Source organism: Erwinia sp. AC075 (assembly GCF_979253995.1).
Map to the genome: position 1 here is coordinate 337,318 of NZ_CEEDEU010000001.1, position 57,671 is coordinate 394,988.

Consider the following 57,671-nt stretch of genomic DNA (forward strand, 5'->3'; position numbering starts at 1 on the left):
ACTACTTCCTCTGTGACCGTGGCCGCTTTGGTTATGGCTATGTGAACCTGAAAGATCGTCCACGCCATCCTATGCAGCGCCGTGGCAATGACTGGATCGCGCTGAACGCCGATCAGGCCATGCAGGGTGCCGCAGACGTGTTGCGTCAGGCGAAGAAAGTGATCGGTATCGGTTCACCGCGTGCCAGCGTAGAGAGCAACTTTGCGCTGCGTGAGCTGGTCGGTGCCGCAAACTTTTCCACCGGTATTCCGGCAGCCGAGCAGGCGCGTCTGGAGCTGATGCTGAACGTACTGCGCGACAGTGGTGTCCACACCCCGGCGCTGCGTGAAATTGAAAGCTACGATGCGGTGCTGGTGCTGGGCGAAGATCTGACTCAGGTCGGTGCGCGCGTTGCGCTCTCGGTGCGTCAGGCGGTGAAAGGGAAATCGCGTGAGATGGCAGCGGCCCAGAAAGTGGCAGACTGGCAGATCGCGGCGATCCTCAACATCGGTCAGAACGCCAAGCATCCGCTGTTCGTCACTAACGTCGATAAAACCCGTCTGGATGACATCGCCGCGTGGACCTACTGCGCGCCGGTCGAAGATCAGGCGCGTTTAGGTTTCGCGATCGCTAACGCGCTGGACGAAACGGCACCGGCGGTGAGCGGCATCGATCGTTCACTGGCAGGCAAAATTGATGTGATCGTTCAGGCGCTGGCCGGCGCAAGAAAGCCACTGATTATCTCTGGCGTTCATGCGGGCAGCGAAGCGATGATTCAGGCGGCGGCCAACGTGGCGAAAGCGCTGAAAGGACGCGGATCGGACGTGGGTATCACGCTGCTGGCCGGTGCGGCAAACAGCGTTGGCCTCGGCCTGATTGGCGGTAACCCGCTGGAAACGGCGCTGGACGAACTGGAAAGCGGCGCAGCCGATGCGGTTATCGTGCTGGAAAACGACCTTTATCGTCAGGCTCCGAAAGCAAAAGTCGATGCGGCGCTGAGCAACGTCTCCAACGTGATTGTCATCGATCACCAGCGGACAGCGACCACGGAAAAAGCCGGTTTGATCCTCTCAACGGCCAGCTTCGCGGAAAGCGATGGCACCGTGGTGAATCAGGAAGGCCGCGCACAGCGCTTCTTCCAGGTTTATGACCCGGCTTACTATGACACCACCGTTGAAATGCTGGAAAGCTGGCGCTGGCTGCACTCGCTGTCCAGCACAATCACCAGCCGTCAGCCGGACTGGACCCAACTGGATCACGTGATTGATGCCTGTATTGCAGCACTGCCGCAGCTGGCGGGGATCAAAGACGCGGCACCGGATGCCAGCTTCCGTATTCGTGGTCAGAAACTGGCCCGTTCCCCGGCGCGTTCAAGTGGTCGTACCGCGATGCGCGCCAATATCAGCGTGCACGAACCGCGTCAGCCGCAGGACAAAGACACCATGTTCGCCTTCTCCATGGAAGGGAACAACCAGCCGTCTGCCGCCCGTTCGCAGATCCCGTTTGCCTGGGCGCCAGGCTGGAACTCCCCACAGGCCTGGAACAAATTCCAGGACGAAGTGGGCGGAAAACTGCGTAACGGCGATCCGGGCGTGCGTCTGTTTGAAGCCGGCGATGCGCAGCTTGACTGGTTTGATGCGGTTCCCGAGGTGTTTGCCGGTCAGGCAAATAACTTCCGCGTCGCGCCTTACTTCCACCTGTTCGGCAGCGAAGAGATGACCCAGCGCTCCGGCGTGATCCAGCAGCGTATGCCTGAGGCGTATGTGATGGTGAACCCGGCGGATGCGGCAACGCTTGGCGTCAATGCCGGGACGGAAGTCGAGTTCAGCTGTGCCGGTGAAACCCTGCGTCTTCCCGTGCGTTTCTCTGAAACGTTGCAGGCAGGGCAGGTTGGTCTGCCATTAGGTCTGCCGGGTATCCCGCCATTCCTGTTGGGTGCCAACATTGACAATCTGCAGGAGGCGGCACAATGAGCTGGCTGACACCGGAAGTTATCGATGTTCTGATTGCCGTAGGTAAAGCGTTAGTGATCCTGTTTGTGGTCGTTGGCTGTGGCGCATTTATGAGCTTTGGCGAACGTCGTCTGCTTGGTCTGTTCCAGAACCGTTACGGACCAAACCGCGTTGGCTGGGGCGGCTCGCTTCAGCTGGTGGCGGACATGATCAAAATGTTCTTCAAAGAAGACTGGACGCCGCCGTTTACCGACCGGGTGATCTTTACCCTGGCGCCAATGATTGCCTTCACCTCTTTACTGCTGGCGATGGCTATCGTGCCGGTGACCTCCACCTGGATGGGCGCGGACCTGAATATCGGTCTGCTGTTCTTCCTGATGATGGCGGGTCTGGCGGTGTATGCGGTGCTGTTTGCTGGCTGGTCCAGTAACAACAAATACTCCCTGCTGGGCGCGATGCGTGCCTCGGCGCAGACCCTGAGCTACGAAGTGTTCCTCGGCCTGTCGCTGATGGGCGTTGTCGCACAGGCCGGTTCGTTCAATATGGTCGATATCGTCAACAGCCAGCAACATTTGTGGAATATCGTGCCACAGTTCCTTGGCTTCCTGACCTTCGCCATTGCCGGCGTTGCGGTATGTCACCGTCATCCATTTGACCAGCCGGAAGCCGAGCAGGAACTGGCCGACGGTTACCACATTGAATATGCCGGTATGAAGTTCGGCCTGTTCTTCGTTGGTGAGTATGTCGGTATCGTGACGGTTTCTTCGCTGATCGTAACGCTGTTCTTCGGCGGCTGGAACGGCCCATGGTTGCCACCGGTTATCTGGTTCGCCATCAAAACGGCGTTCTTCATGATGATGTTCATTCTGATCCGTGCTGCGTTACCGCGCCCACGCTATGACCAGGTGATGTCGTTCGGCTGGAAAGTTTGTTTGCCGTTGACGCTGTTGAACCTGCTGGCAACTGCCGCAGTGATTCTTTACAACGCGCAGTAAGGGGTAAAGATAATGACATTAAAAGACCTGGTGGTGGGATTCGGCACCACGGTTCGCAGTATCTTCCTGATTGGGATGAACGCGTTCGCCAAGCGTGAAACCATGATGTATCCGGAAGAGCCGGTTTACCTGCCGCCACGTTACCGTGGCCGTATCGTGTTAACCCGCGATCCGGACGGCCAGGAACGCTGCGTAGCCTGTAACCTGTGTGCGGTAGCCTGTCCGGTTGGCTGTATTTCGTTGCAGAAAGCAGAAACGCAGGATGGACGCTGGTATCCAGAATTTTTCCGTATCAACTTCTCGCGCTGCATCTTCTGTGGCCTGTGTGAAGAGGCTTGCCCGACCACTGCGATTCAGCTTACCCCAGACTTCGAACTGGGCGAGTTTAAGCGTCAGGATCTGGTGTATGAAAAAGAAAACCTGCTGATTTCCGGCCCGGGTAAATACCCGGAATATAACTTTTACCGGATGGCGGGTATGGCGATCGACGGGAAAGACAAGGGCGACGCTGAAAACGAAGCCAAACCTATCGACGTCAAGGGCTTGTTACCTTAAGGAGCCAGGCATGGAATTTGCTTTTTATCTTTGCGGACTGGTGGCGGTGCTGACAACGTTGCGTGTTATCACCCACACCAACCCGGTCCACGCACTGCTGTATCTGATCATCTCCCTGCTGGCCGTTGCCGGGGTGTTTTTCTCGCTCGGGGCTTACTTTGCCGGTGCGCTGGAAATCATCGTTTATGCCGGTGCGATCATGGTGCTGTTCGTCTTTGTGGTCATGATGCTGAACCTCGGTGAGAGCGTGCAAGCGCAGGAACGCGAGTGGCTGAAACCGACCGTGTGGATCGGACCCGGCGTCCTGTCGCTGGTGCTGCTGGGCGTGATGATTTACGCCATCCGCTCCGTTAACGACCAGGGCATTGATGGCACGATGATCGACGCGAAAGCGGTCGGCATCAGCCTGTTTGGTCCTTATGTTCTGGCGGTTGAACTGGCTTCCATGCTGCTGCTGGCGGGTCTGGTGGTGGCTTACCACATCGGACGCGAACAGCGTCAGGGCGAAGTCCTGAGCAACCGTCCGGGTGACGCACCGAAAAGCAACAAGGAGGAACGCGCATGATCCCTCTTCAACACGGCCTGATTCTGGCAGCCATCCTGTTTGTCCTTGGACTGACGGGCGTGGTAATCCGTCGTAACCTGCTGTTTATGTTGATTAGCCTTGAAATCATGATTAACGCCGCAGCACTGGCGTTCGTGGTCGCGGGCAGCTACTGGGGACAGGCAGACGGACAGGTGATGTATATCCTGGCGATCAGCCTTGCTGCTGCCGAGGCCAGTATTGGCCTGGCGCTGCTGCTTCAGCTCCATCGTCGCAGCCAGAACCTCAACATTGATAAAGTGAGCGAGATGCGCGGATGAATCTTCTCTATTTAACAGTACTTTTTCCGCTGATTGGCTTTCTGCTGCTGGCCTTTTCTCGCGGCCGCTGGTCAGAAAATCTTTCGGCCACTGTGGGTATGGGTTCCGTCGGTCTGGCGGCGCTGACCACGGTCTTCGTTGGCATGGACTTCTTCAGTCAGGGTCAGGCGCCTTACACGCAGGCGCTGTGGACCTGGATGCAGGTTGGCAACTTTAAGATCGACGTCAACTTCACGCTGGACGGCCTGTCGCTGACCATGTTGTCGGTGGTGACCGGTGTGGGCTTCTTTATCCACATGTTCGCCTCCTGGTATATGCGTGGAGAAGAGGGCTATTCCCGCTTCTTTGCCTATACCAACCTGTTTATCGCCAGCATGGTGGTTCTGGTGCTGGCCGATAACCTGATGCTGATGTATCTGGGTTGGGAAGGGGTGGGCCTCTGCTCTTACCTGCTGATTGGCTTCTATTACACCGACCCGAAAAACGGCGCGGCGGCGATGAAAGCTTTCATCATCACCCGTGTGGGTGACGTGTTCCTGGCCTTTGCGTTGTTCATTCTTTACAACGAGCTGGGTACGCTGAACTTCCGTGAAATGGTCGAGCTGGCGCCTGCGCACTTCGCTGCAGACAATCATATGTTGCAGTGGGCAACGTTGATGCTGCTGGGCGGTGCCGTCGGTAAATCAGCACAGCTGCCGTTGCAAACGTGGCTGGCGGATGCGATGGCCGGTCCAACACCGGTTTCGGCACTGATCCACGCGGCAACCATGGTGACCGCCGGTGTCTATCTGATTGCACGTAGCCACGGCCTGTTCCTGCTGACGCCTGAAGTGCTGCATTTAGTGGGCATTGTCGGCGCAATCACTCTGGTGCTGGCCGGTTTTGCTGCGCTGGTGCAGACCGATATCAAACGCGTTCTCGCTTACTCAACCATGAGTCAGATTGGGTACATGTTCCTCGCACTGGGCGTTCAGGCCTGGGATGCGGCGATCTTCCACCTGATGACCCATGCGTTCTTTAAAGCGCTGCTGTTCCTCTCTTCCGGTTCGGTGATCCTCGCCTGCCATCACGAGCAGAATATCTTCAAGATGGGTGGCCTGCGTAAAAGCATCCCGCTGGTCTACGTCTGCTTCCTGGTGGGTGGCGCGGCGCTGTCAGCTCTGCCTCTGATTACCGCTGGCTTCTTCAGTAAGGACGAAATCCTTGCTGGCGCGCTGGCGAACGGCCATCTGACGCTGATGGTGGCAGGTCTGGTGGGGGCATTTATGACCTCGCTGTATACCTTCCGAATGATCTTCATCACCTTCCATGGCGAAGAGAAAATTCATGCACATGCCGGCAAAGGGATCACCCATCACCTGCCGCTGATTGTGCTGCTTGTCCTCTCAACCTTTATTGGCGCAATGATCGTGCCGCCGCTGAAAGGCGTTCTGCCGGATACCACCGAACTGGCGCACGGCAGCGTGCTGGCGCTGGAAATCACCTCTGGCGTGGTGGCCATTGTCGGTATCCTGCTGGCGGCCGCCCTGTGGTTAGGCAAACGCACGCTGGTAACCAGCATCGCCAAAAGCGCGCCGGGTCGTTTCTTCTCGACCTGGTGGTTTGCGGCCTGGGGCTTCGACTGGCTGTACGACAAAGTGTTCGTTAAGCCTTATCTGTTCGTCGCCTGGGTGCTGAAACGCGATCCTCTCGATGGCCTGATGAGTCTGCCTGCTCTGTTCTCCCGTCTGGCGAACAAAGGGCTGGTGGTCAGCGAAAACGGCTATCTGCGCTGGTATGTCGCGTCAATGAGCGTGGGTGCCGTGGTGGTACTGGCGCTGCTGATGACGATCTAAAGGTTAGTGAGCGGGGTAAGGCGGTCTGCCTTACCCCATCAAAGAATTGTGAAAAAATTCCCCTGACCGGGGGACTAAAGAAGGGAAGAAAACCGCCATGTTATTACCCTGGCTTATATTAATCCCGTTCATCGGTGGCCTGCTTTGCTGGCAGCTTGAGCGCTTCGGCGCAAAAGTTCCGCGCTGGATAGCCCTGATCTCAATGGGATTGACGCTGGCGCTCTCATTGCAACTCTGGTTGCAGGGCGGCTACTCACTGACTCAGGCCGCCGGCATTCCGCAGTGGCAGTCTGAATTCTTCGTCTCGTGGATCCCACGTTTTGGTATTAACGTGCATCTGGCGCTGGATGGTCTCTCACTGCTGATGGTGGTGCTGACCGGCCTGCTGGGCGTGATGGCGATCCTTTGTTCGTGGAATGAAATTGAAAAATGGCAGGGCTTCTTCCACCTGAACCTGCTGTGGATCCTCGGCGGCGTGATCGGCGTGTTCCTTGCCATCGACATGTTCCTGTTCTTCTTCTTCTGGGAAATGATGCTGGTGCCGATGTACTTCCTGATCGCCTTGTGGGGTCACAAAGCATCGGACGGTAAAACGCGTATCAGCGCAGCGACCAAGTTCTTCATCTATACCCAGGCCAGCGGCCTGATTATGTTGATTGCGATTCTGGGCCTGGTGTTTGTGCATTACAACGCGACCGGCGTCTGGACCTTCAACTACGAAGAGCTGTTGAAAACGCCGATGTCGCAGCACGTTGAATATCTGCTGATGCTGGGCTTCTTTATCGCCTTCGCGGTGAAAATGCCGGTGGTTCCGCTGCACGGCTGGTTGCCGGATGCGCACAGTCAGGCACCAACCGCCGGTTCGGTTGACCTGGCAGGCATCCTGTTGAAAACCGCGGCCTACGGTCTGCTGCGTTTCGCCCTGCCGCTGTTCCCGAATGCGTCGCACGATTTCGCCCCAATTGCGATGGTGCTGGGCCTGATCGGTATCTTCTACGGCGCGTGGATGGCGTTCTCGCAGTACGACATTAAGCGTCTGATTGCCTACACCTCCATTTCGCACATGGGCTTCGTGCTGATTGCTATCTACACCGGCAGCCAGCTGGCGTTCCAGGGCGCAGTGGTGCAGATGATTGCTCACGGTCTGTCGGCCGCCGCACTGTTCATCCTTTGTGGTCAGCTGTATGAGCGTCTGCATACCCGTGATATGCGTCAGATGGGCGGCCTGTGGTCACGCATCAAATGGTTACCGGGTCTGTCACTGTTCTTCGCGGTTGCCAACCTGGGTATGCCAGGCACCGGTAACTTCGTCGGGGAATTTATGATCCTGACCGGAAGCTTCAAAACCGTGCCGGTGACTATCGTTATCGCGACCTTCGGTCTGGTGTTCGCGTCTGTTTACTCGCTGGTCATGATGCAACGTGCTTATTACGGCGCACCAAAATCAGAAACGCCTCTGCGCGGCATGAATGCCCGTGAGTTCCTGATGATTATGGTGCTGGTGGTTCTGCTGGTGCTGCTGGGTGTTTATCCACAGCCGATTCTGGACACCTCACATGCTGCGATGAGTAACATTCAGCAGTGGTATACCGCTTCAATTACAACTACAAGGCCGTAATTCGCCATGACAATAACTCCTCAACAATTGATCGCGCTTCTGCCGCTGCTGATCGTCGGATTGACGGTGGTAGTTGTGATGCTGTCCATTGCGTGGCGACGCAACCACTTCGTCAATGCCACGCTGGCGGTGATTGGCCTGAACATTGCGCTGTTCTCGCTGTACTTTGTCGGCCAGGCTGGCCCGATGGACGTCACGCCGCTGCTGCGTGTGGATGGGTATTCGATGCTGTATACCGGACTGGTGATCCTTGCCAGCCTGGCGACCTGCACCTTTGCTTATCCATGGCTGGCGGGCTACCCGGATAACCGCGAAGAGTTCTATCTGCTGGTGCTGATTGCTGCAATGGGCGGCATCGTGCTGGCCAGCGCCAATCATATGGCGTCGCTGTTTATCGGCATTGAACTGATTTCCCTGCCGCTGTTCGGCCTGGTCGGCTATGCCTTCCAGCAAAAACGCTCGCTGGAAGCCAGTATCAAATACACCATCATGTCTGCCGTGGCATCGTCCTTCCTGCTGTTCGGGATGGCGTTGATTTACGCGGACTCCGGTAACCTGAGCTTTGTGGCACTGGGCAAGAGCCTGAACGACGGCATTATCCATGCGCCGCTGTTGCTGGCGGGTCTGGGGATGATGATTGTCGGTCTGGGCTTCAAGCTGTCGCTGGTGCCTTTCCAGCTGTGGACGCCGGATGTCTACCAGGGTGCGCCTGCACCGGTATCAACTTTCCTGGCAACCGCCAGCAAAATTGCCATCTTCGGTGTGGTGATGCGCCTGTTCCTCTATGCGCCGGTGGCGGATAGCGAAGCCGTGCGGACGGTACTGGCGATTATCGCGGTGGCCTCGATTCTGTTTGGTAACCTGATGGCGATCTCGCAGAGCAACATTAAGCGTCTGCTGGGTTACTCGTCCATCGCTCACCTCGGTTATCTGCTGGTGGCGCTGATTGCGATTCAGACGCACCAGATGTCGCTGGAAGCTACCGGTGTTTACCTGGCCGGTTACCTGTTCAGCAGCCTCGGTGCGTTTGGCGTGGTCAGCCTGATGTCCAGCCCATACCGTGGGCCGGATGCTGACTCGCTGTACTCTTACCGTGGTCTGTTCTGGCACCGTCCGATCCTGTCAGCGGTGATGACGGTGATGATGCTGTCACTGGCCGGTATCCCGATGACGCTGGGCTTTATTGGTAAGTTCTACATCATCGCAGTCGGTGTCGGTGCACACCTGTGGTGGCTGACGGGTGCGGTTGTGGTCGGTAGTGCGATTGGTCTTTATTACTATCTGCGCGTTACCGTCAGCCTGTACCTGAATCCGCCAGAGCTGTTGCAGCGTGATACGCCGGCTAACTGGGCCTTTACGGCCGGTGGTGTGGTGGTGCTGATTTCCGCGATTATGGTGCTGCTGCTGGGTATCTATCCTCAGCCACTGATTTCGCTGGTGCAGATGGCGCAACCGTTGATGTAATCAACGTTGACCACCGAAAAACGGGCTCACATTAGCCCGTTTTTTTTCGCCTGCGTTCGGGTAAATAGCGCGCCGCATGCTAGCTTTAAAACATCGTTCCTTGCGGAGACGGCGGGTGATAAGACTGATCTTTTTGCTGATGGGCGCCCGCGCGCTGCGCCCCCGATGGCTGCTGCTGGCCGTGATGGGGCTGCTGCTGATTGCGCTCTCCGTGGCAATTTTTATTGATATGGCCGGGGATGGACGGCTTTCAGTGCCGCTGGATACGCTGGCCATCTTGCTGGTAGTAGAGGGCATTGTGCAGCTTCTGTCCGGCTGGCTGATTGGCACCCGCGTTTATCTTCCTGCGCTGGCAAAAGGCATTGGCTTTCTGTTTATTGCGTTTCTGGTGTTTGACGTGCCCTGGGATAATAACCTGCTGGCATCGTTACTGTTTGGCGTGGCCTTTCTAGGCGATGGCCTGTTTCGGATTGCCTCTTCGCTGGTACTACAAGGACGGCGATGGCGCAGAGGGGTGCTGATTGGCAGCATCGAAATCGTCCTCAGCCTGATCGTCTTCAGCAACTGGCCGTTCCATCATCACATCACGGTTCCGTTGTGCTTTGCCCTTCTGCTGCTGATGTCCGGCTATTCGCTGCTGATGATGGCGCGGAACGTCTGGCTGTTAGGGGAGAACGCCTCGGTGATGTCGCTGCCTCTGTTCACTGCTCAGGGAATGCGTGGCCAGCAATCAACCGATTATATCCATCCTCCTTTCCCCCACCGGCCGGCGGTCACGCCGCTCAATATTCATGTCTGGACGCCGGTGGGATCGTCGGTGGTCAAGGATCGACGGCTGGTTATCGATCGCTATATTGCCGCCGTCGATCAACACGGGGTGATCTCGACCGGACATGCCGCGCTGGAGATGGGGGAGCTGTATATCAGCCATTACCCGCTGCAGCTGATTGACCGCGACAGCGGGAATTTCCGTGCCGTGCTCCGGGCCGGCGAAGAGAATGATGTCCCCGGCCGGTTTTTACCCTCGCTGCCGGAGGAAATTGTGGCCTGGTGCGCACCGGACCGGCTGATCGCTTTTCGCATTTATAATGCTGAGGCGTTAAAAAACTACTGGCAGCGCTACGCGACGGATACCACCTATAATCTCACCTCGCGCAACTGCTCAACCACGGTGATCCACGCGCTGGATGTGGCGATTGAAGGGGTGCTGGGCAACAGAACTCTGGTCGGGCTGAGAATGCTGTGTGACCCGAACTTCTGGCTACTCGGATTAGTCAGGGGCAGGGCAGAAGAGATGACCTGGACGCCGGGGCTGGTGCATGATTATGTCCTGCTGCTGAAAAGGGTGATCGAGCCCGAAACGAGCCGCGCCTGGCATAAGCGGCTGGGCGAGGCGGTGGCATTACGGCGGGCGGTGAGTAAGAAACTCAAATCGGATAACACCCCGATGTAACCACAAGTTCTGACTGTCGTGGCCTGCAAGAAATCTTGTTAAGTGGGCAGCAGTGTTCTGGCAAAGAAACCTGTACATTATTGAGATGTCTGAATAATGGAGCAGAGAGTATGGAAGTGTACTGGCAGGATCTACACCACAGTGAGCTGAGTGTGGCTCAGCTTTATCAGCTGCTGGCGCTGCGGAATGCGGTGTTTGTGGTGGAACAGAATTGTCCGTATCAGGATCTTGACGGGGCTGATTTACAGGGCGAGAACCGCCATCTGCTGGCGATATTCGATCAGCAACTGCTGGCCTATGCCCGCATCCTCGCGCCAGAGTCGGCGGACAAGCCGGTGAAGATTGGCAGAGTGATTGTCTCAAGCGAAGCCCGGGGGCTGAGTCTGGGGCACCGTCTGATGGAACAGGCCGTTGCCACCTGCGAGCATTTCTGGCCGCAGCACAAAATCTTCCTGTCGGCGCAGGCCCACCTGCAGGATTTCTATGGTCGGTTTGGTTTTGAGCCGGTCAGCGAAGAATATCTGGAAGATAATATCCCGCACATTGATATGCAAAAATAGACACAACACGTCCCTGAGCGCTGACTGGAACGAAGATAAGGTCAGGAACGGCGGGAGAAAAGGGGCGTTGATGGCTGAGAATGCCCGATTGGTTGTCTTAACGCAGCAGGCATTCTCTGTGAAATGTTGAGACGGTTACTTTTTCTTGTAAACATCAGCCGTAGCGTGGACCTTTTTATTGGTATTTCCTGAGGTCAGGACATAGATGTCGCCGCCTTTATCATCTGCCATTTTCGACAGTTCGGTTTTGGCATCGGCAGCGCTGGTTTCACCTGCGGTGGTGACACTTCCTACTTTGGTATATTGGTCATGAACCTTTTTAAACTCATTTTTCGTCATCAATTCTGCAGCAAATGAACTGATCGAAAATGCACATAACACGACGCCAAGAACGATCTTCTTCATCGGAATTTCCTTTTAACAGAATGGTGGGTGGATAATGATTTGTGCTAATAAATATATAGTTGGCCCAATCGACACTGTCTAATAGCGTTAATGCGATTTGTTTGTTTTGTGATGAAAGCCGCTTTTCATCCATTATGCAGTGATGAATTTATTTATTTCATCCTAAATACATGAAGGATACTTTTAATCTGTACGCGTAAAATATTATTGTATAACTATTTCTCAACAACACAGACAAAATAGTCAGGCTGATTAATATCATACTGTTTTATTTCCATAGCCTGCTTATTAATTAATGATCAAGATACAGGTAGTGCATCCAACTTGTCATCCGTAATAACACTTTGCGCATCACCGAGACGTGGGCGAAGTGGTCGGAATAGATCGCTACCTGCGCAAAGATACCGTCAGGCAGGGAATCTATCTGCGGATTGGCATCCAGCTCAATCACCACCAGCACGCCATCGGAACCGGGCGTCAGGTTAAGCGACTGCAATGAACCCTGCGCCTGATAACCGCCACCGGGTACCACGGGCAGGACGCGAATTAATTTGCCCCTGAACACCTCGCCCGGTAACGCATTAAACACCGCTTCTGCTTCATCCCCAGGCTCAAGGCGCAGCAGCGAATTTTGCCTGAACTGAGCGATAATTTGCCGGGTCTGTTCGGGGACAAAAATCATCACCGGCCGCAACGGCAGCGCGGCAGCATAGGTGCCTGGGCGGATCAACACCTGCGTCACATAGCCGTTGCTCGGGGCGCGAACCACCGTTTGATCGAGGTTATATTTGGCTTCCGCCAGTTGGGCTCTGAGGCTGACAATCTGCGATTGCTCGCCGTTAACCTCACTGTCCAGCTGGCTCTTAATCTGCGCCTGCTCCGCCAGTGACCCTTTTACCAGCGCATCCTGCGCTAAAAAGTTTTGTCGCGCGGTGTCGATATCTCTTTCAGAGAACGGATTGACCTTGGCCTTACTGCCCCGCAGATAGCGCTGATAGTCTGTGAAGAGGCGGTCGCGATCGGCGGTGGCATTAGAGGTATTGGCAATCGCTTCATCCAGTTGGCCCTTCATCGCCTGAGTGTTATGGATGGCGCTGACCAGATCGGCCTGCAGCCGGTCTACCCGCGCCTGGAAGCGGGTATTGTCTATCTCAAAAAGCATTTCACCTTTTTCAATATGGACATTCTGTTTGTCGGTGACTTTAGTGACCACACCCGTCACCTGCGGCGTCACGGGGATGGTAATCACCGCCTTTTGCGCTAAGGAAGTATAAGGATGATTGTAATTCATCAGCAGAATCAATCCGCTAACCACAAATACGCCGCCTAATACCGCCGTGGGCACGGTCCATTTATTGACCGGGATCTTGAAGATTTTAAATATGGACCAGGCAATCGCAACGTAGGTAAGAATAATGAGCAGATCCATAACATTACTCCTGCGGTGGCACGTTAACGTCAGGGTGTTTCTTCTCCAGCTCGGTTACGCGTCGCTGCAATTGCTGGATAACATCACTTTCATTCTGCATTCCCCAGCCCCTTTCAGGACGATACAGGGTGGCCCATATCCATAAAAATGGCCAGATGACATGTAAGGTAAACAGGCTGACCCAACCGGCAACATGAATAGCATCGGCATGAGGATGATTACGTGATTTCGCTATCAGGTAGGGGATATCATGCAGGATAATAATCCCGTAAAAAATAACGATAAAAACGAACACCAGTACACCCAGCGCAAAGTAGTCAAGAAACATACTCGCCTCGAATGATGTGATTTAATTTGGCTTAAATATAGTCTTAACTTTACTGGCCAGCCATTAAATCTGATCGCTTAATAATTTCGTCCCATTTTAAACCAGAGAAATTAATGGCCTTCACGACTATTTTTGACGGGTGATTCATATTTTGTTTGGTTAACCTTCTCTATACTCTGTGAGCCTGGCTACATTCTGTGGCTGTTTCTCTCCACATTGGGAGCATCATTATGATGGATTTACTCAGGGCGATTGGACTGGGATTAATGGTTCTGCTGCCACTTGCCAACCCCTTGACCACCGTGGTGCTGTTCCTCGGATTGGCGGGGGAGATGAGCAGTGCCGAACGCAATAAAGAAGCCATGATGGCTTCGCTGTATGTGTTTATTATCCTGATGGTAGCCTGGTATGCCGGGCAAATAGTGATGAATACCTTTGGCATTTCCATTCCGGGCCTGCGCATTGCCGGTGGACTGATTGTCGCCTTTATCGGCTTTCGTATGCTGTTCCCGCCGGCAAAGGGCGTCAGTTTACCCGAAGCGCAAAGTAAAGCCGATGAGATGGCGCGTGAACCCGAGGCCAGCATTGCATTTGTCCCGCTGGCGATGCCCAGCACGGCCGGTCCGGGCACCATTGCGATGGTGATCAGCTCTGCCTCAACCCTGCGTCATGGCGTTGATTTTCCTGAGTGGGTGATCTTTGCGGCACCACCGTTGATTTTTGTGTCGATAGGCGTGCTGCTGTGGATATGCTTGCGGAGTGCGGGTGGGGTAATGCGCGTGTTGGGCAAAGGCGGAATTGAGGCCATTTCCCGTCTGATGGGCTTCCTGCTGATTTGCATGGGCGTGCAGTTTATCATCAACGGCATACTGGAAATCATCTCGACCTATCCGGCCAGCTGAAGCCACAAAAAAGGGCCGCTAAGCGGCCCTTTTGCTGTCGGTTAACCTGCCGTCATCTGGCGGTCATCGACATATTTACGCTTGTCGGGTGCGGGCGGGAAATACTGATACAGCCAGGTTTCACTCAGCGTCTCGTCTTTGGTGCGCAGGAACAGGCGCAGATTCACCGGCTCCACCGAGTCACTGTTCGGATACCAGTCAAACAGAATACGGTAGCCGTCGATAGGCTCCACGTAAAGGATTTCAACCTGTTTGATGGTGCCTGAGGTGGTGGTAATCACCGGCTCGATGCCTTTCGGCGCGGCTGCTTTCAAATCGCCACCGACAAAGTCGACCGCGAAGCGACGTGCCCAGACGTCCGGATAGTGTTCGCCCGGTGCCCAACCTTCCGGGAAGCCGCCCATGCCGGTACGGGTCGCGTTCACGCGGGACAGGCCGCTGCGCACCGGTGGCAGACCACTCCAGTAAAGTTTGTAGCTGAAGCTGTGTTCGCTGCCGGCCTTAATCGCCTCTTCAGGACGCCAGAAGCAGACAATGTTATCCAGCGTTTCGCCCGTGGTCGGGATTTCCATCAGGTTAATGGCGCCTTTACCCCATTTGCCAACCGGTTCAACCCACAGACTTGGACGCTTGTTGTACCAACCAATCACATCCTGATAATCCTGGAAGTCATGGTTGAGCTGCAACATACCAAAGCCGCGCGGATTCTCATCCTTGTAGGCGTTGTAGGTCAGACGCTGCGGGTTGTTCAGCGGGCGGCAGATCCACTCGCCAACACCGGTCCACATCGCCAGGCGATCGGAGTCATGGATTTGCGGGTGGATGGTGTCGCACATGCGGCGTTCGTTGTTGCCGCAGCTGAACATGGTGGTCATCGGCGCGATACCCATCTGTTCAATATCTTTACGCGCATACAGGTGGTTTTCCACTTCCATCACCACGCGCTTATCTTCGCAGTGGACGATGAATTTGAATGCACCGGTGCAGCTTTCGCCATCCAGCAAGGTATAAACCGTGAAGGTGGTGTCATCTGCCTTCGGCGTTTCAAACCAGAACGCGGTGAAGTCAGGGAACTCTTCATGGCTGCCGAAGGTGTTGATCGCCACGCCACGCGCGGAAAGACCGTACTGATAGGTCTCATCAACGGCACGAAAGTAGCTTGCGCCGAGGAAGGAAACGATGTCCTTGCTGGCCAGCTCGGGTTTTTTAAACGCTCTGAAACCGGCAAAGCCCAAATCGGTTTTACCTTCCAGCTGTTTCATATCCACTTTGGCGTTGTTGTAGTTGAACAACTCCGGACGGAAGTGGATTTCACGGGCTTCACGGCTGGACGCATCGACAGAGAACATCCGCAGGCGGCGTTTGAAGCCCATGCCGACGTGGAAGAACTGAACGTCAAGCTCACGATTGGGAATGTCATTCCACAGTGAGTGGTTGGCGTCGTACTGAATTTCGTTATAAGCCTGCGGGGTCATGGTTGCCAGGGTTTCTGGCAGCGGTGCCGGAGCGCCACCGTAAGGTTTTTTCGCGAGGTCAGCCGCCATTTGCTTAAGCACGCCGAAATCAAATTTCTTCGCTGAGCCATCGGCGATATCGGTATCAGCCCAGGCAGCCTGTGCAAATAATGTCGATAAGCCGGACATGCCGCTTACCGTAGCGAAAGCCATTGAGGCTTTCATAAACATTCTTCGATTCATGCCAGAAGTCATTCCCTTTGCTGAACGGAGTTTGTAGAGACTGTCGTGGTGTTGCACACCGTCGCTGACGGGCAGCTTTGTCGACATATGCGTGATCTAAATCACAGCAAAGTAGGACAGTCCGTGAGATCAAAAATTCAGTTAGCAAAAAATTTATCAGATAAATCTAACAAAATCCCTGTTTTCCGCTGATAGCCGGCGCTTTTCAGCCCTTATCAGACGGTTCCTGTTTTGAAATGGCGTGATTTATCAGCGTGCCAACAAAGAATTTATGTAACGGGGCCTGACGATTAGCATGCCTCATCACCACAATCAGTTCGCGATAGAAGGTTAACTCGCCAAGCGGCAGAATGCGGACGTTTGCCGGGCGATCTGTCCACAATCCTGCCAGCGGCACCAGCGCAACGCCCAACTGCATCTCAACCATTTTGACGATGGCATCAATTTCATCAATCTCCAGCGCCAGCTGCGGATCGAGCCGCTGCTCGCGCAGGAACTGGCTGACCATCCGGCCGCCGAAAGAGGAGCGGTCATAGCGGATAAAGGGATGCTGGCGGATCAGCTCAACCACATCATCGCCTGCCACATCCGCTGGGGCGATCAGCACAAACGGCTCGCGCTGCACCGTTTCCGCGTACAGGTCTTTGGTCAGCGCGAAGCTGGGTTTGATGATCACCGCCAGATCGATATTGCCGGCGTCCACCTGGGTGAGCAGGCTGGAGGAGACGCCGGGGATCAGTTTGGTTTCCAGCGCGGGCGCCTGTTGATGCACGCTGACCAGCACGCCGGGCAGCAGGCCGGTTTGCACCGACGCGATCGCCCCAATCTTAATCGACCCGCGATACTCGGCCAGATTTTCGGGCTGAGCCATGCGGGCAAACAGCGTCAGGATCTCTTCCGCCATCGGCAACACCCGCGTGCCATCAGCATTTAACGCCACGGCGCGGCCGGAACGGTCAAACAGCCGCATACCCAGCGCTTCCTCCAGCGTGCGCATTTGCGCGCTGACCGCCGATTGCGTCAGGCCAATACGCTGGCCGGCGGCGGAGAAAGTGCCAAACTGGCTGACCGCAACAAAGGTTTTCAGTTCACGTATCATGGTGTTCACTCAGCAAAATAATTGTTGAATCGTTGTAATAATATTCGCTTTTCACCAAAAATATTATCGTGAAGAATGGGGGTTCACAACGACCTTTCCTGATCCCCGGAGACTGCAATGGCCCTCAGCCCGTTCCATCTGGCAATACCTGTTCACGATCTTGCTGCTGCCCGCCATTTCTACGGCACCGTATTCAATCTTGCTGAAGGACGCTCCAGCGAACAATGGGTGGATTTTGACTTCTATGGACATCAGCTGGTGATCCATCAGGCACCGAAAAAGACCGCGCCAGAGGCGGTTCACACTAACCACGTTGACGGCCACGGCGTGCCGGTGCCGCATTTCGGGCTGGTGCTGAGCTGGGAAGAGTGGGAGCAACTGGCCGCGCGGCTGAAGGACTTCCAGGTGAAGTTTGAGATTGAACCCTACGTGCGCTTTAAAGGGCAGGTGGGCGAACAGGCCACCATGTTCTTCTTCGATCCCTGTGGTAACGCGCTGGAGTTCAAGGCGTTCAAAGACATCCGCAGTATGTTCGCGAAATAGCCCGTTACCACTAAAGGCAACATTATCAGTCTATTCCTGGTCGTCTGAGCAAGCAGGTTGCTGAAAACTGTCTATAGTTATTTGAGATTCTTATTCGCACAAGGAGATGTTATGGCTAGAACGATTGCACCTGAAGAGAGCAGCCTGGACGACGACCTGGCGCTGTTGAGTGAAACGCTGGAAGAAGTGCTTAAATCTTCCGGAGATCCGGCAGACCAGAAATACATCGAGCTGAAAGCGAAAGCTGAGAAGTCGCTGAACGAGGTGAAGTCCCGCGTGAGCAACGCAACTGACACCTATTATGTTCGTGCGAAACAAGCCGTGTATCGTGCCGATGAATACGTGCATGAAAAACCGTGGCAGGGGATTGGCGTTGGTGCCACCCTGGGTCTGGTTGTAGGATTACTGCTGGCGCGCCGTTAAGGTCTGCGTCACCAGGCAAAAGTTGCGGGCGTCCTTCGGGGCGCCCGTTTTGTTTCCGCCCGCCAGGCCTGCTCTCACCTGGCCCAGATCAAACATTGATGTTGGCACGGCGGGTACACTGGCCTGACGTGAGTGTGTCTGGAATGCCCAATGTCATTTGCCTCCGCCTTAAACAACCTGCAACAGCAGCTTCGCGCTGTCACCGCATCTCAACCGGGTTTTCTGCGTCTGTCGGCGACGGTCACCGATCCTTCCGATGGCTTAGCCTGGCTGGACGCGCAGCCCGTATGGCCAAAGTTTTACTGGCAGCACCGCGGCGGCGAGCAAACGCTGATGGCGCTGGGCGAGGTTCAGCGCGCAGAGACGCTTCAGCAGGCCAGTCAGCTTCTGCGCGCGCTGCCGGCCGAAGGCTGTCTGGTGGGATCCAATGAATTTGCGCTACAGCATTGCTGTCTGTTCCTGCCACGCGTGTTATTGCGGGGCAACACCCTCAGCGTGTTCCTGCACGGTGTGCTGCGGGAAGATGCCCAGGCCGCGATCGGGCTGATCGTTAGCCTGCTGCCGGCACACCCTTTTGAGTCTCTTCCGCAACGGCTGAGCGCCTGCCAACACTTTCCGGATTCTGGCGGCTGGCAGCAGCAGGTTGCGGCGGCGCTTGCCGCGATTCGTCAGGGCGATCTGGATAAGGTGGTGCTGGCGCGGGCCACCGATTTACACTTCACCCAGGCGGTTAATGCGGCCGCACTGCTTGATGCCAGCCGTCAGGCCAACCGCCACTGCTATCACTTTATGCTGGCGATCTCGCCGCAGCAGGCGTTTGTCGGCTCCAGTCCCGAACAGCTTTTCCATCGACATGGGCTGGCGCTTAATACGGAGGCGCTGGCCGGAACCTGCGCGAACGCCAGCGACGCGCATCTGGCGCAGCAGCTGGGCGACGCGCTGTTAAACGATGAAAAGAACCGCCGGGAAAATGGCCTGGTGGTGGAAGATATCTGCCAGCGCCTGGAGTCGATTACGTCGGGTCTGGATGTGTCCCCGGCCCACGTTGTGCGGCTGCGTAAGGTGCAGCATCTTAAGCGCGAGATTCAAGGGCAGCTTTATCAGCAGGACGATATGGCGCTGCTGCAACGGCTGCAGCCTACCGCGGCGGTCGCCGGATTGCCGCGCCAGCCCGCTCAGCAGTTTATTCGCCAGCACGAACCGTTTTCACGCGGCTGGTATGCCGGATCGGTCGGCTGGTTATCGGCAGCAGAAAGTGAGTTTGCGGTGGCGCTGCGTTCGGCGCAGGTGTCAGGCAACAGCGTGCGATTGTATGCCGGGGCGGGGATCGTGGCCGGTTCAGAGGCCAGCCTTGAGTGGCAGGAGATCAATCAGAAGGCTGCCGGCCTGGCAAGCCTGCTCGGCGTGGAAATAGCGAGCGGATCCTGCCCCAAATCAAAATGACGACGCGGTGGCTCTTTTATACTGCCTGCCTGCTTTGGTCAGGAGTGGGCTATGTCACACAGTACCTTCAACCGCCGCTGGGCCGGCGTGATCCTTGAAGCGGTTTCACGCCATCAGGTTAAGCATGTCTGCATCGCGCCAGGTTCCCGTTCTGCACCGCTGACGCTGGCGGCCGCCAGCCGGGAAAAACTGATTTGCCACACCCACTTTGATGAACGCGGTCTCGGGCATCTGGCGCTGGGTCTGGCCAAATCGACCGGCCAGCCGGTGGCGATTATCGTCACCTCCGGTACTGCCGTTGCCAACCTCTATCCTGCCATTATTGAAGCCCGCCTGACCGGTGAGCGGCTGATTATCCTCAGCGCCGACCGACCCGCAGAATTACTTGATTGCGGCGCCAACCAGGCCATCGATCAAACCGGGCTGTTTGCCAGCCACGCCGTTTCCCTGAACCTTCCCCGTCCGACGCCCGATATTGCCGCCAGCTGGCTGGTATCTGCCATTGACTCGCTGCTCGGCCAGCAGGAATGTGGTGCCGTGCAGATTAACTGCCCGTTTGCGGAACCTTTGTATGGCGGCGATCCGGAGGCGTATCAGCACTGGCAGGAGGCGTTGGGTGACTGGTGGCAGGATGACGTTCCCTGGTTACAGCAGGTCGCCGCCCGAGCGACACCCGTAATGCCGGAATGGTTGCGCTGGCGTCAGGCGCGCGGCGTGGTGATTGCCGGGAAAATGTCGCCGCAAGAGGGCATTGCCGTGGCCCGCTGGGCCAGCGAGTTGGGCTGGCCGCTGATTGCCGATGTGCAGTCCCACTGCGGTCAGCCGCTGCCTGCTGCGGAGATCTGGTTGCAGCATCCGCAGGCAATTGAGTGGCTTTCAGCGGCGCAAATTGTGGTGCAGTTTGGCAGCCACCTGACCGGTAAAGCGTTATGCCGCTGGCTGGCGACAGCGAAACCTGAGCAGTTCTGGCTGATTGAAGCCATGCCGCCGCGGCGCGATCCGGCGAATCACCGTGGCAGCCGCATCGTGGCCAATATCCGCCAGTGGCTGGCAGCGCATCCTGCGTCGCCTCAGTCGGCCTGGTGCCCGGCGCTGGCCGATCGGGTGAAGACACTGTCCGCCAGCCTTCACCCACCGTTGTTTAGCGAAGCCGGGCTGGCAGCTAACCTGGCCGCTTTGCTACCCGAACAGGGCGTATTGTTTCTCGGTAACAGCCTGACTATCCGGCTGGTGGATGCTTTTGCCCAGCTGCCGCCGGGCTATCCGGTGTTTGCCAACCGTGGCGCCAGCGGCATCGACGGATTGCTGGCCACCGCCGCCGGGGTTCAGCGCGGCAGCAGAAAACCGCTGCTGGCGATCGTCGGAGACATCTCGGCCCTTTACGACCTGAACAGCCTGGCGCTGTTGCGGCAGGCCAGCGCGCCGGTGGTGCTGATCGTCATCAACAACGCGGGCGGCCAGATATTTTCGCTGCTGCCAACGCCCGAAGCGGAAAGAGAGCGCTTCTTTTTAATGACGCAGCAGGTCGATTTTGCCGCCGCCGCGCAGCTGTTTGGGCTCGACTTTCACCGGCCCGCTAACGGCCAGGAACTGATCGCGGCGATAGAACAAGGCTGGCGAGGACAGGCAACGCTGATTGAACTGCAGGTGGATAGCGCCGAAGGCGCGCTGACCCTGGCCGCTGCTGGGATGGGGGACTGTCGATGATCCTGCATGCCTGCTGGCAGGGTAAGCGTCGACCCGATCGGCCGGTGCTGGTCTGGCTGCACGGTTTGCTGGGAAGCGCCAGAGACTGGCAGCCGGTGCAGTCGCTGCTGGCGGACTGGCCGCAGCTGGCGATCGACCTGCCGGGGCACGGAGGATCGCAGGCCCATCCGGTCGGCGGCTTTGAATCGCTTTCCGAAAGCATTAAACAGACGCTGCGCCGTTATCACGTCGGGCGTTACTGGCTGATAGGGTATTCGCTGGGCGGTCGGGTAGCGCTGTATCACGCCTGCCGCCATGCCGGTTCAGCGCTGCAGGGACTGGTGGTTGAAGGGGCGCATTTTGGCCTGAACGACCCGGCACAACGGCAGCAGCGGCAGGCGCAGGATGCCCGTTGGGCAGAAGACTTTCGCACTTTGCCGTTAGCGCAAACGCTTGATGCCTGGTATCGCCAACCCATTTTTGCCGGACTCACCGGGCAGCAACGGGCCGCGCTGATCGCCGCGCGTAGCGGTAATCACCCCGCAGCGATCGCCGCGATGCTGCAGGCAACCTCACTCTCTCAGCAGCCCTGTTTACTGGCCGAACTGCGTCATTTACAGCGGCCCTTCAGCTATTTCTGCGGCGAGCGCGACCAAAAATTCCGCCAGCTTGCCCAACAGGCTTCACTTCCCTGTACCCCGATTCCTGCGGCGGGCCATAACGCTCACCGTGAAAATCCTGTCGCCTTTGCCGGACTGCTGGCACAGCGGCTTCATTCTGAGGAGCACTGATGATTTATCCCGACGACGACCTGCTTTATGCCCCGGTTGAGTGGCAGGACTCTGCGCAGCCTTTCAGCGATATTCGCTATCACAAATCCACGGATGGCATCGCCAAAATCACCCTTAATCGCCCCGAAGTACGCAATGCCTTCCGGCCACAGACGGTGAAAGAGCTGATGATCGCCCTGAATGATGCCCGACACGACGAGCAGGTTGGGGTGATTGTGTTGACCGGTGAGGGAGACGAGGCCTTCTGCGCCGGTGGCGATCAGAAAGTACGCGGCAACTACGGCGGCTATCAGGATGAGTCCGGCGTGCATCACCTGAACGTGCTGGATTTTCAGCGGCAAATCCGCACCTGCCCCAAACCGGTAGTGGCGATGGTGGCGGGCTATGCGGTGGGCGGCGGCCATGTGCTGCATATGCTCTGCGATCTGACTATTGCGGCGGACAATGCCCGGTTCGGTCAGACCGGACCAAAGGTCGGTTCGTTTGACGGCGGCTGGGGCGCGGCCTATATGGCGCGCATTGTCGGGCAGAAGAAGGCGCGCGAAATCTGGTTCCTGTGCCGGATGTACAATGCGCAGCAGGCGCTGGAGATGGGTCTCATCAATACCGTGGTGCCGTTAGCCGATCTGGAAAAGGAAACGGTGCGCTGGTGCCGTGAAATGCTGCAAAACAGTCCGATGGCGCTGCGCTGTCTGAAGGCGGCGCTGAATGCCGATTGCGATGGCCAGGCCGGGTTGCAGGAGCTGGCCGGTAACGCCACCATGCTGTTTTATATGACCGAAGAAGGGCAGGAAGGGCGCAACGCGTTCAACCAGAAGCGTCAGCCAGACTTCAGTCAATTTAAGCGCAATCCCTGATGCGCCGCGCGGTGGTGTATGGCTGGGAAATTCCGCTGGAAGCCGGCGTGGTGCTGCGCGACCGCCGGCTAAAAACCCGTTCAGGCTTGCTGGTCAGGCTGACGGAGGCGGGCCGCGAAGGCTGGGGCGAAATCTCGCCGCTGCCGGGGTTCAGCACCGAGTCGCTCGATGACGCCCGGCATGCCACGCTGGTCTGGCTGGCAGCCTGGTGTCGGGGCGAAAATCAGGCGGACTGTCCTTTGCCGTCGGTGGCGTTCGGTCTGAGCTGTGCGCAGGCAGAACTGGGCGGTCAGCTGCCGGAGGAGGGCAACTTTAACAGTGCGCTGCTGTGTGTGGGCGATCCCGACGAACTCTTTCTGCGCCTGCAGCAACAGGCCGAGCCGCTGGCGAAAATGAAGGTTGGCCTGTACGAGGCGGTACGCGACGGCTTGATGGTTAATCTGCTGCTGGAAGCCCTGCCTGCGCTCACGTTAAGGCTGGATGCCAACCGTAGCTGGAGCCTGGAGAAAGCGCTGACCTTCGCGCGTTATGTGCCTGAACAGCTGCGTTCCCGTATCGCTTTCCTCGAAGAACCCTGCCGCGATCGGCAGGATTCCAGGCGTTTTGCCGCTGAAACCGGTATTGCCATCGCCTGGGATGAAAGCACCCGCGAAGCCGGCTTCCAGCCACGGGCAGAAGCGCAGGTCAGCGCCGTGATCCTTAAACCCACGCTGCTCGGCAGCCTGCAGAAAGTGCGCGCGATAGCGCAACAGGCACAGCAGGCCGGATTAACGGTGGTGATCGGTTCGTCTCTGGAGTCGAGCCTCGGCCTGACGCAGCTGGCACGCATCGCACACGGGTTAACGCCCGGCACCACGCCGGGGCTGGATACCTTGAATCTGATGCATCATCAGCTGGTGCGCCGCTGGCCGGGCTGCGAACTGCCGCTAATCGCTTCAGGCGCGTTGGAGCTGATATGGCAGCATTAAGCGACTGGCCGTGGCGGCACTGGGCAAAGCTTCAGCCTGATGAACCCGCATTGATCCTTCAGGATGCCGCGCTCAGCTGGTCGCAGCTGGCCAGGCAAATCGACCAGCTTGCCACTGGATTGATGCAGCAGGGCGTCCGCAGCGGATGTGGCGTGGTGCTGAGGGCGCGTAACAGCCAGCCAGCGTTGCTGGCATATCTGGCCCTGCTGCAGTGTGGCGGGCGGGTGATACTGCTTAATCCTCAACTCCCCGCGACGCAACTGGCGGTGATTCTTACTGCATTGAACGCTGATTTCGCCCTGTCGCTGGACGGTGAACCTGTGGCGGACATGGTCCCGTTGCGGTGGGTCGTTGCCAACGGATCGCCACGGCATCAATGGGACGATCGGCTGATCGCCACGCTCACCTTAACCTCCGGCTCCTGCGGGCAGCCTAAAGCGGCAGCGCATACCTTTGCGGCGCACCTTGCCAGCGCGGCAGGGGTGGTGGACGCGATGAATTTTACCCGGCAGGACCGCTGGCTGCTCTCTTTGCCGCTGTTTCATGTTTCCGGCCAGGGCATTGTCTGGCGCTGGCTACGGCGCGGGGCGGGCCTGGTGCTGGCGGATGGCCTCGCGTTGCCCCAGGCGCTGGAACACTGCACCTTTGCCTCGCTGGTGCCGACCCAGCTCTGGCGCCTGCTGCAACAGCCAGAGCTTCCGGGCCGTTTGCGCAATGTGCTGCTGGGCGGCGCGGCAATCCCGCAGAGCTTAACGCAACAGGCAGAGGCGCGCGGCATTGCCTGCTGGTGTGGCTACGGCCTGACCGAAACCGCCTCGACGGTGGCGGCAAAGCGGGCCGATAAGCGAAGTGGCGTAGGGCTGGCGTTGGCAGGGCATCAGATCAGGATCAGAAACGGCGAGGTGCAGCTGAAATCACCGGCGCTGGCCTGTGGCTACTGGCATGATGGCGAACTGTTGCCTTTAACCGATGCGGACGGCTGGTTTGCCAGCAGAGATGGCGGGCACCTTGAACAGGGTGAACTGGTATTAACCGGACGGCTGGATAACCAGTTTTTCTCGGCAGGTGAGGGGATCCAGCCGGAGCAGATTGAGTCACTGTTGATGTCACATCCGGCGGTCAGCCAGGCGTTTATCGTGCCGCGCGAGGATCGGGAGTTTGGTCAGCGACCTGTGGCGCTGGTGGCGCTGACGGCGGATTTACCGTTGACAGCATTAGCCGAATGGGCAAAAGGGCGGCTGGCCGGATTTCAGCGTCCGGTAAGCTGGTATCCGTTGCCCGAGCTGGATAGCGGCGGCATCAAGCTTTCCCGTCAGCGCTTAACGCAATGGGTCGCTCAGCAGGAAAAAGGGCGGCAGTAAGCCGCCCCTGTCCGGTTACTTCAGCGCGTTAAGCGCCTGCTCAACGCCCGCGCCGTAGGCCGGATCGACCTGATGGAACAGGGCAATCTGCCGCTGCTGGATAAACTCAGGGATGTGGATCAGCTCACCGGCGATACGTTTAAACATGCGCTGATGCTCTTCTTCCCCAATCAGATTAAACAAAGCGCGTGGCTGGGTGAAATAGTCTTCATCTTCGCGATGGTTCCAGTGATCCGCCGCGCCTTCCAGTGACAACGGTGGCTCGCTGTAATCCGGCTGCTCCTGGAAGACGTTAAAGCTGTTTGGCTCATAGGTTGCGCCGTTGCCGCTATTGCCATCAACGCGCATCGCGCCATCGCGGTGATAATTGTGGAACGGGCATTTGGGCGCATTCACCGGGATCTGGTGGTGGTTGACGCCCAGACGATAGCGGTGCGCATCGCCGTAGGAGAACAGACGGCCCTGCAACATGCGGTCTGGCGAGAAACCAATGCCTGGCACCACGTTGGCCGGGCTCATGGCAACCTGTTCCACTTCGGCAAAGTAGTTATCCGGGTTGCGGTTCAGCTCAAATTCACCCACTTCAATCAGCGGATAATCGGCATGCGGCCAGACTTTGGTCAGGTCGAAAGGATTGTAAGGCGTTTGCGACGCTTCATCTTCCGGCATGATCTGCACAAAGAATTTCCAGCGCGGGAAGTTGCCTTGCTCAATCGCGTCAAACAGATCGCGCTGGGAGCTTTCCCGATCCTGGCCAATCAGCAACGCCGCTTCGTCATCCATCAGGTTCTGAATACCCTGTTCGCAACGCATATGGAATTTAACCCAAAAGCGCTGCTGCTGGTCGTTAATAAAGCTGTAGGTATGGCTGCCAAAGCCGTGAATATGACGATACGAGGTCGGCAGGCCACGGTCGCTAAAGTCGATGGTCAGCTGATGCAGCGATTCAGGGAGCTGGGAGAAGAAGTCCCATTTGTAGGTTGGGTTACGCAGGTTGGTGCGCGGATCGCGCTTCACCACATGGTTCAGATCCGGGAATTTCATCGGGTCGCGTAAGTAGAACACCGGCGTGTTGTTACCGACCAAATCCCAGTTGCCTTCTTCGGTATAAAACTTTAACGAGAAGCCACGAATATCGCGTTCGGCATCGGCACCACCGCGTTCACCTGCCACCGTGGAAAAACGCATAAACAGCTCGGTCTGTTTGCCCACTTCAGCGAAGATTTTTGCCCGGCTGAAGGCGGTGATATCCTGGGTGACGGTGAAGGTGCCGTAAGCGCCCGACCCTTTGGCGTGCATGCGGCGTTCCGGGATCACTTCGCGGTCAAAATGCGCCAGCTTCTCTAAGAACCAGACATCCTGTAACAGCATTGGGCCACGGCGGCCAGCGGTCATCGAATTATTATTATGGGCGACGGGTGCGCCAGCAGCGGTGGTCAGTCCTTTTTTGCTCATCGGGCGTCTCTCTCTGGTTAATGTTAGTTTAAAGATCAAAAAACAGTTATCAATCGGCTATTCCTATTATCAGCGCCATTGTGCCCCGTTCGTCCGCTGCCCGACAATCTGGCTCTGGCTATTGCTGCCATCTCTGAAACACAACTTATTGGAAAAGAGCATTGTGTTTATCTGGGTGTGTTCATACAGTTAACGTTCGCTGCCCGAACTGGAGATAAAAATGATAAGAGTGGAAATGCTCGCGACTGGCGATGAAGTCCTGCACGGTCAGATTGTGGATACCAATGCGGCCTGGCTGGCTGGCGTACTGTTTGAGAACGGCCTGCCGATGACCAGTCGCCAGACCCATGGCGACAATCTTGATGAGCTGGTTAACGTGCTGATCGAGCGCAGCAAAGTGGCCGATGTGCTGATCGTTAACGGTGGGTTAGGGCCGACCAGTGACGACCTGAGCGCGGTTGCCGCCGCCAAAGCGGCAGGCGTCAAGCTGGTGATGCACGAAGAGTGGCTGGTGAAGATGGAAGCCTTCTTTGCCGGGCGTGGCCGCAAAATGGCAGCCAGCAACCGCAAGCAGGCCGAAATCCCCGAAGGTGCCGAGATGCTGGATAATCCGGTGGGCACCGCCTGTGGCTTCGCGATGCAGCTGAACCGCTGCTGGATGTTCTTCACCCCTGGCGTACCGTCCGAATACAAGGTGATGGTCGAGGAACAGATTTTGCCGCGCCTGAAAGCGCGCTTTGAGCTGCCCGAGCCGCCGGTGTGCCTGCGCCTGACCACCTTTGGCCGTGGCGAGAGCGACCTGGCAGAAGAAATCGAGCCGCTGCCGATCCCGGATGGCGTGGTGATGGGTTATCGCGCGTCGATGCCCATCATTGAGCTGAAGCTGAACGGTCCGGCCTCCAAACTGCCGGAGATGGAAACCTTCTGGCAGCAGGTGCGTGAAATCGCCGGCGAGAGCATGATCTTTGAAGGATTCGAAGGCCTGCCGGCACAGCTTTCCCGTCGTCTGAAAGAGAAGGGCTACACGCTGGCCATCAGCGAGCAGTTCACCGCCGGACTGTTGCAGTGGCAGATGGCGTCGGTCGACGCGCCGTTAGCGGCCGGTAACGTGCTTCCCGCGCGCGAAGAATCTCTTCAGACGTTGCTTGAGCGCAGCAAACAGCTGGCCGCCGAATCCGCAGCAAGTCTGTCGCTGATTGTCGGTGGGCTACAGGATGAAAAGCTGGGGTTTGCGCTGCATACGCCGGAAGGCAGCTGGGCGCAGGGCGTGAAGTTTAACGTCAACCGCCATGGGCTGAAATCCCGCCAGGATGTGGTGGCAATGATGGCGCTGAATATGCTGCGCCGCTGGATGAACGGCATGGAAGTGTCGACCGGTCACGGCTGGATTGATGTGGTGGAAACGCTGAAAGGGTGAATGAAGACAGATGGGGCGGGATGATCGCCCCCTGTATCAGGCATTAGAACGGGCTTTAACGCGCTACATTTCCAGTTCGATATCGCCGTTGGCTTTACAGCAGCAGGGCAGGATTTCGTCATGCTGAACGAAGGCCAGCGGTTTCGCGGTATAACACACTTCGCCTTTCAGTAGCCGGGTACGGCAGGAGCCGCAATAGCCTTCCCGGCACTGATATTCCACGCAGACCTGATGCGCTTCAAGCGCATCCAGCAGCGAAGGGTGTTCATTCTTACAATGCAGCTGCGTGCCGGAAGCACGCAGGATAATCATCGAACCCGCCATCTTACAGCTGGAAATCGTCGAAGTCGTTTTCGCCCACTTCGGAGTCAATCTGACCCACAAGGTAAGAGCTCACTTCCACTTCCTGCGGTGCCACCTGAACGTTGTCAGACACCAGCCAGGAGTTAATCCATGGGATTGGGTTTGAACGCGTCTTGAACGGCAGATCCAGACCTACTGCGTGCATGCGGATGTTGGTGATGTACTCAATGTACTGGCACAGGATGTCTTTGTTCAGGCCGATCATCGAGCCGTCGCGGAACAGGTATTCTGCCCACTCTTTCTCTTGCTGCGCGGCCAGCACGAACAGGTCGTAGCACTCCTGGCGGGATTCACGGGCAATCTCTGCCATCTCCGGATCGTCTTCGCCGCTGCGCAGCAGATTCAGCATATGCTGCGTGCCGGTCAGGTGCAGCGCTTCGTCACGGGCGATCAGCTTGATGATTTTGGCGTTACCTTCCATCAGCTCACGCTCAGCGAACGCGAATGAACAGGCAAAGCTGACGTAGAAGCGGATCGCTTCCAGCGCGTTGACGCTCATCAGGCAGATATACAGCTGCTTTTTCAGCGCGCGCAGGTTAATGGTGATGCTTTTGCCGTTGACCTGATGCGTGCCTTCACCCAGCAGATGCCAGTAGCTGGTCATCTCGATCAGATCGTCGTAGTAGCCAGAGATATCTTTGGCGCGCGACAGGATCTGCTCGTTGGTGACGATATCGTCGAACACAATCGCCGGATCGTTGACGATGTTACGGATAATGTGGGTGTAAGAGCGCGAGTGGATGGTTTCCGAGAACGCCCAGGTTTCTATCCAGGTTTCCAGCTCCGGGATCGAGATCAGCGGCAGCAGCGCCACGTTCGGGCTACGTCCCTGAATCGAATCCAGCAGCGTCTGATACTTCAGGTTGCTGATGAAGATGTGTTTTTCATGGTCTGGCAGACCCTGATAATCGATGCGGTCGCGTGAGACGTCCACTTCTTCCGGGCGCCAGAAGAACGACAGCTGCTTTTCGATCAGCTTTTCAAAGATGTCATATTTCTGCTGGTCGAAACGGGCGACGTTAACCGACTGACCGAAGAACATCGGTTCATCCAGCTGGTTGTTTTTGTTTTGCGAGAACGTTGTGTAAGCCATGAATAGTAATCCAGTGAGAGCGGGCCGCGCTACGCGGCCCTGACACATGATTGTGGCGGGCGATGTCTGAACTCATCGCGCCGCAGAGTGTGCTTAGATCTTGCAGGCACCGCTTTCGCAGCCGTCATCCTGAATGGATGGCACCAGATCTTCCTGCGTGTCTTCCGCACCGTCACGGGTGTTCTGGTAGTACAGCGTTTTCACGCCGAACTTGTAGGCGGTCAGCAGATCTTTCAACAGCTGCTTCATCGGCACGCGGCCATTCGCGAAGCGCGTTGGATCGTAGTTGGTGTTAGACGAGATCGCCTGGTCGATAAACTTCTGCATCAGTCCAACCAGCTGCAGGTAACCGTCGTTGTTCGGCATGTCCCACAGCAGCTCGTAGCTGTCCTTCAGGCGCTCGTACTCTGGCACCACCTGACGCAGGATCCCGTCTTTCGACGCTTTGATGCTGATATGACCGCGCGGTGGCTCAATGCCGTTGGTGGCGTTAGAAATCTGCGAAGAGGTTTCAGACGGCATCAGGGCAGACAGCGTGGAGTTACGCAGGCCGTGGGTCTTGATCTGCTCGCGCAGGCCGTCCCAGTCCAGGTGCAGCGGCTCGCTGCTGATCGCATCCAGGTCTTTCTTATAGGTGTCGATAGGCATGATGCCCTGCGCATAGGTGGTTTCGTTGAACCACGGGCAGGCACCTTGCTCTTTCGCCAGCTCGTTTGACGCTTTCAGCAGGTAGAACTGAATGGCTTCAAAGGTGCGGTGCGTCAGGTCATTGGCGCTGCCATCGGAATAACGCACGCCATGCTTGGCCAGGTAGTATGCATAGTTGATCACGCCAATACCCAGCGTACGACGGCCCATTGCGCCGCGTTGTGCCGCAGGAATTGGGTAATCCTGATAATCCAGCAGGGCATCCAGCGCACGAACCGCAAGGGTCGCCAGCTCTTCCAGATCGTCCAGGCTGTTAATCGCACCCAGGTTGAAGGCAGACAGCGTACAAAGCGCGATCTCGCCGTTTTCGTCGTTCACGTCCAGCAGCGGCTTGGTTGGCAGAGCAATTTCAAGGCACAGGTTCGACTGGCGAACCGGGGCAATGGCCGGGTCAAACGGGCTGTGGGTGTTGCAGTGATCGACGTTCTGAATATAGATACGGCCGGTCGAAGCACGTTCCTGCATCATCAGTGAGAACAGGTCGACGGCCTTAACGCGCTGCTTGCGAATCGACGGCTCGTTTTCGTATTTGGTGTACAGGCGCTCGAACTCGTCCTGATCGGCGAAGAACGCGTCGTACAGGCCTGGCACGTCAGACGGGCTGAACAGCGTAATGTCGCCGCCTTTCAGCAGACGGGTGTACATCAGCTTGTTGATCTGTACGCCGTAGTCCATGTGACGAACGCGGTTTCCTTCCACGCCACGGTTGTTTTTCAACACCAGCAGGCTTTCCACTTCCAGGTGCCACATTGGGTAGAACAGCGTCGCTGCTCCGCCACGCACGCCGCCCTGAGAACAGGATTTCACCGCGGTCTGGAAGTGCTTGTAGAACGGAATACAGCCGGTGTGGAACGCTTCGCCGCCACGGATCGGGCTGCCCAGCGCACGAATGCGGCCGGCGTTGATGCCGATACCGGCACGCTGAGAAACGTATTTCACGATCGCGCTGGACGTGGCGTTGATGGAATCCAGGCTGTCGCCGCACTCGATCAGCACGCAAGAGCTGAACTGGCGGGTTGGGGTACGTACGCCGGACATGATTGGCGTCGGCAGCGAAATTTTGAAGGTCGAGATCGCATCGTAGAAACGCTTGACGTAATCCAGACGGGTATCACGCGGATAGCCGGAGAACAGGCAGGCGGCGACCAGGATATACAGGAACTGGGCGCTTTCGTAGATGTCACCGCTGACGCGGTTCTGCACCAGGTATTTACCTTCCAGCTGCTTCACTGCCGCATAGGAGAAGTTCATGTCACGCCAGTGGTCGATAAAGCCGTCCATCTGCTCGAACTCTTCAGCGCTGTAGTCTTCCAGCAGGTGGCGATCGTATTTGCCCATATCGACCATACGCTTCACCTGATCGTACAGCTTCGGCGGTTCAAACTGGCCGTAAGCTTTTTTACGCAGGTGGAAGATCGCCAGGCGTGCAGCCATGTACTGGTAATCCGGCGCGTCACGGGAAATCAGGTCAGCAGCGGATTTGATAACGGTTTCGTGGATATCAGAGGTTCTGATCCCTTCGTAAAACTGGATATGCGAGCGGAGTTCTACTTGTGAGACGGAGACGTTTTGCAGACCTTCTGCAGCCCAGTCAAGCACGCGGTGGATTTTATCGAGGTTGATGCGTTCGGTACGGCCATCGCGTTTGGTGACAAGTAGGCTTTGATTCATGTCGCGTAATATCCTTGAAGGAGAAATCAAACATATCCCCCGTTTATACACAGAATGCTCTTATGTGAGTAACTCTGTGGATAAACACTATATATAGGGGGTAAACGAAGATTGAGTAACAATATGGTGAGTATTTTAGTCATTTATCACCACTCAACAAGGCTTGATTTTCGGAACAAATTACTGAACGGAGCCTGGCATATTTCCTAAGTCCACGTTTCTCAAGGGCCAGGGGCCATGTCAACAGTTTGAAGAAATTTTTAGAAATTTGATCAAGCGCGGGTTTCTTGCTCAGCGCCGAAAACCTGGCGTTTTTTTTGCGTACAAAAAGCCCTGAAGTGACGAAAAATCGCCGCTTCATAACCTTAGAAAAAAAACTTTCATGGCCAACCGGGGTTATCCTGCCGCTGCACCGGCAACGCTGTCCAAAAGGAAAACGATCTGACCTCAGCCTCAGGCTAAGAAATTCTTATGACAGGCAGATTAAGGAAGAAGGGAATTTTACTTAAGGATCAAATGCGCAGAGCAGTTTTACCGCATGCTCTGCGCGGGCCGTCGGCGAAGATTATTCGGCGACAGAGTGGGTGTGCACCATGTAGTTAACGTCAACGCCTGGCGCCAGCTTGAAGCTGTTCATCAGCGGATTGTAATGCAGACCAATCATATGACGTTCGCGCAATGGCGTTTCGTCGACCCAGTTCAACAGCTCGGCAGGGCGGATGAACTTCTTAATGTCATGCGTACCGCGCGGCACCATACGCAGCACGTACTCCGCGCCGATAATCGCCATCAGCCAGGATTTGCTGTTGCGGTTAAGGGTAGAGAAGAACACTTCGCCGCCGGGTTTCACCAGCTTCGCGCAGGCGTGAACCACTGAACGCGGATCCGGCACGTGCTCCAGCATCTCCATGCAGGTCACCACATCGTACTGACCGGCAAACTGTTCGGCGTGCTCTTCTACGGTCTGCTGCACGTAATCGACCTTCACGCCGCTTTCCAGCGCGTGCAGGCGGGCGATTTCTAACGGTTCCGCGCCCATATCCAGCCCAACCACCTCAGCGCCTTCACGCGCCATGCTTTCGGCCAGAATGCCGCCGCCGCAGCCGACATCCAGCACTTTCTTGCCGAACAGGCCGTTGCTGTGCTGGGCAATATAGCCCAGACGAAGTGGGTTAATGCGATGCAGAGGCTTAAATTCGCCTTCCAGATCCCACCAACGGGAAGCCACTGCTTCAAATTTGGCAATTTCGTTATGATCCACGTTAGCCGTGGTGGCGTTTTGTTCAGCCTTCATAGGTCCCTCACTCGCGAAAAGTTTGCGGGCAGTATATCTGTTTTCTCAGAGGAATGTGCACCGCCAGGCGTTCACGATGCCTGAGGCGCATTAAAGCAGCCAAAAAGACGCTTTCCATTCACCACCATGGCTAAAGGTGATATACTTTCGCACCTTTGAATCCGGGTATAACGTAGAGGGATAGCGGCTCCATGAGCGACCTAGCCAGAGAAATCACACCGGTCAATATTGAAGAAGAGTTAAAGAACTCTTACCTCGATTATGCCATGTCGGTCATCGTTGGCCGTGCATTGCCAGATGTTCGCGATGGTCTGAAACCAGTACACCGTCGTGTGCTCTACGCCATGAACGTGCTGGGCAATGACTGGAACAAACCTTATAAAAAGTCTGCCCGTGTTGTCGGCGACGTTATCGGTAAATATCACCCACATGGCGATAGCGCCGTGTATGACACCATCGTTCGTATGGCACAGCCGTTCTCGCTGCGCTATATGCTGGTGGATGGTCAGGGTAACTTCGGTTCCGTTGACGGCGACTCCGCCGCAGCAATGCGTTATACCGAAGTACGCATGTCAAAAATTGCCCACGAGCTGCTGGCGGATCTGGAAAAAGAGACCGTCGACTTTGTGCCGAACTATGACGGCACCGAGCAGATCCCGGCCGTTATGCCAACCCGCGTGCCTAACCTGCTGATCAACGGCGCGTCAGGTATCGCAGTGGGCATGGCAACCAACATTCCTCCACACAACCTGACTGAAGTTATCAGCGGCTGTCTGGCCTACATCGACGATGAGAACATCACCGTTGAAGGGCTGATGGAGCACATCCCAGGCCCGGACTTCCCAACTGCCGCCATCATCAATGGCCGCCGTGGGATTGAAGAAGCCTATCGCACCGGTCGCGGCAAGATCTATATCCGTGCCCGTGGCGAAGTCGAAACCGATGCGAAAACCGGTCGCGAAACAATCATCATTCACGAAATTCCTTACCAGGTGAACAAAGCGCGCCTGATTGAGAAAATCGCTGAACTGGTGAAAGAGAAGCGTCTGGAAGGCATCAGTGCCCTGCGTGATGAATCTGACAAAGACGGTATGCGTATCGTCGTGGAAGTGAAGCGTGATGCGGTTGGCGAGGTTGTGCTGAACAACCTGTACTCGCTGACCCAGCTGCAGACCTCTTTCGGTATCAATATGGTTGCCCTGCATCAGGGACAGCCAAAAATTATGCCGCTGAAAGATATTCTGGAAGCCTTCGTCCGTCACCGCCGCGAAGTGGTTACCCGTCGTACCATTTTTGAACTGCGTAAAGCGCGCGACCGTGCGCACATCCTGGAAGCGCTGGCGATTGCGCTGGCTAACCTGGATCCGATTATCGAACTGATCCGCCATGCGGCTAACCCGGCTGAAGCGAAAGCGGGCCTGGTGGCACGTCCATGGGCGTTGGGTAACGTTGCAGCCATGCTGGAGCGTGCGGGTGATAATGCTGCGCGTCCTGAATGGCTGGAAGACGAGTTCGGTATCCGTGACGGCGAATACTACCTGACCGAGCAGCAGGCTCAGGCGATCCTGGATCTGCGTCTGCAGAAACTGACCGGCCTTGAGCACGAAAAACTGCTGGATGAGTACAAAGAGCTGCTGGATCAAATCGCTGAACTGATCCGTATTCTGGAAAGCTCAGAGCGTCTGATGGAAGTGATCCGCGAAGAGCTTGAACTGATCCGCGATCAGTTCGGTGACAAGCGTCGCACGGAAATCACCGCCAATACTGCGGACATCAACATCGAAGACCTGATCAATCAGGAAGACGTTGTGGTGACCCTGTCTCATCAGGGCTACGTGAAGTATCAGCCTTTGACCGACTACGAAGCACAGCGTCGTGGTGGTAAAGGCAAGTCTGCCGCACGTATTAAAGAAGAAGACTTTATTGACCGCCTGCTGGTGGCCAACACCCATGACACCATCCTCTGCTTCTCAAGCCGGGGTCGCCTGTACTGGATGAAGGTTTATCAGTTGCCAGAAGCCAGCCGTGGCGCGCGTGGACGTCCAATCGTCAACCTGCTGCCGCTGGAAGCGAACGAACGTATCACCGCGATCCTGCCGGTGCGTGAATACGCGGAAGGCTGGAACATCTTTATGGCTACCGCCTGCGGTACCGTGAAGAAAACCGCACTGACCGAGTTCAGCCGCCCACGCAGCGCCGGTATTATTGCCGTCAACCTGCGTGACGAAGATGAACTGATCGGCGTGTCGCTGACCAACGGTGCTGACGAAGCCATGCTGTTCTCCGCCGCGGGTAAAGTGGTTCGCTTCGCAGAGACCGCGGTGCGCGCCATGGGCCGTACGGCTTCCGGTGTGCGTGGTATCAAGCTGGCCGAAAACGACCGCGTGGTATCGCTGATCGTTCCTCAGGAAGAGGGCGCGATCATGACCGTCACCCAGAACGGTTACGGTAAGCGTACCAACACCAGCGAATACCCAACCAAGTCCCGTGCCACCCAGGGCGTTATCTCGATCAAAGTGACCGAGCGTAACGGACCGGTAATCGGTGCGGTACAGGTTGTCGACAGCGATCAGATCATGATGATCACCGACGCTGGCACGCTGGTTCGTACCCGCGTTTCTGAAGTGAGTGTGGTCGGACGTAACACCCAGGGTGTTATTCTGATCCGCACCGCCGAAGACGAAAACGTGGTCGGCCTGCAGCGCGTGGCTGAGCCTGTCGCTGAAGAAGAGCTGGACGGCATTGACGGCACCGCAGCAGAAGGGGATGAGGATATCGCCCCGGAAGTTGAGGTTGACGATGCAGCAGACGTCGACAATGAAGACGAAGCACCAGAAGGCGATGAGGACGAATAATCGTCATCGCGTTTAGTGCCTGAGGCCGGTTCTGTGAACCGGCCTTTTTTTATGCCTGCGACCGCCCGCGGCAACTGGCTTTTTTCCTGTTCTGACGGTACTGTAACGGGATCTGACTTCTCCTTAAGCCCCGTCGCCACTTATAGGTTTCGCTTGAAATATCTTGTCTCGTTCAGAACCACGTTAAGGATCTCCCGCTATCTGTTCAGGGCGCTGGCACTGATGCTCTGGACGCTGGGCGCGCTGCTGACCACCTTTTACATCATTAATGTGCTGCATGAGAAAGAGTCGCAGGTTCGTCAGGAGCTGAGCGCTAACTTTGAGCAGGCGCAGTGGTATGTGCGGCACTCTTCTGACGTCACGCGCGAGCTGAAATACATTGCGGAAAACCGGCTAAATTCGTCGGCCAACGGCATGGACGTGCTGAACGGGGTATTCCCAGGCAAAACCGCGCTACCGCAGTTTTATCCGCTGTACTCTGATTCCGACTGTAGCTCGATGAGCAACACCTGGCGCAGCTCGCTGGAATCGCTCAGCTACTTCCTGCACTACTGGAAAGAGAACTTTGCTTCCGCCTATGAGCTGAACCGGGTGTTCTTTGTTGGCGGCGAAAGCCTGTGTATGGCGGATTTTGGCGTCGGTAACTCCTCGGCAAACCGCGAACGGGCGTTGAAATCACTTCACGAGCGCATTCTCAAATACCGTAACGGTAATGAAGAGGAGCGCAAAAGCAGCATTGTGTGGATTGCCCCTTCATCGCAGCAGGGCGTCGGCTACTACTATTTAATTACCCCAATCTATGTGGCCAATAAAATGGCGGCACTGTTGGGCATCGAACAAACCATTCGTCTGGACGATTTCATTACCCCAGGCAGTTTCCCGGTCACCGCCACGCTGATTGATGCCAATAATCAGCGGCTGATGTCGACCTCGCGCACCGCGGGCAACGTCTCGCTGGACGATCTGCCGGATGACCACAGCTGGTTTGGCTACATCAACGGCTACAAACAGCTGGTGCTGAAGAAAACGCTGACGCCTTCCGAACTGTCGGTGGTCTATTCGGTCGAGACCGACGAGCTGGTCGCCAAGCTGAAAGTGTTGATTATCAACGCCATTCTGCTGAACGTCATCAGCGCCATTATCCTGTTTACCCTTGCCTGGCTGTTTGAGCGCCGCATGTTTTTACCGGCCGAGGACAACGCGCACCGCCTGGAAGAGCACGAGCAGTTTAACCGCAAGATTGTCGCGTCGGCGCCGGTGGGGATCTGTATTCTGCGAACCAGTGACGGCACCAATATCCTCAGTAACGAACTGGCGCATAACTATCTCAGCATGTTGACCCAGGAAGATCGGCAGCGGCTGACCGAGATTATCTGTGGTCAGCAGGTTAACTTTGTCGACGTGCTGACCGGCAGCAATACCAACCTGCAAATCAGCTTTGTGCATTCACGTTACCGCAATGAGAACGTGGCGATCTGCGTGCTGGTGGACGTCAGCGCGCGCGTGAAGATGGAAGAGTCGCTGCAGGAAATGGCCCACGCCGCCGAGCAGGCCAGCCAGTCCAAGTCGATGTTCCTGGCCACGGTCAGCCATGAGCTGCGCACGCCGCTGTACGGCATCATCGGTAACCTCGATCTGTTGCAAACCAAATCCCTGCCGCAGGGCGTGGAGTCGCTGGTCACGGCGATGAACAACTCGTCCAGCCTGCTGTTGAAGATCATCAGCGATATCCTCGATTTCTCGAAAATCGAGTCCGAGCAGCTTCGCATTGAGCCACGGGAATTCTCCCCGCGCGAAGTGATCACCCATATCTCCTCCAACTATCTGGCGATGGTGGTCAAGAAGCGCCTGACGCTGTGGTGCTTTATTGACAGCGATGTGCCGGTCACGCTGGACGGCGATCCGCTGCGTCTGCAGCAGGTGATTTCCAACCTGCTCAACAACGCCATTAAATTTACCCATACCGGCGGCATTATCCTGCAGGTGTTTGTGAAGGACGGCTATCTGGCCTTCCGGGTGCGGGATACCGGCGTGGGCATCCCGGCAAAAGAGATCACCCGACTGTTCGATCCGTTCTTCCAGGTGGGCAACGGCGTGCAGCGTAACTTCCAGGGAACCGGCCTCGGCCTGGCGATCTGCGAAAAGCTAATCAATATGATGGACGGTGATATTGAGGTCGATTCTGAGCCGGGGATGGGCAGCCAGTTTGTGGTGCGCATTCCGCTGTATAACGCACAGGTGATGACGCCGGTGCTGCACGACGGGTTGCAGGGCAAACAGTGCTGGCTGGAGCTGCGTAATGACGATCTGGCCGCGTTCCTCGAAAAGCTGCTGCGTGAGCATGGCATCACCGTGCAACGGTTGCAGGAGGGCTGCTGCGGCCCGGACGATGTGATTGTCACCGATTACGACTATCAGACGCAGCAAACGCTCCGGGCGGTGATCCGCTTTGACGGCAGCTATAACGGCGCGCCGCATGAGCAGGCTGCCGGTCGCTGGGTTTACGGCACCACCACGCCACATGAATTGCCGGCGCTGCTGGGCCGCATTTACCGGGTTGAAGTGGCGATGCCAGATGCGTTGCCAGGCGTGCCGGATATCGAAGATAAGCGTGCCAGCAATGAAGATATCCTGATCCTGGTGGTCGATGACCATCCGATCAACCGGATGCTGCTGTCCGATCAGCTGGGATCGCTGGGCTACCGCGTGAAGACCGCGCAGGACGGCGTGGACGCGCTTAACGTTCTGAGCCGCAATGAGATTGATATTGTGCTGACCGACGTGAATATGCCGAATATGGACGGTTACCGTCTGACGCAGCGTTTGCGCCAGCTGGGGCTGACTTTCCCGGTGGTGGGCGTCACCGCCAATGCGCTGGCCGAAGAGAAGCAGCGCTGTATGGAAGCGGGCATGGATAACTGTCTGTCCAAGCCGGTGACCATGGATACCTTAAACACCTCGCTGGCGTTCTACGCGGAGCGGGTCAGGAAGGGCAGGGAATAACGCGGATTTTGGGCAATAAAAAAGGCGGACCGAAGTCCGCCTTTTTACTGTCTGTCACTTAGTCGCGCTCAACCGGCATGCTGCTGACGGAAGAGAGATAGTTCAGCAGTGCAATATCGTTTTCCACGCCCAGTTTCATCATGGCTGATTTCTTCTGGCTACTGATGGTTTTGATACTGCGGTTCAGCTTCTTGGCAATCTCGGTAACCAGGAAACCTTCTGCGAACAGGCGCAACACTTCGCTCTCTTTTGGAGACAGACGCTTGTCGCCGTAGCCACCCGCGCTGATTTTCTCCAGCAGTTTTGCCACGCTGTCCGGGGTGTACTTTTTGCCTTTCTGCAAAGCGGCCAGCGCTTTTGGCAGATCGGTAGGGGCACCCTGTTTCAGAACAATCCCTTCGATATCGAGGTCCAGAACGGCACTCAGAATCGCTGGATTGTTGTTCATGGTCAGAACGATGATAGATAAATCTGGATAATGACGCTTGATGTACTTAATCAGCGTAATGCCGTCGCCATATTTTTCGCCAGGCATCGACAGATCGGTGATTAAAACATTGGCATCCAGTTTGGACAGGCTATTGATCAATGCTGTGGAATCTTCGAACTCACCAACTACGTTGACCCATTCAATCTGTTCGAGAGACTTGCGAATACCGAACAGAACAATCGGATGGTCATCGGCAATAATTACGTTCAAGTTGTTCATTTTATTGGTTACCTTGCTGCAGCAGTATATTGACGTAGTGGTCAATGTCACTGGTGGTATTTTTAATGTTTGAATCGTCACACTCAGTAATGTGTTGTTCTAACGTTTCACAAAGCTGCTTGCCCGGTGTCAAATTGAGCATGGCAAACACGCCTTTCAGGCGATGCGCAGTCTGAGCAAGGGAACTCATGTCCCCTTCCGCCGCCTCATTATACAGTCTCTTCACATCATCTGGTACTGTATCAACGAACAGCTGGAAGTAACCGGGAGCAAAAAGTTGAGCCGTATCCTGCTCGTCACCCACGTCTTCGGTTAATTCATCCTGCGCCAGCTGTTGTTCAATCAGCTGGAGCAGGGCATCCTGCATCGCGCTGCTGATATTAAAATTGACCCGGTATTGATCGTGTGACAGTGCGCTAAACCCTGTTTCATCATCCGTGAGCAGTAACGACCATGGCGTCAAGCGTGCCGGATCGTCGGTGACCAGCACATCATGGTCCTGGCCCGAAAAGCGTTCATCAGGGGTAATGCAGCTTGCGCCCCAGTTTTCCAGTTGATGAACCACTATTTTTCTTACCTCATCTACCGTGATATCAATCAGGGTAGTTAAGCCTTCCAGCAACTTCTCTTCCTGATCGTGCTGCTGTTCCTGCGGGGCGTGGATCTGGATGCTGTAGCGGGTGCCGATATCGGGACGCGCCACAATTTCAAGATGCCCACCCAGCTGCTTACACAACTGTTTGCACAGGAAAAAGGCCAGCCCGGAAGCCTGGCCAAAACGATCCTGGCTGGTTTCGCCGAGGAACGGGAAATCGGTATTGCCCATCTCGTCAACCATCAGGCCCGCGCCGGTGTCGACAATTTCTATCGCCAGGCGATCGGGACGATCGGCAGGATGGCTGACCTCAATGCTGATGCGGCCCCAGCTGGTGCTGGTGATCGAATAATGCAGCAGGGTGGTCAGGATTTTATACAGCGCCCGACGGTCGCCATAGCGGCTCTCATCGCTGTTCAGGCGGTTGCTGACCACCAGATTCAGCCCTTTACGACGAATCGACGGCAGCGCTTCGGTCACCAGCTCATCCAGCACGCTTTGCAGCGTGAATGAGCCAGAATCCGGCGCCCAGTCATGGGTTTCCAGCCGGTTAAGCAGCACGATATCGTCGACCAGCCGGCTTAAGGCCTGCGACTCTTCCAGCGTATCGCGCAGATCTTCCGCCGGATGCGCCTCGCTGATTTCCAGCAGATGGGCGATAACTTTATCCAGCGGGCGGTTCAGCGCATGCCCCAGATTTTGCAGCAGCTGCTGGCGCGTCTGGTGGTTTTTATCCAGAACCTGCTGCGCTTTTTGCAGCTTCTTGTTAACCAGCAGTTCGCGATCCTGATCGCGCATCATAAACAGCTGCGTATTCGGCGACAGCACGCTGCGGGCGTGGCGGATTTCGTAAACTTCGTTATTGACGGTGGCCTGCAGCACGCCCTGATGCTGATCGGACATGTTGATGATTTTCTGCAGATTCAGGTGTGGCAGCAGATGTTCGGCAATTTTGTTGCTGATGATGGTGCGGTTATTGGCAAAATCATACACCAGCAGACCGACGGGCAGGCTGCCAACAATCTCTTCGTTTAAGATGCGCAGTGAATCCAGCTCGGCGCTTTGGTTTTCGCTGGGGCGCAAAGACTGCTGGCGCAGCAGGAACAGGCCGGCAAGGGACAGCAGCAGCAGTCCGAGGTTGGCCAGCAGCGGCCACATCAGATTGTGCAGCGTGTCGACCAGCAGACCGAGCAACGGCACGCGATAAACCAGCTGCAACGGCGTGCTGGTCAGCGAAGCGGCAATCTCGATATTGGGATTGGCGAGCGTCACGCTGGTGCTGTGGGTGGCATCATCCGCATCGCCACTGTCCGGGGTGCTGGCCGCGTCCTGCTTCAGCTGGAAATACTCCAGCGGCATATTCACCGGGATCAGATCATTAATCGGCAGATCGAACGCCACCACGGTCGCCAGATGCCCCGGCTGATTAAAGGTGGTGCGTACCGTAAAGTAGTGATCGTTCTGCCAGGTGAAGCGGCGCAACGGTGAGAAGCTTTCACGCTCGTCCAGCGCATTGGCCTGCTGCAACATCTCCGCGCGGCGCGCATCAACAATATTGCTGATGGCACTCTCTTTATAACGCGTGGCCATATCTTTCAACGGCAGGGTGGAGACGAGGATCAGGCTGTTGTCCTGGCCGTTGAGGAAATACATCGACCAGGTGCTGTTTTCCGCGCCCCACAGCGTATCCAGATAGGTGGACATCCGCTGGGTCATATCCAGCGTGCTGCTGTCGTGTGAACCGAAGATTAACGCTTCGGTTTTACGGCGGGTCTTTTCAAGATAATAGACGTCCGGGCGCAGGCGGGTTTCCTGCAGACTGTTCGGTGGTGAACCGGCGGCATTGGCGGCCAGGTTCTCATAAATCTGCCAGGTGGCGAAGCGATAGGTATCGATGCGTTTCTGCATCGCATGGGCAATATCCGCCATCGCATAGCGTTTATCGGTCAGCCAGGCATTGACCGCGTTGTGGATCATAAATCCCGACGCTAATAACAGCACCAAAATAAACATCACAAAAAAGCGCGTGACGTTTCCTGATGTAAGTGGAAATTTGTATGGCAGCATAGCGTAGCGTGATACCCCAGTTAACGTGTAATCAGCCGGGCACTTGCGGCCACGGCTAACAGCAATATGGCAATGGCGCTAAATGCCGTCGCCAGGCTGTACCACTGTGAGATAAATCCGATCAGTGCCGGACCTGCCAGAATACCTGCATAACCAATGGTTGTCATGGAAGATATCGCCAGATTTACCGGCATGGTTTTCTGGTTACCGGCGGCGCTGAACATAATCGGCACGGCGTTCGACGCCCCGAACCCAACCAACAAAAATCCGGCCAGCGTAACCAGCGTGTTGGGGACAAATACCGCCAGCAGCAGGCCCACTGACGCGCATAATGTGCCGCAGAAAAGCGTCAGAAAACGGCCAACATAATTCACGATGCGATCGCCCGTCAGGCGGCCAATGGTCATCGCCACCGAGAACAGCGCATAGCCCAGGCCCGCCTGCGAATGGGGCAGGTCACGCGTCTGGGTGAGGAACAGCGCGCCCCAGTCCAGTATGGCGCCTTCGGTCAGAAACAGAATAAAGCACAGGATACCGAGGAACAGCACCCAGCCATGCGGCATAACGAACAGCGGCGCATCATCCTGATGGAGACGACCGCTGAGTAAATGGCGCTGGCACAGCAACCACAGCACCACGATCAGCGCCGCGATAACGCCAACCGCCAGCAGAGGCGTCAACCCCAGCGCCAGTCCGGCACTGACCAGGCCCGCGCCGGCGATACCGCCGACGCTGAAGAAGCCATGGAAGCCGGACATCATGGCTTTGCCAGAGGCCTTCTCAACCTCAACCGCCTGAATATTCATCGCCACATCGACCAGGCCAATCGAGGCACCAAATGCCATCAATGCCAGCCCCAGCCCCACCGGCGTTCCGAGGGTCGCTAACAGCGGCAACACCAGCAGAATAAACAGGCAGGCGATGGCCATCACGCGCTTACAGCCAAACCGTCCCACCAGCATGCCGGTCAGCGGCATGGCAATCAGTGAACCCAACCCAAGGAACAGCAGCAAGGTCCCTAACGCTCCGTCGCTGAGCAGAGCACGATCCTTGGCATAAGGCACCAGCGGTGCCCAGGCGGACATGCCGATACCGGCAATAAAGAAAATGGTGCGCGTTGCGTGTTGCGTTGTCACTGCGCTGGCAAGGGCCGGTCGAGCATCCAGTGTCGTCATAATGTCCGTTAAAAATCTGCCACGATTAGCGCTACTTTTTACCACAAATAGCAACATTAAAGAAGATTCCCGCCAGCCAGAGCCGAAAACGTTGCGGCAGGCAGGCCGGATCTATAAGGGCCTTCAGGTTAATAACAGGGAAAAACAGAGCTGTTAATCAGATTTGTCGGCTAAATGCCAATTTACAGATAACTCCTGGCGAAACGGAGCGAAATCTGGATTTAACTCAAATCATTGGTGTTACATGAAAAAACCGCGATTTCGCGCTGGAACCTCAACCGGCGGTGATTAAATTTCATCCGGTTCAGGGTAGGTCAGGTTGTGCTGATTATCACGAATCTAATGGAAATTTTCGCATAGTAACGCCGCTGAATTATCCGGGAATAAACCGGTTTGGGTTAGGTTTCTCCTCAAATCCGCTAAATAGATAAGAATTTTCCTTGCGTTAAATCAAATCTTTACCTGCGATACTCAACAGTTATTTAGCAATTTTTGGCACCTTCCCTTGTTAAGAAGTTGTGTATTTGATTAAATATTTTTATCTTTCTGATAAATATTCATCACGCAAAGGTGACAGATTTTTCTTAGTATGTGTAAGGAAAAGCTAGAAAAAATAGTCGCTCAGCCAGACTGGGCGCCACAGGTAATTCTTTTCGCTTCCAGTGGGAGCGGTTATGCACCAGGTAAAAACCAAACCACTTTCGAGTGTTGGTTATCCCTTGCTTTGCGTCTGATAGTGAAGGTTTTCTTCATTTTCTCGCGCGAAACACATAATGAAAATTTCTGGTGCATATAGAGGTTACCCATGGCAGAGCTCAATGATGGCCGCGTAGATATCGTTTCACGCGATGATGGAAAAATCCTGTCACAGGCCAATGCGGGCTTGTCCCATAACGTCCTTCTGAATCAACCCAGCGTAGTGAGAATTCACGGTACCCGAGACATGGTGACCGGGTTTGAGCGCCAGGGTAACGACCTGATTTTGCACATGCGCGACGGTAGCGTGGTTCGCTATCAACAATTCTTCTTCGACGACGTCGATGGTGACCACAGCGAGCTGGTCTTCGACGATGGCGTTAATCCTCCTGAGCACGCGCTGTTCCCGATCACCAATGAGTTCGCCGATGCCCAGACCGCCATGGCGGTCACCCCGGAATATGAATCTCTGGGATCGATCGAACCGCTTCTGCTGGCGGATACCGGCGCGTCTAACGGCGTGATCACCGCTGCAGGTATTGGTGCGCTGGGTCTGGCTGGACTGGCTGTTGGCGCGATTGCCGGCGGTGGCGGCGGTGGTGGTGGCGGCGACGATAATAACAACGGCGGGACCGACGGCGGAAACAATGGCGGGACCGACGGCGGAAACAACGGTGGTAACAACGGCGGCGGAACGACTCCCCTAACGCCAACTGTCAGTGTTAATGCGTTTACCGGCGACGATGTGTTGACTCAGGCCGAGAAGGGCAGTAACCAGACGCTGAGCGGCACCACCACCAACGCCGAAGCGGGCAGCACGGTGACCATCGTGCTGAACGGCAAAACCTACACCACCACCGTGGGCGCCGATGGCAGCTGGAGTATTTCTCTGCCGGCGGCAGATTTGGCGGCGCTGCCAAACGGCAGCAACACCATCAACGTCAGCGTCACCAATGCCGAAGGCAACACCGCCACCGGCACCGATGTGTTCACCGTCCAGCCTGAAATCACCCAGCCTAACGCGCCAACCATTGGGATCAACACCTTCGCCGGAAACGACGTGCTGGATGGGGCAGAAAGATCGACGCCGCAAACCCTGAGCGGGACCACCACCAACGTTCAGCAAGGGCAGACCGTTACCATTTCACTGGGCGAACAAACCTACACCGCAACGGTTGGGGCTAACGGCAGTTGGAGTATTTCGGTGCCAGCCTCGGCTTTGCAGGCCCTGGCCAATGGCGAGAGCACCATCACCGCGACGGTGTCTAATGCCGCCGGTGCCTCGGTCTCTGCCTCGCATAATTTCGATGTGCAGGCGATTTCCGTCAGCAGCATCAGCATCAGTGAACTCAGCGGCGACGGCCAGCTGAACGCCACAGAATCCCAGTCTCCGCTGGTGATTTCTGGTTTTGCCACCGGCATTCCTGCCGGCACCGTGCTGAGCGTCACGCTCGGCGGTAAGTCTTATTCCGCCACCGTTGGCGCAGATGGCAGCTGGAGCACCTCCGTGCCTGCCGCCGATCTGCAACAGTTGCCACAAGGCTCGAACCTGGTCACCGCGACCGCCACGCTGGCGGATGGATCGGTGGTGCAAAACAGCTCTGCCGTTTCGCTTGAGGTGCATACCACGCCACCGAATGCCACGATTGATGTGCCGTTCGGTGACGGCGTGCTGAGTGGCGGTGAAGCGTCGACGCCACAGACGCTGACGGGTAATACCGGATCAACCGGCAGCGGGCAGACGGTTACCGTCACCGTTGGCGGCACGGAATACACCGGCACGGTCAACAATGACGGCAGCTGGACGGTCACCGTGCCGCCAGCCACCTTGCAGAATCTGCCGCAGGGCAGCAACGATATCACCGTGGTGGTCACCGATCCGGTGGGCAATACCTCCACCTCGACCACGCCGGTCAATGTGGTCACCGCGCCACCCACCGTCAGCGTTGAGCTGTCGGATGCGTTGCTGAATCAGACGGAAGTGAATCAGCCGCTGACCATCAGCGGCTTAAGCAACGGCAGCGAAACCGTCACCGTGACCCTGAATGGCGTCACCTACACCACCGCGGTCAATGCAAACGGCACCTGGAGCGTTAACGTTCCGGCCTCGGATTTGCAGGCGATCCCGCAGGGTGGTACCACCGTTTCTGTCACCGCGACCGATGCCTATGGCAATACCAGCGCGCCAACCACCACCACCCTGGACGTGGATACCATTGCGCCTACCGTCAGCGTTGAAACCATTTCCACCGACGGCTATGTCAACGCGGGCGAACTGGCGCTGCCGCTGTCAGTCAACGGCCAGACGGAAGTCGGCAATACCGTGCTGGTGCAAATTAACGGTGTGGATCTGACCGCGACCGTCAATCCAACCACCGGCGCCTGGACAGTCTCGCTGGACGATATCAAAGGCGGCATTGTCGATGGCACCTATCAGGTGACGGTGATCGCCACTGATGCCGCCGGCAACCGCACCGAAACCTATACCGACGTGACCTTCGCTGCCAATCCGGCCAATCGCCCAACGGTGACCGTGGATCCGTTAACCGGCGACGGCGTGCTGAACGCCGCTGAAGTCACTCAGGATCAATTCCTGACCGGGCAGACCACCAATGCGCCGGCCGGTAGCCAGGTGCAGGTCACGCTGGCCGATGGCAACGTCTATCAGGGCTTGGTGGCGGCAGGTGGCGGCTGGAGTATTACGCTGCCAGCCAGCGAGCTGCAGACCCTCACCAACGGCACCCAGTCCTTTACCGTCCAGGTTACCGATCTGGCCGGTAACGTCAATACCGCCACGGGCTCCGTGGATGTGAACGTTGATAACAGCGTGGCATCGCTGAGCATTGGGGCAATCAGCATCGATAACGCGCTGAATGCGAATGAGGCCAACAGCGATCTGCTGATTGGCGGCGTCAGCGTGGGCCTGCCGGAGAACACGGCGCTGACCGTCACCTTCAATGGCATCGGCTATGCGGCCACCGTCGGCGCAGATGGCAGCTGGACGGCGACGGTTCCGGCTGCGGCACTGTCTGGCCTCGCCAACAATACCTATACCGTGAGCGTCACCGGGGTGGATGCGGGTGGCACCGCGGTCAGCAACGAAGCCAGCCTCGATGTGCGCACCACGTTCCCGAACAATATCGAAGTGAATGCGCCGTTTGGCGACAATATTCTCAGCAGCACCGAAACGGATTCGCCACAAACGCTGACCGGTAATACCGGCGTAACCTTCCCCGATCAGTCGGTCACCGTGACCATTGGCGGCGTCGATTATCCGGCCACCGTTAATCCTGACACCGGCGTGTGGACCTTGACGCTGCAACCGGGCGTGCTTCAGGCACTGCCAGACGGCAGCACCGACGTGATAGTGACGGTGAAAGATTCACTGGGCAACAGCATCTCGTCTACGGTTCCGGTGACGGTGGATACCACGCCGCCAGCGCTGACGGTCGCCCCGTTCGGCAATGATGGCGCCATTAATGGCCAGAGCCAGAATCAGCCGCTGGTCGTCAGCGGTACCGCCGAAGCCGGCAGCACCATCAGCGTGGTGGTCGGCGGTGTAACTTACAATACCGGCACCGATGCGGCAGGGAACTGGAGCGTCAGCGTGTCGCCTTCAACCCTGCAAACGCTGCCAGACGGTAAATATGACCTTAGCGTCACCGCCACCGATGCGGGCGGCAATAAAACCACCGAACTGACGCCAATCCTCAAAGACACCGCTGCGCCTGACGTGAGCCTGGCGCCGGTTTCGGGTGACGGCTATCTCAACGCGGTCGAGCACGGCGCAGCCTTGACCCTTACCGGCACTGCGGAACTGGGTTCAACGGTGCAGATAACGCTGAACGGCGGCATTTACCCCGCTACCATCGATGCTGACGGCAACTGGACTGTCACCGTTCCTGCGGCCACGGTCACCCAGCTGGTTGACGGCAGCTACAACGTCAGCGTGCAGGCTACCGATGCGGCGGGTAACGTCGGCACCACCACCCAGACACTGCAGGTCATCGCCAACGCGGCGGATCTGCCAACCATCAGCGTGGCACCGTTTACCGGCGACGGCATTTTGGATGGGGCTGAAAAAGGCCTGTCTCAGTTTGTCACCGGTAGCACCACCAATGTTCAGGCGGGTCAGGTTGTGACCGTCACCATGAACGGCGAAACCTACAACGGGACCGTGCAGTCAGACGGCAGCTGGAGCGTCCTGGTCCCTGCCAGCGCCTTCTACCAGCTGGCGAACGGCACGCAAAACTATACCGTCGACGTCAGTGATGTTGCCGGCAACCCGGCGGCCACCACCGGCAACTACACCGTGGATAACACCTTCAGCGCCATCGCCATCGGCGCGATCAGCGATGACAACATGCTGAATAATGTTGAAGCGCAAAACGATCTGGTGATCCACGGCAGCAGCCGTTTTGTGGCCTTTGGCGCGCGGATCCTGGTGCGTTTTAACAACGTCGATTACGAAACCACCACTAACTCTGACGGTAGCTGGAACGTCACCGTGCCGGCTGCGGCATTGGGCACCTTGCCGAATGGCGATCTGACCGTAACGGCAACCGCCACCGACGTGAACGGCAACGTTATTACCACCACCCACAGCCTGACTTCCGATGTGAATCCGGACTTCGCGCTGGTGGTGGATACGCCGTTTGTGGATGGCACCTTAAATGGTGCAGAGTCGATCGCCGATCAGACCCTCACCGGATCGACCGGCGTGACTGGCGCAGGTCAGGGCGTGTCGATTGTGTTGGGTGGCATCACCTACACCGGCACCGTTGATGCCAACGGCAACTGGTCGGTCTCGCTGCCGAATGCCGTGCTGCAGGCGCTGCCACAGGGGAACAATCCGCTGGTGGTGACCGCGACCGATTCGGCAGGCAACAGCACCACGCTGAACGACAGCTTCCAGGTTGATACGCTGGCACCGGCCTTAACGGTTGATGCCATCGCCGAAGACAATCGCCTGAATCTGGCAGAGCAGGGCCAGCCACTGACCTTAAGCGGCAGCGGTGAATTTGGCGATACCGTCACAATTTCGCTGAATGGGCAGTTCTATACCGCCACGGTGACCGGCACCGGTAACTGGAGTGTGGATGTCCCGGTAGCGGCGCTGGTTGCGCTGACCGATGGCAGCTATGAAGTCCAGGTCACCACCACCGATGCTGCCGGTAACTCGACGTCTGTCCTGCGCACGCTGGACGTCGATTTAACGCCGCCAACGGTTACGGTGAATCCGGCCTCTGACGGCTACCTCAATGCGGCCGAGAGTAATCAACCGCTGGTGGTTAACGGCACCGGCGAAGTCGGCAACACGGTCAGCGTTGAGCTGAACAATGTTAACTACACCGCGGTGGTCAATGCGGATGGCGTGTGGTCGCTGACGATTCCGGGCAACGTGGTGGCCGGTCTGGCGAACGGCAGCTATACCCTCAACGTTACCGCCAGCGATCAGGCGGGCAACGCCACCGACACCAGCACCACGCTGGTGGTGGATAAAAATATTCCGTCCATCTTTGTCTCGGATATCACCGCCAATAACGTCATCGATGGTGCCGAACAGCAGGTGAACCAGCTGATCACCGGTACCGCCACCAATGTTGAAGCGGGGCAAACGCTGACCGTGTCACTGAACGGCGTCAGCTATGTCACTACCGTTGAAACCGGCGGCAGCTGGCAGGTGAGCGTGCCCGCCAGCGATCTGGCCGCCCTGGCCAATGGCTCGCAAACCCTTAGCGTCAGCGTGACCGATCTGGCCGGCAATACCGGCACCACCGACAAAACCTTCAGCGTGGATAACACCCTCAGCAGCATCGCCTTCAATCCGCTCAGCGACGATGGCTATTTGAATGCGGTTGAGACCGAATCCGCGTTGAACGTCACCGGTAATACCACTAACGTCCCGGTCGACAGCCTGGTCACGTTTACCCTTAACGGTGTCGCCTACACCACCACCGTCAATGCCGACGGCAGCTGGAGCCTATCGGTTCCGGCCACCGCGCTGGCGGCGTTACCGCAAGGCCCGGTAGATGCATCCGTTAGCGTTGAGGCAGGCAATGGCACCACCGTTACCAGCGATGGCTCGCTGACGGTTCTGAACGAACCCACGCTGGCACCGACGCTGGCGCCGCCGTTTACCGACGGCGTGCTGAACAATGCTGAAGCGGGCGTGGAACAGACACTGACCGGGGTCACCGGCCAAACCGGCGACGGTCAGACCGTTGTCGTCAATATTAATGGCCAGGATTACAACGCCACGGTTAACAGTTCTGGCGTCTGGTCACTGGATCTACCGAGCACCGTATTGCAGGCGCTGCCGCAGGGCACCACGCCGGTCACCGTGACCGTCACCGATATCGCGGGCAACACCGCCACCATCACGCCGGTCCCGGACATTACCGTGGCAACTACCCTGCCAACGCTGACTACCGGTGACGTGGCAGGCGGCGACAATATTATTAATCAGGAAGAACAGGCCAGCGCGCTGGTGCTGAGCGGCACGGTCTCTCCGGGGGATACCGTTAATGTGTTGCTGAATGGCACAACGTACGCGGCAACGGTGGATGATGCAGGCAACTGGAGCGTGACGGTGCCGCAAACCGTGGTGGCCGGTCTTGCCGACGGTCCTTATGCGTTGCAGATCGTGGCGTCCGATGTCTATGGCAATACCACCACGCAAAACCTGCCGTTGAGCGTGGATACCGCAGCGCCAACCTTTACCGTCAATGACATTGCGGGCGATAACATCATCGACCTGGCTGAACAGAGCCAGCCGCTGGCCATTACCGGTACCGGTACGCAGGGCGATGCGGTGACGGTGACGCTGGGCGGACAGACCTACAACACCACCGTGGGTACGGATGGGCAGTGGAGCGTTACCGTGCCTGCCAGCACGCTGGGCAACCTGACCGAAGGGAACAATACCGTCACCGTGACGGTTACCGATGCCGCGGGTAACAGCGCGGTGCAGACCCCTGCGGTCAGCGTCGAAACCGCTATCGATACCACGGTGATCGTCAATACCGTGGCGGGCGACGATATCGTCAACGCCGCCGAAGCGCAGCTGGGCGTTAACGTCACCGGTAGCGTGGCGGATGGCAGCACCACCGTGGTGGTCAACTTTAACGGCACGAATTACACCGCCACGGTCGGTGCTGACGGGCTGTGGACCGCAGCCATCCCTGCCAGTGCCTTAGCGGGCGTGACGGATGGCCCATACACCCTGACTGTCACCGCGACGCCAACCACCGGCCAGCCGGTGACGGTTGATCGGACTGTCACCGTGGATCTCACCCCACCGGCGCTGATTGTGGCAACGATTTCTGGCGACGGTTCGCTGAATGCCAGTGAGCAGGGCCAGCCGCTGGCGATTAGCGGTACGGGCGAGGTCGGTGACAGCATTCGTGTCACCCTGAATGGCGTGACCTATCAGGGCACGGTCGATGGCGATGGCAACTGGACCGTTGCGGTACCGGCTGCCGATGCCACGGCGCTGACCAACGGCACCTATCCGGTGACCGTGACGGCAACGGATGTTGCGGGCAACAGCACTTCAGCCAATTCCTCGCTGGCGGTGGATTTGACCGCACCGGCGCTGAGCGTGGCCCCCATCGCTGGAGACGGCGTACTGAACGTGGCTGAACAGGCGCAACCCCTGACCGTCAGCGGGACCGGGGAAAACGGCGCGGCCATTTCCGTGACCTTCCAGGGAGCCGAATACCTCACCACCGTTGGCAGCAATGGCCAGTGGAGCCTGGACATTCCGGCCGATGCACTGGCCGGACTGACCAACGGCAATTACACCGTGACCGTGGTCTCTACCGATCTGGCCGGTAATACCACCACGCAGGATGCACCACTGAACGTCGTCGTTGATGCCGATTCGCTGCCAACGCTGACGCTGAATGCGTTCGCCGGAAACGACGTGGTTGATGGCGCTGAACAGCAGGTTGATCAGCTGCTGAGCGGCACCACCACCAATGTGCAGGAAGGCCAACTGGTCACCGTGACCCTGAATGGCGTCAGCTACACCGGCGTGGTGCAGGCGAGTGGTGACTGGAGCGTCACCATTCCAGCGGCTGCGCTGGGTGGACTGGCTGAGGGTAGCCAGACCTACAGCGTCACCGTCAGCGATGCGGCCGGCAACATCACCACCTTGCCGGGCAACTTTGACATTAACAGCAGCCTGAGCGGCGTGGCGATTAACCCGGTCAGCGGCGACGGCTACCTGAGTTTCGCCGAAGCCCAGGATCCGCTGATCATCAGCGGAACAACGCTTAACGTAGCGGAAGGTGCCGCGTTAACCGTGGTGCTGAATGGCGTAACCTATCCAACCACCGTGGCGGCGGATGGCAGCTGGAGCATCTCGGTTCCGGCGGCAACCCTGCAGGGCCTGCCTGACGGCGCGCTGCAGCTCACCGTGACCAGTACCGATGCGGCTGGCAACCCGGTGACCAGCACTGCCGGGCTGACCGTGGCAATTACCGATCTGCCGGTGGTCACCACCGATCTGCCGTTTGTTGATGGCACCCTGAACGGTCAGGAAGCGGGCAGTCCGCAGACCCTGACCGGCACCACCGGCGTGACCGGCGATGGTCAGACGGTCAACGTCGTCATTAATGGCGTCACCTACAGCGGTACGGTCGATGGCAACGGCAACTGGAGCGTCAGCGTTCCGGCTGATGCCTTGCAGGCGCTGCCTCAGGGCGATACCACTGCGGTGGTTAACGTCAGCGATGCGGCCGGAAATCCGGCGACCGCCAATCTCACCCTGGCGGTTGATACTCTGCCACCTGCGGTTGCAGTGGGGCCGGTTGCCGGCGACAACATTTTGAATGCGGCTGAGCAGGGCGCTCCACTGGTGGTCAATGGCAGCAGCGAAGCGAATGCAACGGTTCAGATCACCCTGAACGGCGTGCAATACACCGCTGAGGTTAACGATACCGGCGAGTGGACGGTGACCGTTCCTGCAGGCGACCTGGCTGCGCTGACCAACGGCAACTATACCCTGAGCGTGACCGCCACCGATCCGGCAGGCAACAGCAGCACGGTCGACAGCACGCTGGCGGTGAAAGCCGATGCCGCCTCGCTGCCAACCCTTACCGTTAACACCTTTGCCGGCAATGACATTCTGGACGGTGCTGAACAGCAGACCGCGCAGCTGCTGAGCGGCTCGACAACTAACGTCGAAGCCGGTCAGATTGTCACCGTCACCCTTAACGGTCAGGTTTATGAAGCGACCGTACAGGCCAGCGGCGGCTGGAGCGTCAGCATTCCATCCGCCGCGCTGGCAGCACTGATTGACGGCACCGCCACCTTCAACGTGGCCGTCAGCGATGCAGCAGGCAACCCGGTCACTGCCACCCACAGCCTGACGGTTAACAGTGAGGCTGCAGGCATCAGCCTGGATCCGCTGAGCACCGATGGCTACCTGAATGCCGAAGAAGCGCAGGATGCGCTGATTGTTTCAGGTACCACGGCGAACGTCGCCGAAGGCAGCACGGTGACCGTGGCCTTTAATGGCCAGACCTTTACGGCCGTGGTGGGCGCCAATGGCGTGTGGAATGCCATTATTCCGGCTTCTTCACTGGCCGGTCTGCCGGACGGGGCGGTAACGCTGACCGCCAGCGTCACCGACAATACCGGCGCAACCGTCACCGGAAGCAGCATCCTGAATGTTCACGTCAACGATCTGCCACTGGCCACTGCCGATACACCGTTCTCCGATGGCGTGCTGAACGGTAATGAAGCCGCGCTGACGCAGACCCTGAGCGGCACCACCGGCGTCACCGGCGACGGTCAGACCGTCTCGGTAGTGATTGGCACCACGACCTATACCGGTGTGGTGGATGCGGATGGCAACTGGACGGTGTCCGTGCCGTCTGTGGCCCTGCAAACCCTGGCGCAGGGTGATACCAGTATTCCGGTGACCGTCACCGACGTCGCCGGCAACAGCAATATACTGGCGATCCCGTTCAGCGTGGATACGGTTGCACCAACACTGTCTCTGAATCCTGTCGCGGGTGACGGCGTGGTGAACAACGGTGAAGCCGCCGCGGAAATCACCGTGAGCGGTGGCAGCGTGGGCGCAGAGGAAGGCCAGACGGTCACGGTCACCCTCAATGGACAAAGCTACAGCACCACCGTTAATGCCCAGGGTGACTGGAGTCTGCAACTGCCAGCCGGTTTACTGCAGGCTGCGGCAGACGGTAGCTATCCGCTGAATGTCAGCCTCAGTGATGCGGCAGGTAACACCGGCACCATCACCACCACGGTGGTTGTGGCGACGGAAGCGCTGCAGCCGACCATCAACACACCGTTTGTCGATGGCTATCTGAGTATCAGCGAAGCCGGGGCCGATCAGACGCTGACCGGCACCACAGGCGTCAGCGGGGCCGGTCAAACCGTCACCGTAAACATCAATGGCGCTGATTTCACCGCCACGGTGGATGCCAACGGCAACTGGACCCTGCCACTCAGCACGGCGACCTTGCAGGGCCTGGGCGACGGGATCCAGACCATCACCGTGACCGCCGCCGATGCGCAGGGCAATACCGGTACGATCGACACCACCATTACCGTCGATCTGGTTGCGCCGACGCTGGCACTGACGCCGGTTGCCGGCGACAACATCATCAATGCGGCTGAGATCCTGCAGCCAGTCTCCATCAGCGGTACCGCGTCCGTGAGCGAAGCGGGTCAGCAGGTGACCATTACCTTTAATGGCCAGACATATCAGCAAACGGTGCAAAGTGATGGCACCTGGAAGCTGGATCTGCCTTCCAGCGTGACGCAAACCCTGGCCGATGGCACCTATCCGGTCACCGCCACGCTGACCGACAGCGCCGGGAACAGCACCGTGCAGAATCTGACGGTGACGGTGGATGCGTCTCCGGCTAACCAGCCAACCATTACCGTGGGCATCGTCTCCGGTGATGACTACATTAATCAGGCCGAAGCCGGACAGCCGCTGACCATTGCGGGAACCACCACTAACGTGGCGGAAGGACAGACGGTCACCATTACCCTGAACAACGTCACCTATACCGCCACGGTGCTGGCAGATGGCACATGGACCACCAGTGTGCCGGCCGCCAACGTTGGCGCGCTGACGGACGGTGCGCAGACCATCAGCGTGTCGGTGACGGATACCTCCGGCAATCCGGCCAGCTCAACGCATCAGGTGACGGTGATTGCTCAGGCAGCCGATCTGCCGGTGATCGCCATTAATCCGGTGACCAGCGATGATGTGATCAACTTCAATGAATCCCGAAGTGATGTGCAGATCACCGGGACCAGCCAGCATATTGCCGCCGGGGATAACATCACCGTTACCCTCAACAGCAAAACCTACACCGCCACGGTGGATGCGGACGGCAACTGGACGGCAACCGTTCCGGCGGCGGATGTTCAGGCGCTGAATCAGGGCAGCAACAGCGTGACGGCCAGCGGCAATGACGTGGCGGGCAACCCTGCCACCAGCAGCGAAAACTTCACCGTCGACACCAATCCACCGATCCTCGACGTCACCTTAGGTGCCGGAACGGATCAGATCCTGAATCTGGCTGAAGCGGTCGCAGGATTGCTGGTGGGCGGTACGTCTGAAGCGGGACTGACCATTGACGTGACGCTGAACAATAAAACTTACACCACCACGGTGACGGATAATGGCACCTGGAGCCTGACTATCCCGGCCGGTGATTTGCTGCTGCTGCCTGATGGCACCGCGCAGGTCGGCGTTTCGGTCACCGATACCGCCGGCAATACCACCACGGATCTGCTGGATCTGGGCGTGGCGATCAATACGTTGCCGGTGCTGACGCTGGCGACGCCGTTTGTGGATGGACTGCTCAATGCAGCCGAAGTCACGGCGGCACAGATCCTCACCGGTACCGCCACTAACCTGGATGTCGGCACGGCGGTTCAGGTGACCATTGGTAACCTGACCTTCGCGGGCACCGTTCAGGCTGACGGCCTCTGGTCGGCGAACATCCCGGCCGGGGCGCTCAGCGGCCTTGCGGATGGAACGCTGCAGGTTTCCGTCACCGCTACGGATGCGGCGGGCAACCCGGCCAGCGTCAACGGCAGTGTTGAAGTGTTGGCCAATACGCTGCCTGTCGCTGATATTGCGGTTCCGTTTGTCGATGGCGCCCTGAATGCGGTTGAAGCCGGTGTCGATCAAATCATCAGTGGCACCACCGGCATTGTTGGTGCGGGCCAGACGGTCGAGCTGCAGATTGATAATAATGCCGTCACCGCAACCGTCGATGCTAACGGCAACTGGAGCGCCACGCTGACGCCATCAATGGCGGCGGATTTGGGCAACGGCACGCATACCATTGACGTGGTGGTCACCGATCGCGCGGGTAACAGCAGCAGCGACTCGCTGGACTTCACCGCCATCATCACCGGACTGCCGGCACCAACGCTGGTGCAGCCGTTTGTCGATGGCGTGCTGAATGCCACGGAAGCGGCAGCAGGCGGTGCGCTGACGGGCGTCACCGGTATCACCGGTGCGCAGACGGTGAGCGTCAATATTAACGGCGCGGCCTATACCGCCACGGTGGATACGGCGACCGGGCAATGGAGTCTGGCACTACCGGCCAACGTATTGACCACGCTGCCGGATGGCAACTGGCCAATTGCGGTTACCGTCACCGACAGCGTAGGCAACGTTGGAACGACCAGCGGTGCCTTGCTGGTGGCGATTAACGATCTGCCTGACGTGTCGATCAACCTGCCGTTTGGCGATGGCCAGCTGAATATCAGCGAAGCCGCCCTGGCGCAGGCCATCAGTGGCTCTACCGGTAAACTCGGTGCGGGCCAGACGGTGAATGTCTCCATCAGCGGCTTCAACAACGGTAACTCCGTTGCGGCGACCGTCGATGCGAGCGGAAACTGGTCGCTAAGCCTGACGCCCGCGCAGCTGGGCGCGTTGGCCAACGGCACCCATACCGTCAGCGTCACCGCCACCGACAGCGCGGGTAACACTGATACCGCGGCACTCGACTTTACCGCCGTACTGACCGCACCGGATCCGACCATCAATACCCTGTTTGGCGATGGCGTACTGAACATCGCGGAAGCGGCCGGCGCGTTAACGCTGACCGGCACCACCGGTGCCACCGGCGCTAATCAGGGCGTACAGCTGAGGATCGACGTGGCGGGCGTCACCTATACCGGCACCGTCGATGCTGACGGTAACTGGTCGGTGGCGTTGCCAGCAGGCACATTGAGTGGCCTGACCGCAGGGACGCACAGTGTCAACGTGACGGTCACCGATCCGGCGGGCAACAGCACCACGGAAACCCTCGACTTTACCGCGGCACTGACGGCCCCGGTGGCTACGCTGGCGACGCCG

The 57,671-nt window shown here is 57.4% G+C and carries 36 protein-coding genes (2 of these 36 only partly in view); 23 read left to right on the forward strand and 13 right to left on the reverse strand.

Translation table 11 applies throughout. From position 1 onward, the window contains the following. The 10 genes from nuoG to AC0IXH_RS01750 form a co-directional block, all read left to right on the forward strand. Positions 1-1,952: the 3' portion of an NADH-quinone oxidoreductase subunit NuoG gene (nuoG, locus tag AC0IXH_RS01705; RefSeq protein ID WP_013203087.1), read on the forward strand. It extends 775 nt beyond the left edge of the window; the window shows 1,952 of its 2,727 coding nt (coding positions 776-2,727); its start codon lies beyond the left edge, outside the window; its stop codon occupies positions 1,950-1,952. Beyond that, positions 1,949-2,926, forward strand: coding sequence for an NADH-quinone oxidoreductase subunit NuoH (gene nuoH, locus AC0IXH_RS01710; protein WP_013203086.1), 978 nt, complete (start codon positions 1,949-1,951; stop codon positions 2,924-2,926). The genes nuoG and nuoH overlap by 4 nt, the downstream gene beginning before the upstream one ends. 12 nt (positions 2,927-2,938) lie before the next feature. Continuing rightward, positions 2,939-3,481: an NADH-quinone oxidoreductase subunit NuoI gene (gene nuoI / locus AC0IXH_RS01715; protein WP_013203085.1), complete on the forward strand. Its 543-nt coding sequence runs from the start codon at positions 2,939-2,941 to the stop codon at positions 3,479-3,481. A gap of 10 nt (positions 3,482-3,491) precedes the next feature. Then, entirely contained in the window at positions 3,492-4,046 is a 555-nt protein-coding gene (nuoJ, locus tag AC0IXH_RS01720) for an NADH-quinone oxidoreductase subunit J (RefSeq protein WP_013203084.1), read from the forward strand. Next, positions 4,043-4,345, forward strand: a complete 303-nt coding sequence (gene nuoK, locus AC0IXH_RS01725) for an NADH-quinone oxidoreductase subunit NuoK (protein ID WP_034894855.1) — start codon at positions 4,043-4,045, stop codon at positions 4,343-4,345. The genes nuoJ and nuoK overlap by 4 nt, the downstream gene beginning before the upstream one ends. Further along, the gene (nuoL, locus tag AC0IXH_RS01730) at positions 4,342-6,180 is read left to right on the forward strand and encodes an NADH-quinone oxidoreductase subunit L (RefSeq protein ID WP_471719850.1); all 1,839 of its coding nucleotides are present in this window, start codon (positions 4,342-4,344) and stop codon (positions 6,178-6,180) included. The genes nuoK and nuoL overlap by 4 nt, the downstream gene beginning before the upstream one ends. A gap of 97 nt (positions 6,181-6,277) precedes the next feature. Beyond that, positions 6,278-7,798 carry an NADH-quinone oxidoreductase subunit M gene (gene nuoM / locus AC0IXH_RS01735; protein ID WP_013203081.1) on the forward strand — a complete coding sequence of 507 codons (1,521 nt, stop codon included), beginning with the start codon at positions 6,278-6,280 and terminating at the stop codon, positions 7,796-7,798. Between the two features lie 6 nt (positions 7,799-7,804). Next, a complete protein-coding gene (gene nuoN, locus AC0IXH_RS01740) occupies positions 7,805-9,262 on the forward strand; it encodes an NADH-quinone oxidoreductase subunit NuoN (RefSeq protein WP_013203080.1) in 1,458 nt (485 codons plus the stop codon). A gap of 115 nt (positions 9,263-9,377) precedes the next feature. Then, positions 9,378-10,715, forward strand: a complete 1,338-nt coding sequence (locus AC0IXH_RS01745) for an HdeD family acid-resistance protein (RefSeq protein ID WP_471719851.1) — start codon at positions 9,378-9,380, stop codon at positions 10,713-10,715. A 110-nt stretch (positions 10,716-10,825) separates the two neighbouring features. Continuing rightward, positions 10,826-11,275 (forward strand): GNAT family N-acetyltransferase, encoded by a 450-nt coding sequence (locus AC0IXH_RS01750; RefSeq protein WP_013203078.1) that lies wholly within the window; start codon positions 10,826-10,828, stop codon positions 11,273-11,275. Between the two features lie 135 nt (positions 11,276-11,410). On the opposite strand, the gene yahO is transcribed toward AC0IXH_RS01750, so the two are convergent. The 3 genes from yahO to AC0IXH_RS01765 all read right to left on the reverse strand — a co-directional run bounded on the left by yahO (position 11,411) and on the right by AC0IXH_RS01765 (position 13,437). Then, positions 11,411-11,680, reverse strand: a complete 270-nt coding sequence (gene yahO, locus AC0IXH_RS01755; RefSeq protein ID WP_013203077.1) for a DUF1471 family periplasmic protein YahO — start codon at positions 11,678-11,680, stop codon at positions 11,411-11,413. A gap of 292 nt (positions 11,681-11,972) precedes the next feature. After that, positions 11,973-13,109, reverse strand: coding sequence for an HlyD family secretion protein (locus AC0IXH_RS01760; protein ID WP_471719852.1), 1,137 nt, complete (start codon positions 13,107-13,109; stop codon positions 11,973-11,975). Between the two features lie 4 nt (positions 13,110-13,113). After that, a complete protein-coding gene (locus AC0IXH_RS01765) occupies positions 13,114-13,437 on the reverse strand; it encodes a DUF3302 domain-containing protein (RefSeq protein WP_013203075.1) in 324 nt (107 codons plus the stop codon). 230 nt (positions 13,438-13,667) lie between these two features. On the opposite strand from AC0IXH_RS01765, the gene AC0IXH_RS01770 reads away from it, so the two are divergent. Next, complete coding sequence (locus AC0IXH_RS01770; protein WP_013203074.1) at positions 13,668-14,339, forward strand: MarC family NAAT transporter; 672 nt, start codon at positions 13,668-13,670, stop codon at positions 14,337-14,339. A 41-nt stretch (positions 14,340-14,380) separates the two neighbouring features. Here the strand turns inward: AC0IXH_RS01770 and AC0IXH_RS01775 are convergent, their stop codons facing one another. Continuing rightward, on the reverse strand, positions 14,381-16,036 hold the full coding sequence (locus AC0IXH_RS01775; protein ID WP_013203073.1) for a glucan biosynthesis protein D: 1,656 nt from the start codon (positions 16,034-16,036) through the stop codon (positions 14,381-14,383). 205 nt (positions 16,037-16,241) lie between these two features. Next, positions 16,242-17,135 carry a LysR family transcriptional regulator gene (locus AC0IXH_RS01780; protein ID WP_013203072.1) on the reverse strand — a complete coding sequence of 298 codons (894 nt, stop codon included), beginning with the start codon at positions 17,133-17,135 and terminating at the stop codon, positions 16,242-16,244. A 117-nt stretch (positions 17,136-17,252) separates the two neighbouring features. Here AC0IXH_RS01780 and AC0IXH_RS01785 point away from each other — a divergent pair, with 117 nt between their 5' ends. From AC0IXH_RS01785 to menE, 8 genes are all read left to right on the forward strand, one after another. Next, complete coding sequence (locus tag AC0IXH_RS01785; RefSeq protein ID WP_346597920.1) at positions 17,253-17,678, forward strand: VOC family protein; 426 nt, start codon at positions 17,253-17,255, stop codon at positions 17,676-17,678. 111 nt (positions 17,679-17,789) lie between these two features. After that, complete coding sequence (gene elaB, locus AC0IXH_RS01790; RefSeq protein WP_013203070.1) at positions 17,790-18,101, forward strand: stress response protein ElaB; 312 nt, start codon at positions 17,790-17,792, stop codon at positions 18,099-18,101. A 150-nt stretch (positions 18,102-18,251) separates the two neighbouring features. Further along, complete coding sequence (locus AC0IXH_RS01795) at positions 18,252-19,544, forward strand: isochorismate synthase (RefSeq protein WP_013203069.1); 1,293 nt, start codon at positions 18,252-18,254, stop codon at positions 19,542-19,544. 51 nt (positions 19,545-19,595) lie between these two features. Further along, complete coding sequence (gene menD, locus AC0IXH_RS01800; RefSeq protein WP_338574268.1) at positions 19,596-21,251, forward strand: 2-succinyl-5-enolpyruvyl-6-hydroxy-3-cyclohexene-1-carboxylic-acid synthase; 1,656 nt, start codon at positions 19,596-19,598, stop codon at positions 21,249-21,251. After that, positions 21,248-22,021 (forward strand): 2-succinyl-6-hydroxy-2,4-cyclohexadiene-1-carboxylate synthase, encoded by a 774-nt coding sequence (gene menH / locus AC0IXH_RS01805; protein WP_346566514.1) that lies wholly within the window; start codon positions 21,248-21,250, stop codon positions 22,019-22,021. The genes menD and menH overlap by 4 nt, the downstream gene beginning before the upstream one ends. Then, positions 22,021-22,878 carry a 1,4-dihydroxy-2-naphthoyl-CoA synthase gene (menB, locus tag AC0IXH_RS01810; protein WP_206403914.1) on the forward strand — a complete coding sequence of 286 codons (858 nt, stop codon included), beginning with the start codon at positions 22,021-22,023 and terminating at the stop codon, positions 22,876-22,878. The genes menH and menB overlap by 1 nt, the downstream gene beginning before the upstream one ends. Further along, positions 22,878-23,846 (forward strand): o-succinylbenzoate synthase, encoded by a 969-nt coding sequence (gene menC, locus AC0IXH_RS01815; RefSeq protein WP_471719853.1) that lies wholly within the window; start codon positions 22,878-22,880, stop codon positions 23,844-23,846. The genes menB and menC overlap by 1 nt, the downstream gene beginning before the upstream one ends. Continuing rightward, entirely contained in the window at positions 23,834-25,207 is a 1,374-nt protein-coding gene (menE, locus tag AC0IXH_RS01820; protein ID WP_471719854.1) for an o-succinylbenzoate--CoA ligase, read from the forward strand. Before menC ends, menE begins: the two co-directional genes overlap by 13 nt. 15 nt (positions 25,208-25,222) lie before the next feature. Here menE and AC0IXH_RS01825 read toward each other — a convergent pair whose 3' ends face one another. Beyond that, positions 25,223-26,662, reverse strand: a complete 1,440-nt coding sequence (locus AC0IXH_RS01825; protein ID WP_471719855.1) for a catalase — start codon at positions 26,660-26,662, stop codon at positions 25,223-25,225. Between the two features lie 220 nt (positions 26,663-26,882). Here AC0IXH_RS01825 and AC0IXH_RS01830 point away from each other — a divergent pair, with 220 nt between their 5' ends. After that, complete coding sequence (locus tag AC0IXH_RS01830) at positions 26,883-28,079, forward strand: nicotinamide mononucleotide deamidase-related protein YfaY (RefSeq protein ID WP_471719856.1); 1,197 nt, start codon at positions 26,883-26,885, stop codon at positions 28,077-28,079. 63 nt (positions 28,080-28,142) lie between these two features. Here the strand turns inward: AC0IXH_RS01830 and yfaE are convergent, their stop codons facing one another. From yfaE to ubiG, 4 genes are all read right to left on the reverse strand, one after another. After that, positions 28,143-28,403, reverse strand: a complete 261-nt coding sequence (gene yfaE, locus AC0IXH_RS01835; protein ID WP_013203061.1) for a class I ribonucleotide reductase maintenance protein YfaE — start codon at positions 28,401-28,403, stop codon at positions 28,143-28,145. A gap of 1 nt (position 28,404) precedes the next feature. Continuing rightward, positions 28,405-29,535 carry a class Ia ribonucleoside-diphosphate reductase subunit beta gene (gene nrdB, locus AC0IXH_RS01840; RefSeq protein ID WP_013203060.1) on the reverse strand — a complete coding sequence of 377 codons (1,131 nt, stop codon included), beginning with the start codon at positions 29,533-29,535 and terminating at the stop codon, positions 28,405-28,407. 93 nt (positions 29,536-29,628) lie between these two features. Continuing rightward, entirely contained in the window at positions 29,629-31,914 is a 2,286-nt protein-coding gene (nrdA, locus tag AC0IXH_RS01845; protein WP_013203059.1) for a class 1a ribonucleoside-diphosphate reductase subunit alpha, read from the reverse strand. Positions 31,915-32,479: 565 nt separating this feature from the next. Then, on the reverse strand, positions 32,480-33,208 hold the full coding sequence (gene ubiG, locus AC0IXH_RS01850) for a bifunctional 2-polyprenyl-6-hydroxyphenol methylase/3-demethylubiquinol 3-O-methyltransferase UbiG (RefSeq protein WP_053144243.1): 729 nt from the start codon (positions 33,206-33,208) through the stop codon (positions 32,480-32,482). A 191-nt stretch (positions 33,209-33,399) separates the two neighbouring features. On the opposite strand from ubiG, the gene gyrA reads away from it, so the two are divergent. Both gyrA and rcsC read left to right on the forward strand, forming a co-directional pair. Continuing rightward, positions 33,400-36,063 carry a DNA topoisomerase (ATP-hydrolyzing) subunit A gene (gyrA, locus tag AC0IXH_RS01855; RefSeq protein WP_346566522.1) on the forward strand — a complete coding sequence of 888 codons (2,664 nt, stop codon included), beginning with the start codon at positions 33,400-33,402 and terminating at the stop codon, positions 36,061-36,063. A gap of 153 nt (positions 36,064-36,216) precedes the next feature. Then, positions 36,217-39,066 (forward strand): two-component system sensor histidine kinase RcsC, encoded by a 2,850-nt coding sequence (gene rcsC / locus AC0IXH_RS01860; RefSeq protein ID WP_346594050.1) that lies wholly within the window; start codon positions 36,217-36,219, stop codon positions 39,064-39,066. Positions 39,067-39,124: 58 nt separating this feature from the next. Here rcsC and rcsB read toward each other — a convergent pair whose 3' ends face one another. Genes rcsB through AC0IXH_RS01875 form a run of 3 tightly spaced genes read right to left on the reverse strand, consistent with a single transcriptional unit; the run spans position 39,125 to position 43,612 of the window. Then, positions 39,125-39,775 (reverse strand): response regulator transcription factor RcsB, encoded by a 651-nt coding sequence (rcsB, locus tag AC0IXH_RS01865; protein WP_013203054.1) that lies wholly within the window; start codon positions 39,773-39,775, stop codon positions 39,125-39,127. Between the two features lies 1 nt (position 39,776). Then, positions 39,777-42,437: a phosphotransferase RcsD gene (rcsD, locus tag AC0IXH_RS01870; protein WP_013203053.1), complete on the reverse strand. Its 2,661-nt coding sequence runs from the start codon at positions 42,435-42,437 to the stop codon at positions 39,777-39,779. 20 nt (positions 42,438-42,457) lie between these two features. Next, complete coding sequence (locus tag AC0IXH_RS01875) at positions 42,458-43,612, reverse strand: MFS transporter (RefSeq protein ID WP_134824606.1); 1,155 nt, start codon at positions 43,610-43,612, stop codon at positions 42,458-42,460. An 805-nt stretch (positions 43,613-44,417) separates the two neighbouring features. Here AC0IXH_RS01875 and AC0IXH_RS01880 point away from each other — a divergent pair. Further along, positions 44,418-57,671 carry the 5' portion of an Ig-like domain-containing protein gene (locus tag AC0IXH_RS01880; protein WP_471719857.1) on the forward strand. The gene runs 4,947 nt beyond the window's last position, so 13,254 of the gene's 18,201 nt are visible here — the first part of the coding sequence; the start codon lies at positions 44,418-44,420; its stop codon lies off the right edge, out of view.

Excerpts from the sequence above, each read along its gene's own strand:
- menC (WP_471719853.1), top strand. The coding sequence starts at position 22,878 with ATGCGCCGCGCGGTGGTGTATGGCTGGGAAATTCCGCTGGAAGCCGGC.
- rcsB (WP_013203054.1), bottom strand. The coding sequence starts at position 39,775 with ATGAACAACTTGAACGTAATTATTGCCGATGACCATCCGATTGTTCTG.
- AC0IXH_RS01765 (WP_013203075.1), bottom strand. The coding sequence starts at position 13,437 with ATGTTTCTTGACTACTTTGCGCTGGGTGTACTGGTGTTCGTTTTTATC.
- rcsD (WP_013203053.1), bottom strand. The coding sequence starts at position 42,437 with ATGCTGCCATACAAATTTCCACTTACATCAGGAAACGTCACGCGCTTT.
- AC0IXH_RS01750 (WP_013203078.1), top strand. The coding sequence starts at position 10,826 with ATGGAAGTGTACTGGCAGGATCTACACCACAGTGAGCTGAGTGTGGCT.
- nuoL (WP_471719850.1), top strand. The coding sequence starts at position 4,342 with ATGAATCTTCTCTATTTAACAGTACTTTTTCCGCTGATTGGCTTTCTG.
- nuoJ (WP_013203084.1), top strand. The coding sequence starts at position 3,492 with ATGGAATTTGCTTTTTATCTTTGCGGACTGGTGGCGGTGCTGACAACG.
- yfaE (WP_013203061.1), bottom strand. The coding sequence starts at position 28,403 with ATGGCGGGTTCGATGATTATCCTGCGTGCTTCCGGCACGCAGCTGCAT.
- nrdB (WP_013203060.1), bottom strand. The coding sequence starts at position 29,535 with ATGGCTTACACAACGTTCTCGCAAAACAAAAACAACCAGCTGGATGAA.
- gyrA (WP_346566522.1), top strand. The coding sequence starts at position 33,400 with ATGAGCGACCTAGCCAGAGAAATCACACCGGTCAATATTGAAGAAGAG.
- menE (WP_471719854.1), top strand. The coding sequence starts at position 23,834 with ATGGCAGCATTAAGCGACTGGCCGTGGCGGCACTGGGCAAAGCTTCAG.
- AC0IXH_RS01795 (WP_013203069.1), top strand. The coding sequence starts at position 18,252 with ATGTCATTTGCCTCCGCCTTAAACAACCTGCAACAGCAGCTTCGCGCT.
- menH (WP_346566514.1), top strand. The coding sequence starts at position 21,248 with ATGATCCTGCATGCCTGCTGGCAGGGTAAGCGTCGACCCGATCGGCCG.
- menB (WP_206403914.1), top strand. The coding sequence starts at position 22,021 with ATGATTTATCCCGACGACGACCTGCTTTATGCCCCGGTTGAGTGGCAG.
- nuoH (WP_013203086.1), top strand. The coding sequence starts at position 1,949 with ATGAGCTGGCTGACACCGGAAGTTATCGATGTTCTGATTGCCGTAGGT.
- AC0IXH_RS01760 (WP_471719852.1), bottom strand. The coding sequence starts at position 13,109 with ATGGATCTGCTCATTATTCTTACCTACGTTGCGATTGCCTGGTCCATA.
- yahO (WP_013203077.1), bottom strand. The coding sequence starts at position 11,680 with ATGAAGAAGATCGTTCTTGGCGTCGTGTTATGTGCATTTTCGATCAGT.
- AC0IXH_RS01825 (WP_471719855.1), bottom strand. The coding sequence starts at position 26,662 with ATGAGCAAAAAAGGACTGACCACCGCTGCTGGCGCACCCGTCGCCCAT.
- nuoN (WP_013203080.1), top strand. The coding sequence starts at position 7,805 with ATGACAATAACTCCTCAACAATTGATCGCGCTTCTGCCGCTGCTGATC.
- AC0IXH_RS01775 (WP_013203073.1), bottom strand. The coding sequence starts at position 16,036 with ATGAATCGAAGAATGTTTATGAAAGCCTCAATGGCTTTCGCTACGGTA.
- elaB (WP_013203070.1), top strand. The coding sequence starts at position 17,790 with ATGGCTAGAACGATTGCACCTGAAGAGAGCAGCCTGGACGACGACCTG.
- AC0IXH_RS01785 (WP_346597920.1), top strand. The coding sequence starts at position 17,253 with ATGGCCCTCAGCCCGTTCCATCTGGCAATACCTGTTCACGATCTTGCT.
- AC0IXH_RS01875 (WP_134824606.1), bottom strand. The coding sequence starts at position 43,612 with ATGACGACACTGGATGCTCGACCGGCCCTTGCCAGCGCAGTGACAACG.
- nuoK (WP_034894855.1), top strand. The coding sequence starts at position 4,043 with ATGATCCCTCTTCAACACGGCCTGATTCTGGCAGCCATCCTGTTTGTC.
- nrdA (WP_013203059.1), bottom strand. The coding sequence starts at position 31,914 with ATGAATCAAAGCCTACTTGTCACCAAACGCGATGGCCGTACCGAACGC.
- AC0IXH_RS01770 (WP_013203074.1), top strand. The coding sequence starts at position 13,668 with ATGATGGATTTACTCAGGGCGATTGGACTGGGATTAATGGTTCTGCTG.
- AC0IXH_RS01830 (WP_471719856.1), top strand. The coding sequence starts at position 26,883 with ATGATAAGAGTGGAAATGCTCGCGACTGGCGATGAAGTCCTGCACGGT.
- AC0IXH_RS01780 (WP_013203072.1), bottom strand. The coding sequence starts at position 17,135 with ATGATACGTGAACTGAAAACCTTTGTTGCGGTCAGCCAGTTTGGCACT.
- nuoI (WP_013203085.1), top strand. The coding sequence starts at position 2,939 with ATGACATTAAAAGACCTGGTGGTGGGATTCGGCACCACGGTTCGCAGT.
- ubiG (WP_053144243.1), bottom strand. The coding sequence starts at position 33,208 with ATGAAGGCTGAACAAAACGCCACCACGGCTAACGTGGATCATAACGAA.
- menD (WP_338574268.1), top strand. The coding sequence starts at position 19,596 with ATGTCACACAGTACCTTCAACCGCCGCTGGGCCGGCGTGATCCTTGAA.
- nuoM (WP_013203081.1), top strand. The coding sequence starts at position 6,278 with ATGTTATTACCCTGGCTTATATTAATCCCGTTCATCGGTGGCCTGCTT.